We start from the raw sequence: 46,637 nt of genomic DNA, 5'->3' as shown, positions 1-46,637 counted from the left end.
GACTACGCCAGCGAGCACTGCCAAACTACGTGAAAAATACGACGCCGAATGCAGAGCCATTCTGAAGACCGCATGGTGCGAAACATACAAGGATCCGGGAGCTTGTAATCCGTAAGGCCGCGGGAGTAGCAACGCGGCCATCCACCGACGATGACCCAAGCAAATTGCGATCAGTGACGCTTCAGCGGCTGATGGCCGAGCGCGTAGAGCTGGTAGTCGGTCACCGCCTGGTAGACCGACTCTGCGATGAGTCGCAGGCGCTCAACCTCTGCCGGATCAGCGCCAAAGTCCTTGGCTTCGTGGTATCGACGGAGCGAGTCGATAGCCTCCTGAATCAGGGGCTCGCCTGCCTCAATCATCCCTTCCTTGGTCCGATTCATCGATAACATCTTGGCAATCAGTCAAGGTACCATAGAACACCTGATGCCCAATTACCTTCTGGGATACTCTCGCCACGATCGCTGGGAGTAATCTCATTTAGTGGTTTATTCAGCTAAACCAAGGATTTACTCTGTGTTTTCCGTTCCAAATATCAATGACTTAATCACTGACCAAGCGACTATACAGGAAGCATCAAATAGCATAGCCAGCTTATACCGAGTACCCATCCTTGCCTTCGCAGTTCGCCCAGTGCTGATTGGCGCAATGATGGCAGCGGCCCTGTGGTTTCCCTTTGGTGTTGCCGGGATTGCTGCCGGTGTAATTCCAATAGTGCCTTTTACGTGGATCAGATATCGTCGATTCGCCAAATCACGTAAAACCGTTGAGGCAGAGATGGTGGTCCGGATGCTCCAGGGGCTGCATGAGTTGGATATCCCTCGAGGAGCAGCTGAGGCAATAGTAGGCCTGTGGATGCATAACACACGTCGCGGATTTAATTTTGATATAGACAGGGAAATTCGCTTATACGATGCGGTCTATTCTCCGGAAGCCATCGCCCGCCGCGAGGCAGAGGACAAGAAGCACAGCACCGAGTAAGTGGCCCTCACTCCAATACATCGTTGCAAGCGTCAACGCTGGCTCGTAGTTGCCTTTCGTACTCGATCCGCTGCCGACGTTCGGCCAGCAGCGCGCGCACCTTAACCTCTAGGCTATCGGTTCTGCGAAGGCCGGCTGCGTCAGTGAAGTGGTGGCAGCTTCTGACCCCGCGCTTTGGCTACCACCCGCAGTTGGTAATCGCTGACCACTTGGAATAGCGACTCCGCCAGCAGGTGCAGCCGCTCAACTTCTTCAGCGGGCTTCCCTTCATCCTGCGCCTGGTGATAAGCCCGCATGGCGTCCAGGGCCTCTTTCATGAGCGGCTCTCCCGCCTCAATCATTCCGATGAAAGTACGCTTCTCCACAACCGTGCCCCATCAACAAAGAACGCGAAATCGTGAATGTGGACGCCCAAGGAATGACAACTCATCACCCACTTCATCCTTGACCGATAAAGCCATTATAGGCTCGGCTGCGCTGTCCGCATCCTGGGCGAGGTCGCCGTTAGCGCATGCGAACATAATTTATTCTTTTTGATTGAATCCTACGGAGAATTTATTCGCGCATGACATAAAATCAAGCATATTTCGCAAGCACTTTTCTGCTTGGGAGCATCATCATATTGCCGAGCGTTGCGCCAACCCGGCCGCGCAGCCTGAGGCGTATCCGCCTCGCTCCGGTAACAACAATCCCAAAAGGAAAACCTTCGTGCACCAGGTGAAATATGACCTGTCAGAGGCTCAATCGAGCCTTGAGTTCATCCTTGAACAAGTGATCTATGGAACTGAGGTGGTTATTGTCCGCCACGGCATTGAGGTTGCTCGCATCACCCCCGTTGAAGGCCTGCGCCAACGCGGTACCGTCCTATTGGAGGCACCGTATGAGCTGTGATACTGCGGCCTACCCGCGACATAGCGCTCTGGATGACGCATATGGCCTGTTCACTGGCATTGCCCTGGCCGCGACCGGAATCGCGATCCTTGGCAAAAGCGGCCTAATCACCGGGGGCATTGCTGGAATGGCCCTGCTGGCGTCGTTCGTCACCCCATACCCACCGTCAGCCCTGGTGCCGGCCATAAACGTCCCCTTCCTGCTGTTTGCCCTGTTCACTATGGGCCGAAACTTCACCCTCAAAAGCATCCTAGTCAGCTTCGCCCTAGGCCTGGGAGTCAAGCTGGTTACCCCGGCGCTGAACGCGGCCGGCATCGCCCCTGCGGTTGGGTGGGCGATCGGCGGCACGCTCCTGGGAATGGGGATTCTCTGCCTGGCCAGGCACAACGCGTCCATGGGCGGCACCGGCTCGATGGTTCTCTGGTTCCAACGGAAATTCGGCATCAACGCAGGCGTGGCGCAACTTGTTTGCGATGCAGCGCTTTTTCTAGTCGCGGCCTTCTACCTGCCCGCCGACAAAATGGCTTGGTCAGCGGTGGGCACCGTCGCAATGAACCTGGTGCTGATCCGCTGGCACAAGCCGGGACGCTATCGCGGTTGAACCGATTCCTCTACCGGGACTGACCAGAGCCCCCACCTACACAAGCCCGGTGATTGTGCCGGGCTTTGTCGTATTTAGGCCCCCACCTGCCGAGCACACTCATCATGCCGAAAACGGTGGCCTACAAAGCTGCTCCAGCAGAGCGAAGGTCATTTCTGCTCAAGCTTTCTCGCATGCCGGCGATAAGGTTAGATAAACCACCATAAGGACATACCGTGAAGGTTCGAAAAATCATTGCCGGAACAGCCGCTTTACTGTCTCTCGCTGGATGTTCGGAAAGCCAGCTAGATTACCGCAATGCCCAGGTCAACAATGGCCTGATCTACGCAAACTCGGAGAACAAACCTTTCACAGGGCTAGTCACGAATTTGCCAGAAACCTTCCTGCGCACCAATAGCGGCTACATGGACACACTTTTCAACCTAAATCAGACCCTCAAGAAGATCAAATCTGAAAAAAATATGTACATGGGTCGACCCTTTGTGTGCGACGCACAGGTTGAGGACGGCTTCATCTCCGGGAGCGTTTCCTGCTACCAACCCAGATCCAGGACAATGCGGTACAGCGCCGAATACAAGAGCGGAAACATGAACGGTGTCTTGCAGATTTTTGCAATCGACGGGAAAACTCTGCTTGCAAAAACGTCGTTTATACAAGATCAAGTCGATGGAGCGACACAGATCTGGAGTCCTAATACTGGAAAGTTAATCTATCTCCGGAACGCCCGTAACGGCAAGTCGGAAGGACTGCTTGAGAATTACGATGAAAACACTGCACAGACGACATATAGGGCAGAAGCGAAGGCTGGCTATATCGTCGGTACAGCTGAAAGCTTCAGTGCAGATGGTAAACGGCTTTCACAAGTACCTTACGACGACGGGGTTCCTCATGGTGTGGCTTATGAGTGGGATGCCAACACCGGTAATATGACGAAGCTGATCACTTTCGATCATGGCGCCTGGACTGGTGAAAGCAAGAAATGGACCCCTGACGGCACTCTTGTCTCACATCAGATCTATGATCGCAATGTCATCGTGGAAGACAAATTTGAGCCAGCACCTTCAGAAAACCAGATTGCGAATGCCAATACGGACCAGTGCGTGGAAGCTCTGATTAAGAAATTCCGCAGCAGCAATGGCGAGGATGCACTGATCAGATCCGACCAAATAGCCGAGTGGGAGTCCGATTGCGGAAAACCAAACCAAGCGGACTGGATGGAGTGATCTGTCGCTAGCTGAGCGCGCTCAGCTAGCACTGGTGTTCTTCATTGGAGTTTTAATGCTGGGGCTTGCGCGCCGAAAGTGCTTTAGCTTAACGCCAACGCTCATACAGTGCTCGCCCCCTAATTAGCCCAGCGTGTGTCACGGCTGCTTCACTGCTTTTAGTCGCCTGAACTCCTGGCTAAGACCATCATACTCCGCCTCGCACTGCCGCCCAGCTATTCGGGCTCGGTCATAAGCTTTCGCCAGCTCTCCCGCTCGAGCATCAGCCCGGTCGCGCAGTTCGGAGAGCACCATGGCGGCGCGGGTGGCTGCCTGGCCTCTGGCGATAGCGGCGGTATCCGTGCCGGGGCCACTGACGGTGGCGACAAGCTTGGCGCCTTCGTGCTGCAGCCGCTTGCCAGCAGCATCGGCGCCAGCAGCACCAGTATCAGCAATGGTTCGTTCTTCCTGGGCATGGGCTCTCGCCTCCTCCTGCGCCTGGGCGCGTCGTTGTTCTTCCTGGCGGGCGCCGCGCTCGCCGATTACCTCGGCCAGGCGGTCGCCGCTGTCCCGATTCGACGAGGCCGCAGCACACTGGGCACCCTCCACCGACCGACCGTGCTGGTAGACAAACCAGTAGGACGCGAGGAGCACCAGCATCACCAGCGACCTGGCCGCCCAGGCCGTCATGCCAGCACCCCGCCGAGCTTCACCCACTGCGCCAGCAGCTTGTCCATGCGGTGCGGGTTCTGGCCGTAGTCGTTGCCCGGGAAGCTGGCCCAGATGCTCGAGCACTTGGCGATCGCATCGGCAATGCGGCCGGCCTTGATATCATCCAAGGCACGGCGCTCGCGGATCTGCTGCAGGGCGACTCGATCCTGATTCTCCGGCGTGAAGCCTCCCGCCAGGGCCAGGCTAATGCGGTAGGCGTCCCAGTAGCGCGCCAGCAGTTGGTACCGGCCAGCTGCAGTGCTGGTCACTGGCTTGCCGTTAATGGGGAAGGTCAGCTTCCGCCGGGGGTGATCCTGGTAGCCGGCGAACAGGCCGCCCCCGTACAGGACGTTGTAGCCGTCATCGCTACCACTGACGGTCGAGGTGCCTTCCGAGAATGCAATCAGGTCCAGGAAGCGGAGCACATTGGCTCCGCTCGCCTGTACCTCTTTCAGTCGAGCCATTGGGTTTTCTCCAGGCAAAAAAATACCGCCAGGCGGCGGTCGATGGGCTCTCTACGGATCAGGCCGGAGGAGCTGGCCAGTCGATGGTTTCAGGGAAGGATGCTTGGTCGGACACACGATTCAGCAGAACCCGGTACTGCTTCCACTTTTTCAACAGCGCAGTTTCGTCAGCAGTTGCGTCATCAAGATCCACGGCGTCTTGCAGGGGGGCGATGCGCAGCGCGGCTAATGCAAGCAGCCCATCTCGCTGGGCCAGAGCTTGAGCCTTGAGCTCATCAAGAGTCGGCGGCTTGGGTTGCTCAGGCTCTGGCGGCTCTGGCGGCGGCAACACTTGGAACCCGTCATCAATCACCACCGAATAACCGGCCAGCATGCCCTCCAGGGCTCGCATATATTGGTCATCGGTGATCTCGACAGCCCCTTCGAAGGCATCCGTCGAGATCTTTCCATTGGCGGCGAACGGCATTATTTGATCCTCATGTAGTAGGTGGCGCCGATGTTCTTGGCTCGCGTTTCGTCGCCCGCCCGAGGCGCGCCGTTGGCGCCGTCATTCATGCGGGTAAGTGGGCTTGCGCCACCGATGTGGGCGGTAGCCGTGCCGCCTGCGCTATACGTGATGGACGTGAGTCGGCTGAGCAGGTTCGACCCGTCGCCGATCAAGAAACCCTGGAATTGGTCATTCTCCAGGGCGCCACTGTTGCCGGCTCGCAAAGAACGGCGCTCGGTATTGATCAGGCTGATGGTCAGCCCATTGATGGGGCTGCCAGCTAAGCTGATCACTGCGTTGGCTTGCACCAAGGGCGCAGAGCCGACCACGCTCTCCGACGTCAGGATGCCCGTGTTGTAGGCATCTGCCGCCGTGAGCTTCACATACCGATAGCTTTTGTCCTTCGGCGGTTCAACTACCCCGGCGAGGTGAGTGAACACTGGGATAGGCACGCCGATTGGCTGGAAGGCCCACAGGTCAGCCGCAGTCGCAGGCTCCGAACTGATCGGCCCCCAGGCACCACCGCGATAGCCCTCGAACTGACCGGTAGTGCTGTTGTAGCGGATCATGCCATTGACGGGCGTTGATGGACGCTGGGCGGGCGAGCCGCCCGGAAGGATGGCTGCCCCTGTACTTCCGGCTGCATCTTTGCGGACAGTTAACGCCAGCAGGTCGTCGAGTCCATCCACGTCGGAGGTGAGGAGCTTGATCAGCTCGCTTGTCTCCGGGTTGATGCTGCGCAGCACGGTGTCTTCCCCACCGTTGAACAGCATCAAGTCCCAGCGCTCCGTCGACACCTCACGAATCCACTGCATGCCGGCATGGGCATAGGTCGGACGTTCTGCGCCTTTGTGCCCGCTGTTTACTGCATCACGAAACCCGTTCAGATCAAGGGCCAGTTGCGACCCCGACTTCTCGTTCGGGTTGATGGTACCGAAGTCATATTGACTCATGTCGTCTCCTGGATCCGCCGGCCATAGCCTTTGGCGAGGTAATCGAAGCTGCGCGCCACACTGCTGCCGGCGCTGTTGAAGAACTCAAGGTTGAAGCCGCGGGCGTCGATGCTGGTGACGCTCTTGCGATCACCGACCTCCAGCCCCTGCGCGTCCACTGCAAGCGAAGGGCGCACCATGAACGCTGGGTCGAAGTTGACCCGGATGCCACCAGCTGGACACATGAGGTCCTGTCCGCCAGCCACGCGGTCAGGCATATCGATGGTGACGCGCATTTGGCTCACGCTCGGCGTAATGGCAGGTGCAAAGCTCTGCAGATGCAGGCGGAAGCGGAACGCCCGTGCGGTGTGCTCCCCAATCGTCAGCGGCACCCACGGCGTCCAGTCGGTCGGCTCGGCCGGCTGTGCCGTACTGCTCTGCGACATTTCCAGCGTCAACCCCCATTGGCCTGGATCGACATCAGACAGGCGGTCTACGGCGGCCAGCGTCACCCAGCCAGCCATCGCACCAAGCGTTTCGTAGCCGAAGGCTAGAATCTCGCTGGTCAGCCTGGCGGTGTAGATATGCCCCATATCGACCACTTCGGCCGCGTAGTACCAGCCCTCCTCGGCCAGGCCTTTCGTGCCATACGCCAGAGTGATGACATCCGACAGAGCCACCCAATCGGCCATGTTTTCAGCGCTGTCCAGCTGCAGCTGGCCGACAACCTCGCTTACGCTGTCGCGTACACCAGCCCAGGCCGGCCCTTCATCCACCACCTCTACCGCGTTATAGCTGTCCAGATCGGCGATTTCGGAGGTAGCTGAAATCGCGTTGAGGCTGTAGATCCCGCTGGTATCGACCGCGCGGACCAGGTAAGTCCCGCGGCGCGCAGGCAGCATGGCGGTATTGACGCCACCAGATACCCGATCCAGCACAACCTGAGAACTGGTCCAGGTGGCGCCAGACAATGCTGGACTGTAGCGAACCTCGTAGTGGTCCAGGTCCAGGTCTGGAACCGGTGGCCACCACAGCGTCAGCTGGCCAGCATTAACCGTCAAGCGCAGGTCGGTAATGTCAGCCGGCGGACGAAGCAGGCCCTGCAGGGCGACAACAAGCATGCTCCAGGGCGAACGCAGGCCGGTCACCGTCAGCGCTCTCACCCTGATCTTGTACTCACCAGGACTGGTGTCTTGCAGATTCGCCGTCACATCCGACTGCGTGCTCAGTGGCCCGTAGTCGCTTTCATTGGGGCGCCAAACCTGGAACTCGTACAGTGCGATGCGCGGGTCGGATGGTGGCGTGACGGAGATCGACGCGCCCGAGCGAACAGCTACTCCCGCACGATACAGGTACTCGTCCACGGTGATATTGAGCGGTGCAGGTAGCGGCCCCGTCGGGATAAGCGATGTGTCGCGCTCAGGCAAGTTCAGGCCCAGCTCGACGCGGGCATACTTGTCTGGGTCGTGCTCAACGGCCATGACCTGATACTGCGCGCCTTCCTTCTCCGACACGCTCACGACGCGGAACAGTTCTGGTTCAACCGACAGGCTGGACAGCACCCACATCGCCGCGACCACCGGAACATCGCTCAGGGGCTCGGTCAACGTGACGAAGTTGCCCATGAATGCCTGCACCTTCCGGCGCTCGATGACACCAGCTGGCAGCATCACATCAAGGAACCAGTCGAAGCCAGTTACCTCGGCCGGCACCTTGTCCAGTTCCAGCCCTGTCAGCCCTGGAATATGCACGCGTCCGGCAAGCCGAGCGCCGGCCTGGGATGGGTCGTGCAGCGCAATGATGTCGCCCGGACGGAGGTCTGCATGGTCAACGCCCGCGGTGTAGGTGATGGTATCGGTCTCGGCGCGCTCGCTGTACAGCAGCCACCGGCCCAGGCGGTGCGCCTGCCCACGTGAGGTGCAACCGAATGCCGTCACATCGACCTGGCGCCACCCAAACAGCCGAACAGCGTCGGCGTCTTCAACCACCTCGACCTGCTTCTTGTAACCATCGGCTGGGTCGTTCCAGGTCACCAAAGCAACCGAATGGCGCTCGCGCAGGCCGGTACCGGATCGCTCGAACTCGCCGTTGATCACGTTGGCCGGTGATACCAGCTTCACGGGATCGCTCGGCATGTCAGCCGCAGCCACCGCCGAGTTGCTGCCCCAGTAGGTCATGCCCCGGAAGGCGGAGGCCAGCTGATTGAGCGCCTTGATGGCCTCCACCTGCTCGGCCAGAACCGTGTTCACGGTGAAGCGCGGCTCCATCGCGCCGTAACCATTGGGCACCAATTCATCGCAGTACTGGGCAATCTGGTAGAGCGACCACTTGTCGACGTTATCCAGGCCAGCCCCGTACCGAGGATGGGTGGCCAGGTCCAGATAGATCCAGGCCGGGTTATCCGTCCAGGCCAGCTTGAACGTGCCGTTCCACAGCCCGGTATATGCCCTGGTACTGGGGTTGTAGTTCGTTGGGACGCGGATAATCCGCCCCTTCACATCGTACGAGCGCGACGGGATTTCGGTGCCGAACTGGCGCGCATCGACCTGCAGGCCAATGATCGCGCTGTCGGGATACGTCAACCTGACGTCGGTGATTTCCGTATAACTGGACCAGTACGTGTCGTTCTGGACGGTCGAGCCCGTGCTATCCGCATTCAGTCGAAGAACACGAACGTTCCATGGGCCTACCCCTGTCAGCCCTACCCGGATGGCGCGCTCGTACGGCGAGGTTGTCTTGCCATTGATCTCCACAGTGGCCATTCGCACCCATGAGCTGCCACTGGCCTGGACATCAACCCCCACCGCTACATATGACCCCGAAATATCGCCGGTGCTGGTGTCCTGGGAGGTCAATGCTGGGATACGAATCTTCACCCGCACGGCATCGGTATCGAGGTTTGAAACAGTGCGGACGATGGGTAGGCTGATCTTCACTTGGGTCGATACGTCGACCTCATTCTCCACCGCAGGGAATCCTGAAATTGGCTGCTGGATTGCCTCTCCGGTTCGCTCGGTAACCGTCACCCCGGCGAAGTTGTAGCTGCCATTGCTACTTTGAAGCGGCGTGTCATCCAGGAAGACGGACTTCAATCCATTGACCAGGCCAACGATAGGTCCCTCTCCCAGCAGGTCAATGATCCGCGCCGTAGCGGCGGACTGCAGGGTGTTCGGCGCTTCGACTGGTGTCCGCGACGAGCCGCCACTACCGCCACCGCCTTTGCCGCCGCCCTTGGCCCCGCGAATCAACTCACTCATCACGCCTCCTCCGCTGTCAGCCCTGCACTGACAACAATCGAACCGGTCCTAACCCGGCCATAGATCACTGGCACCGGCAAACCCTGGGTGCTGGTGTTGGTCGGCCCATCAAACAGGAACGAGGGACGCTCATCCGCAGATTCGCGGCCGGCATAGTCGTTGCTCTTCGGGGTTTGGCTGAACAGGCTGGTGACGCCGCCCGTGGTCTTGTTGAAACCCTTCTTGATCATGCCGTAGTTGCCGGTCATGGCCCCCCAGACCACCATGGTGATGCCGGAGACGATGTTCATCACACCGCCCGCGCCCTCAATGGCGGGCAGGATGTGCAACTCTTCGGCAGCGCCGAGGGCGACCACCAGCCCCTCCTCGCCCAGCGCGTCTGCCTGCTCCAGTGAGCCGCGTAGGACGTGCCAGTGGCCGGCCTCCAGCGCTTCGCGGAAGCCTGGCAGCTGCACCAGCAGCGCCCGCACCGCCTCGGCCGGATCGCGCACGTCCAAACGAAAAGGGCCCCCGAATTGGGAGCCCAGTGCGCCGTGCAGATGGATGGTCTTCATCGTGATTCATGCCTCAACCAGAGAGTGATGTGGGGCAGCCAACGCCCGATCGGCTCGCGCCGAGAGAGCTGGGTATCGTCTACGGGGTCAGAGCCGCTGGGGTGATGCAGCGCCAGGCCGTGCTCGAGCAGCACGCCACCGTGGTTCGGCACCGGAGAGCGCAGCTGGGCGATCCACATGTCACCGGGCAGGGCCTCAGCTTGCTCGATGCGACGAAAGCCCGCCGGCGCAATGCCGTCCTGGTACAGATCACCGCCGCTCAACCACCATTCCCAGTCCCGCGGGAACTCGACCAGATCGATACCCAGTTGCAGCCGGTAGTAATCACGGATCAGGGCGTAGCAGTCGGTGACGCCATGGCGGAAGCCACGGCCAATCAGTGGAGCGCGTTCGACCTGATCACCAAACCAGGTCGTTTCTGTGGCTCGCTCACCATCCGTGGCCACGATGCCCCACGGCACACCGCTGGCCGCCTGGCCGCGCATGTCGGCAGCGCTCGGGCACGCCGGATAGTCGGGATGGCTGTGCACCACCGCCAGCAGACCGCGCGCCACGGCAGCCGCCATCGTGCGCTTGTCGACCTGGAACGTCTTGCTGGGCTCGGCGGCGATGTTCTTCACCCGCCGGCACTCGCCCGGGGTGATCAGCCAGACCGCTTCCTGCGGATAGGCCGCAATGGCCTCACGCTGCAATTGCTCCGTGTACTGTTCGAACATCACCGATACCTCGCCACGCCTGGGAATCCGTAGAACGGAAGTTTGCCGGACACGCCAAAGCGCAGCTTGCAGTCAGACAAGCGCTTGCCGCACCGGTCAGCCCCGCGATCCGCACTCGCACCGCTCTCCGTCCATTCACCGGTGCCGGCATAGGGGCAGGTCACACCCTCATAGCGGTACCGGGTGCCGTCCCACCACCGGTACCGGTGCGTGCAAGTGTCGCGCAGCACCTGGCGGGCCGGGATCATCCGGCCCTCCTGGTCCATCTGCAGCGACAGTTCGAACTGGATCTGCGTGCGGTTCTGCCGGGCCTTGCGCTCGATCACGTAGTAGTCGACCGGGAACAAGGCGTCGGGATCCGGATCGCTGCCATCGTCCAAGTGCTTGCGGTAAGTGCGCTTGCGGCGCACCGGTGCGCCCACCAGGTCGTTGGCCGACATTACGAGCGACAGGAAGGCCAGGTCCTGAGCCGCCAGCAGCAAGGTTGGTCGCGGCAAGGTGCCCTGCCCGTTCCATTCGAAGCCCTCGGCCTGGATCGGGAACGGCAGGTACTGCACGCCACTGAAGCTGATCGGATGACCATCCACTGCCGCCGTGGCAAAGTGCATCACCTCGCCGCCGTACTGGGTGGCGTCGATCTCGAACATCTGCACGATCGCATCCTGCTCGAGGCGCTGCATGTCCGTCGCGATGATTGCAGGCGTCATGGGTTCAGGTCCTCGGTAAAGGTGGCGGTCAGGGTGTACAGGTTGTAGGACAGGTGAATGACGCTGGGCGGCTCGGCGCAAATAACTCGCAGATCGCCCTCACCCGGGATCGAGCACTGGAAAGCTTCCACGCCACGCCGCGCATTCAAAAAATCGCGAAGGGTGTTCCGCTTATCTTCAGAGAGCAACGACCACCTCACACCCCACTCACGACGAAACGGCTGAAGGCCTGCCGAACGGCGGAGCTCGTATCCGTCACCAAAGTTCGCCACATCCCGCGAAAAGGTGCCGCCGGCGGTCAGGCCGTAATCTGGACTGAGCCCAACATCAGGTAGCGTTTCCATGGGGTTTCCTATGAGAGCATGCCGCCTGGGCGCTGCTCGTCCTGTATGACTTGCCGAACGATATCTCGGACGCCTTCACCCGCCAGCTGGCCTTGGCGCCGCGCCTCGGCATCGCTCATGCCTGGCTGTGCCTGCACAGAAACATTGAAGTTGAAGCTGATATCGCCGCGGACTGGCTTGTCTCGCTCGCCCCCACGACCATTGCCAGATTGGACAATGGTTCGCCCTCCGCCACCACTCACCGATACTCGCTCGTTGGAGTTGATGGCTTCGAGGAGCGAACGGTTGCGTTTAGTGGCCTCGGCGTTCACGACGAACTCGCCGTTACTGAGGCGCGCGGTAATGCTGTCTGACGTTCCACTGCCAGCACCCGATACGTAGCCGCCGGTAGCAAAGCCAGGCACAACAGCTAGACCTGCAGCCAAGGTAGTGGTTGAGGCCAATGCGGCAGCGGCAGGGACGGCGTTAGCACCCATGGTTGCCAAGGACGCCATGGCCGCAGCAGGAGCCCATGCACTCGCCGTGGTTCCCGCAAGGGCAATGTTCGTGGCAGCAGCCGAGGCGCCGAGAGTGGCGTTCAGGGCAGCATTCACGGCCCATCGGGCCGCCATTTCGCCCAGCGCACTTACCACGCCGCGAACCATGTTCTCCGTGATCATGCTCATCGCGTCCCCGAACGTCATGCCGTCGAAGATCATGCTTTCGAACGCTCGACCTGCGTCAACACTGATGCCGTTGAAGGCATTGGAGAACATGGCCTGGGTCTGCCCGGCAATGTCGTTGGCGCTGTTCTGGAAGTTTTGAAGCGCTGCAGTCCAGCCATTAGCTGAATTGAGCAGCTGCTGATCAATCTGGCCCCATCCAACTTGCATAGCCTGGAGTTGCTTAGGCAGATATTCGGTAGTCAGATCGATCTGAGCCTGCAAATCCTGGCGCTGCTTCTCGGTAGTAGCGTTGGCCAGCTCCGTGCGCAACTGCAGGATTCGATCGTTCGTGTCCTGCTCCAGGCGGATGCGCTGCTGCATGCGCTCGGATTGAAGACCGCCCATGCCTACCGCTGCCGCCTCGGTGTCGTACTGCGCACGCTGAGTTTCAAGCTGTCGATCAAGCTGCGCACGGTATTGCTCTGCCTGGGTCAGTCCTCGAGCCCCCTTGATGGCGGCTGCGTAGTTGATCGACGCCTGGGCTAGCGCCTTGCCGTACTCTTCTTGGCTGATCTTTCCCTTGTCCAAGGCCAGCTGGAGCTGAGTTTGCTCCTTGGTGAGTGCGCGTGCGGCCTGGGCTGCCGGGTCGTACTGGTTGTACAAGCGGGCAAAGGTAGTTTCCGCCTCCGACACGCCCTTGCTCGCCCCCTTCGGGGTATTCTTCTTCGCCTCACGTTCCTTGATGTCGGAGATTTCTTTCTCGATGTTCTTGCGCGACTGGGTGTACTTAGCCTCCTCGGACGCGCTGAATACGCCAGCGGCCAGTGCCTTGGCTCGCGCCTTGTCGAGGTCTGTCAGCTCATTGTTCAGCCGCTGCATCTGGGTCAGCGAGCTTTTGTAGGTCGTATCCAGATCCTGCAGGCCCTTGCGACCCTCTTCCTGGATGCGCCGCCGCTTCTCTTCCTCTTCCAAAGTCTTCGCGTTGGTTTGCTGGATGCCCTGACGCTGCTTGAGCTCAGCCTGTAGACTGGAAATACTTTCCTTGGCGTCGTTGTCCTCAATTTCAGTGCCAAGCGTGCTCTGCAGAAAGGCAATCTTTTGCTGAAGCCTTGTGATGGCTTTGTCTTCGCTCTCGACGCTCTTCCGGCCGATGCTTGCAAAGGCATCAAGGACCTCGTTGGTGGCGTCCTTGATGTTGAGCCAGCCGCGCTCAATGAGCCCAAGATTCTCGCGAATCTTTGAGGTGCGCTGCCCCATGGCTTCTGCGTAAGTACGCTCTGCGAGGTCGGCGGCCGCCACGGCGTTACCCTGATCCAACAGGGCCTTGATCTGAGAGTAAACCGACGCAGTCAGGAACCGGTATTTCTCATCGAGCTCAACAATGCCGGCGACAGGATCCTTGCCGAGCTTGATGAACTCGGCAACCGTGTCTTCTACTGCCTTGCCAGTTACACGCTGCATCTCGACGGCTGTCGTGGTGATCAGCTTCAAGTTGCCGGTGGTATTCACGCTGGCCGCAGTAAGCTGCGCTAGCGCCCCGGCGGCTTGGCCAAACGTGCCAGTCACCTGGTCTGCTGATTCTGCCAAGCTGATTAGCTGAGCTTCGGATGCCTTCGAGAAGTTACCGGTCAGGATCAGGCTGTCGCGCAGGGCATCCGACTGCTCGGAGCCTTTGTAGTAGGACAAGGCGAGTGCGCCGGCGGCAGTTGCTGCGATGGTGAAGGGGTTTACTAGGCCAAGGATGTATCCGCCCAAGGCCTTAGCCGCAGGAGCAATCCCGCCGAACATGTCCTTGAGCTGGCCGCCCTGCTGAAGAAACACAGTGAGCGGGGCTTGGCCGCCCTGCAGGCTTACAGCGATGTCAGTGAACTGAGCCGGCACGCCTCGCAGCGCAGCCTGATATGCCTTTGCCGACATGCCTGCCTTATTCATGCCCTCAGCCGACTCGCCGATCCCTTGGCGCAGAGTGTTGATGCGATCGCTGTACTCGGAAAAGGTATCCGCATCGAGGAGCTTGGTGCCTTTGAACTTGGCCAACCGCTCTTGCATGTCGTCCAAGCGCCCAAGGGCGGCAATCGTCGGGTTTATGCTTCCGAGCAACTGCGACAGTTCTTTGCGCTGGTCGTCAAGGCTCGAAGACAGTCCGTCCGCGCTTGATGTGGCTCCCTCACCGGCACGCTCCATGCGCTCAAGGGATCCAGACAGGTCGTCAGCGTTGCGCTTGGCGCCCCGTGAGTCGATAGTTACCGCCAGGCGGGATTCCTGCGCCATGTCATTCTCCAGGCATAAAAAAACCCGCTTAGCGCGGGTCTTTATTTTTTCCATAATCAGTTGTGAGCGTCGTAGCACTCTCGGTACGCGGCATTCTGAAACTCAGATATGGCAGTGGCCCGCTCTTTCGAGTCCTCGAATACTCGGACTTTGTAGGCCTTCATCACCATTCCTTCCGAGAACTTACTACCATCACCCACTGATCTGACGGCGTCCTTCAGTAGATCACCATCTTGGCGGGCCTTCATCGCCTCTGCCGCCAAGTCGGATATCTTCTGACATTGCTCTGGCGCCTTCGCAAACGAGACACCTGCAGGCAGCAGCACAATAGCAGCAATCAGCAACAATCGATTCATGGCTTCCTCCATAAAGATGGCCTGAATCTACCACAGCCATGCCGATTCCGGCGCCAGCAGACAAGTGAAGTCGGCCTCCATCTGGTCTACCCTTACCGCTGCCAACCACTCACGCGAAGGGTGCCGAGATGCCCGAAGATGAGAAGCAGCGATTTGCCGAGGCGCTGGAGCACTGGGCTATGATGCTTGAGGACTTGCGAACCCGGGAGCAGGCCGAGGCCATTGCCCAGGTGGAGCAACTTGAGAAATTGCACCTCTCGCGTGCTTTCCACGCCAGCGCTCTGGGGAAGCATCACGCCGGGAAGCACCGGAAATGAGGAAGATGCAAAAAGCCCAGCGCTGGGCTAAATTCCTGCATCATCAGGTTATCTCGTGCTGCCTTTCTAATTTGCATGGTTACAAGATCCGGGAAGCGCTCGAACCCAGATCGAGGTTTCCCCACTATCTATCTTTCCTCCATATGTGCTTCCCAACACCTGCAGGCAGTCCCCACCTTTGCCTGAGTATTCAATTCTACGCGAATCGGTTCCGCACTCCTCCCTTCCGACAAACTCGCCTAACGCATAGATAGTCCTATCTTGATAAATCAGGCCAGTCTTGGGGTCAAAATCTGCAGCGTGCAATTGAAAAAGAGAGTCCCTGATAGATTTCCCATTCCAAACACCAAAATAAAAACAACTACTCTCACCGAGAACCCGGTCTCTAACCACAACCTCAAAACTTGGAAATACAAAATAAAGCAACGCCACGGCTCCAAAAACCAGCATTGCAACGCCCTTCACCGCATCAAGTATGGAGTTAAAGTAGTCAATCCCGTCTTTTTTTATCATTCTCCAACCCCCTCATAGCTGATAACACCCATCAGCTACCAGAGTAGTCGAACTGAAACAGTCGCTACGATGACTTAACTGCACCTCACACTGTCCACCCATCCACCCTGGACGGAAGCGCAGTAGCTGGCCCGCCTGCGGTCGTAGTAGGTTGCAGCTGCCCCCCCTTTTAAGGAGTGACACATGACCATTCGCAGTTTGGCGAAAAACCTGCCTCCAGATCCTGACAAGGAAGGCTGGGTACTTGGGTGGGGCGTCCTCCGGGATAAACATCCATGGCATTTTGTCGACGTCTATGACGATCAGAAAACAGCCAAGGCGGAAGCGGAACGCCGCGGTGATGGCTACGTTGTGGAGTACGGCTCTCACCGCCTTGGCTCGAATGAATTTGTGTGCGGTATCACCCCACCAGAGGGCTGAGCAGTAGCCTGTCCAAGCATCCAGCGTGGATGATATACCAGTACTGCGTCACTCCAGCTGCATAGTAGCGTTGCGCCTCCAGCGAACCGCCCCGGTCTGTTGCCGTAAAGCCCATGGACTGGGACACTGATGACACCGGAGGTTTCTTTGAGCAACAACCTTGAACTTATCAAAATGCTGAACCGGGCCACCACTTGCGCAGAACAGGCTCTCAGAGTTGCCGGCAGGTCTGACGCTGACTCTTAAGCCCAGGCCGAAGCATTCGAAATGATCGTCAACGCATTCTCTCAGTTGGACCAGCGCATCGTTGCGATTGAGGAGAAGCTCAAGCCTTAGGGATGATGCTGGCGAGCTTCTCGGCGCTGATCCGGATCGCTGATCCAGGCGCTGAGAAAGCTCCTCCTCGGTAAGCTTTTCGCTCAGCGCGGCCTTCAATCCATCGTCGCGCCCACTGCGCTCCGGCATGAAAACTTAAGCGAAGGTTTCCAGAATCACCCGCTCACTCAGTATTTCAACCTGTTTTTCATTCATGTTTTTCTCCTGCGGCCTGGCCCCGTCAGTTCGGCTTGCGTATTCGGCGCGGCCTTGCTCTGTTCTTTTTCCTGCTGCTCATCCCAATGGCGCCGAAACTCGTCATCCATTGCGAAGATCGCAGCATCGAACTCTTCGCGGCATATCGCTGAGGGGTAGCGCGCAAGGTGTTCAGTGATGGCCGATGGCGAGATCGGCGCAGGGGCGCCGGCCATGCCCACGTACTGCCTCGACCTGCTGATCTGACCATAGGCCTCAAGGATCTCGGCGGTTACACCGTCGATCTCTGGCGGATCAGGAATCGGCACGCCAAGCCGCTCATGCTTCCAACGCTTCTTCTCGTTCTCCGGCCCAGCCCAGTCCCTACCCCAGCGATATGCCGCTACTGCTTTTCCACGGTGGCCTGGACCTGCTCCTCAATGCGCTTGGCGATGTCCAGGCCGGTGCGCAGAGCCAGGAAGTAAACGCCTGGCATCTGCTCGATCAGTGCTTTGCATAGCTGGGGTGTGTACGCAGCTGGCTCTCCGGGACGCTCTTCGATGTCGATACCCTGCCAGTCCTTGATCAAGTGCCTGGTGGCCAGGTCGATGAACAGGTCGTCGTCGGTTTCGAGTTCGACGTCGGGGATGGCGTCAACTGTAAATCCGGCAGTGCCCACGCCTGCCTGCTGATTCAGTGCCGCCAGGTGCCGGCGGATCACGGCCTGGTGCGACTTGTAGATCGGGTTGGCAATTGACGCTACGAGGATCGATGCAGTGTCCGACCCCTTCTCGCATTTCACGGCCAGACCATCTGGGCCGACCTTGAAGTGCACCCAGCGCTCGCCGTTGATATCCAGTTCAGGCTTTCTTGCAATGGTGATGCCCATGATATTCCTCTGCGGTAAAAGGCCCGACGCACACCGCAGGGAGCGCCGGGCAAAGGATTAAGCGGTAACGGTGACAGCGCAGGTGTCGGTCTTGGTGCCATCTGCGACGCTGGTTGCGGTGATGGTCGCAATGCCGTCGGTCATTGCACTCACCAGGCCGGTTGCACTGACGCTCGCGACGACCTGGTCGGACGAGACCCAGTTGACGAGCTGGCTCGCCCCAATCGGCGTCACTACTGCCTCGAGGTCGGCGGACTCACCAACTGCCAGGCTCAGAGTTGCTGGGGTCACGGTGACCGCTGCAATAGCGATCGGCGCCGGCAAGCGGATGATGGTCGGCGGCACGCGGCGGGCGGTATAGCTGAGCTCGACCTGGATGATGTCGGTGGCGCCGCCGTCCGGCCAGTCGCCACTGACCTCCATCTCAGGGATGAAGAAGGTATAGCCACCGTCTGCGTTGTTCAGCGTGAACTCGAAGCTCAACGCGCCGCCGGTCTGCTGCGCCTTCCAGTACTGGTAGGCGGTCTTGGACCAACTCACGGTGATCGAGCCAGACGGGGTGAAGGTGGTCGGAATGATGTTGCCAGGGAACGGGTTGCCATTGCCGATGCAGCGCTGGGTCTGCACGTTGTTGTCGAACTGAAGGTTGAAGCTGTCGACGCAGGCGTTGTCCTCGCCCAACTGCACGCCGTTGATCTTCAGGCCGGTTACGTCCTTGAAGCCGTAGCGGCGCTGGTTGGCCTCAGGCTGAGGGCTGACGATGAACGACGTGTTGTCGGCCTTGTCGTCCCAGGCGATCGCCGCGAAAGTGGTGGTGACGGTGATCTCGTTGTCGTTCGGGACTTCGATATTTAGGGTCGCGACCTGCGCGCCGCGGGCGATTGCCGCGACACCGACGTCGGCGTCATATGCGCCGATGGAGAACGAAATGCGGTCGTTGCCCATGGTCAGAACGTTGCCGACCCAGTCGTTGCCGAAGCAGGAGGCCAGGAATTCGTCCAGCGCGCCGTAGCGGAACTTGGTTTCGATGTCACCGCCAACATCCACGGTGGTCTGGGCGGTACCCTGGGCCATGCGATCCTCGCCGATCTCGTTGTTCTCTTCCGAGTTGTAGGTGGGGACCAGGCCGAAACTGACACGAGTAAGCACGTTCCAGTTGCCCGGTGGGGTGATACCCGGGGTGACTTCGCGAATCCACGCGGTCGAGCGCTTTGCACCACTGGACATGGGGTGTTTCTCCTATCGATAGGCGTAAAAAAAAACCGCCATGTGGCGGTGCATTGGTCATGTTCGAATCAGGCCGCGTCGAGACCCAGGGTCATCTGCAACTGGTCGCGCCAGTATTCGACCTGATGCTCCAGTCCCGGCTTCTTGTTGCGCCAGCGGGCCAGCTCACGACCGCTCAGGCTTGCAACGGCCTTCGCGTCATCAAGAGCTAGGCAAGCGCGGTCGAACTGCTGCTTCTCGTTGAGCTCCCCGCGCAGGAGTGCATCGATGTGAAGATCGCACCAGACAGCAAAGTCCACGTCCAGCCAGCGGGCGAATGAGACGGCCAGCTTTGGGTGAAGCCAGGTCCCGCCACTTCGGCCCTTTGCGCTTCGGACTAAAAGGTGGGATTCCCCCACATTTAAGTGTCGGGCCAGCGCGTCCATGTACTTGAGCGACTCGGGCAGGCGCAGCCATTCTGCAGGCTTCTTGCCGTAGCGCTTGGCTACATCTGTAGCATTGATCCAGCCATCGCTGTTGAAGCGAACGGACTGGCCTTGGTAGTGAAACGGAATGACGTTGCTCTCGATCATCTGTGACACCTCGTTCATCAGGCGAATAGATACGCAGCCGGGGCGGACGGATGAGCGAACATCCACCTTTCGGCTGTACGGGCCTAGGCTGCGTGTAGGGTTGCCTTGCGGCAGAAACCGGCGGGCTCAGTAGGCCCGGTATGGAAGCGAGAGGTTGACCTGGTACCAGCCGTGCCCGTCGTCACCGATCACGCTTGGCGACGCGGCGAAGAAGTCCAGCGGCCCTTCTGGCGCGCTGTAGTACTCGAAGTGCTGGACCAGCGTGTCGGCGGCCTTGGCGATCGCCAGTGTGCCCTTGTTGCTCGGCACGAACAGCTGAATGACGATGATCCCGGTTCGCCGCACGCTCGGACCGTTGCCGATCTCTGGGGTGCTGGACAGGCCAGGGATGTCCGTCAGCCTGGCCCAGATGGATCTCCCAGCAGGACTGAATGGGCCCTGCGGATTGTTCGGGTAGTCGATGGCGTCAGCGGGAATGCCAGCCCACTGCTGCATGCGGCCGATAATCACGGCGCGGATCTGTTCGAAGGTCATGAGCTATAGGCCTGAGAAACGCCGCTGAAGGACACCGCGTAAATGCCAGCCGAAGCCTGTTTGGAGTGACCGTCTTCCAATGGCCCTGCATACGGTAAGTTATTCTGGATGAAGACCTGCGTGTAGGGCTCCAGGCCGGTTATGGCCCGGACCCCGTTCTGGATGGTTTCAGCGCCAGCTGGATCGACGTTCACGGTGCTGGTATAGACAGGCGCTCCAACGCTGACGATGTTGTTGCCTCGGAAACGCCCGGTATCAACCGGAGAGCGCAGAACAATCTCGTTGAGCAGCGCCATGGCGATGACTCGCACGCGCTGGCTCAGTTGTTCCTCCACCACGCCAGCGAAAAGGCTTGGCGGTGTACTCCAGCCTCGTTTGGCCATGGCTATTTCCTCAGCTGAATCTCGTAGTGGGCCTGGGCCGGGTCGATGCCTGGGCTGACAATCCTGTACGTCGCCTGCAGGCCAGTGATCAGGTCGGTGGTAGTGAGCTGGTGGCCAACCGCAGGCTTGTCCGTGACCTCGTTGGCCAGACAGATCAGCAGCACGTCTCCAATCAGAATGTTCAGGCCGTCGATTCGCTTGCTCTCGTAGCTGTCGAGAACTCCGCGCCCGGTGTAGGTCACCGACTGGGCCGTAGTAGTCTCGCTGACCGGATCCCATACGCCCGGGCCCATGTAGGAGCCGGTGAAGTCCTGCACGGCATCTGCCAGATCATCGTCGAATGCTTCGGCCAGATCGGCCTGGATATCGTCGCGTAGGCCCATGCCCTACCCCCTCGACACGCGGAATGCGAATGGATTGCTGCGCCATGGGGTCAGTAGGGCCAGTGCCAGCTGCACACACGCAGGCTGGGCTGCCGTGCTGGTCTTGTCGATCGAGCCGAAGGTCTTACTGGTCGACACCGACCCGGCCTTGACGGTCTTCGCCTCAAGCGTCCCCTCGGTCTGCTGCTGGTATAGCTTCCCCTGAGACGCGCACTTGGCAAGTCTGGCACCGGCCTGCTTCACGTCGTCAGGAATGTCGTCCATGTCGATGCCGACCAGGTTGAGCGCGGTCAGGTAGGCATTCGCCTCGAACACCGCCTCATCCTTGAGGTCGTCAGCCGCCCAGCCAGCCCCAAGGATGCTATCCACGTCGGCCACGGTGATGTAGGTAGCCATCAGGCCTCCGCTTTAATGAGTGGGGCCGTAGCCCCAGTGTTATTTCTTGTCGAGCTCGTCGACCTGTTTCTGCAGCGACTCTTTCGAGGCGTTGGCACGGTAGGTGACTTGCGCCGCGTCGAGCTTGGCTTTCAGTGCCTCAACTTCAGGATCGACCTGAGGCCGTTTGAGCGCTTCGATCTGCTTGAGCAGGTCGGCCTTCTCCTGCTCCAGGCTGGAGACCTTCTGCGTTTCGCTGTCGCGCTCACGCTGGAGGCTGGCGACACCGGCATTGATCGCCTCCAGCGCCTGGAACAGTCGGTCAGCGGTATCGCCCAACTCGCCTGCTGGACGCTCCAGACGCTGCGCGGTAAACGACTCGACGATGGCGCCTATGGAAGCCAACTCAGCAACCAGTCGGTCAAACACCGCAGGATCCGGACCGTCGATAACAGTCACGCGCTTCGGCACGTCGACGACAGTTACCTCGGCCCCGGATTGCTCGTAGGCATCCACCACTTTTGGCCAGTCACCAATGACCATCACCGACTCGACGCCAGGCTCAGCCTGGTCGAAGTGTCGAGGATTGCGATAAGTCCGGCCCGGCTCGAAGCCGTCACGCTGGGTTGTGTAGATCAGTTCCATGGAGGTCTCCATGGCGGCTCATGGGAGAGCCGCCCTTGCTTACGGGCCAGGTGGGGTCGACAGATCGATCAGCACACCGGCCGTGGCCTTGTCGCTGGTCGCGTGCTTACGCCAGTTCGCACCGGTACCGAGGGCTGCGAGATTCGGGTTCACGCCTGCAGTGTCCCTCCAGGAGTAACCCATGATGTCGACGTTGAAAGCGCCTTCCGCGCGATAGCCGATCGCCAAGTTCTCTTGGGTATTGACCGGGTAGGAACGCACGCCTGGGGCCTGAGACTCAGTAACCGACACAGCCCCCACTTGCAGGCCGAAGATGCGCTCCTCGGTGACCTTGTCGGACACGAGTACTGGCTTGCCCATGGTGCCCGGCGAGCCGCCGTAGATAACCACGCCCGCCTCTTCGTAGATCTTCTGGTCGATGGCATCGTCAACCAGGTCGAAGTAGGTGGCAGAGTCCATGGCGAAGAGCGCGATGCGGTTGAAGCGATCACCGAACTTCCGCATGCCTTTGGTCAGTACCTTCTTGTGATCTACCGCGAAGGAGCCAGTGGCGACCATGTTGGAGTTCGCACCAATAGCGGCCCCGAGAGCGGCAAAAGCGGTCTGGATGTAGTAATCCAGTGCCGCATCGGCCATGTCCTGGCCAACCAGCATGGAGAACTCCTCCGGACTGCGCGCACGACGCTTGAAGGCCTCTTCGGTGGTTTCGTACGGGCCGTACTTCCATGGGGTTTTGACGCCTACGGCTTCGTCAGCACCGATCTTGGTGCCGGCCACGGTTGCGTCGGAGTTGACGTTACGGTGTGCGAGGGTGCCGCCGATCTTGTAGAAGGCACGCTTACGCAGGTCGCCCTCGATCAGTTCGTTGCGCAGAATGAGTGCGCCACCAGATGAGGCATTGAAGACATCCAGAACGTCCTGCAGACGCTCGAGGTAGGCGGTTTGGGCAAGATCGTTGTAGATGATCATGTCCGAGTTGACGGTAGTGGGCATGTGTCACTTCCTATTTTGGCAATTTGAGATACGCCTCTTGCCCATGCGCTTCGATGTATTCGCGCTTCTGGACAGAGGTCATTTCGGAGCGTTGCAGTGCGGCCCCGCCGCCTTTTTGGTGTCCGCCGGCCCCGCCGCCAGATGCCTTGCTACCAGCGATCAGCGGCGCGAATGCCGGATCGTTGGTGAATTCTGCTTTCAGCTCGTCCAGCGTTGCCGCCGAGAGCTTGCCGGCCGCGTCGAGCACGACAACGGTGGGTTTACCGTCGCGCTGCTCGACGCTCAGCCGGCGTTCGATGTGGGGAAGCAATGCTTTGGCGCTGCCTGGAACAGCCAGAACAGTCGCGATCTCGGTGGCGGTGCGACCTACCGTCAGATCCCGGATCTGGCCTTGCAGGGTGGCGCGCTCGCTTTCGAGGGTGCCAGTCAGCTCAGCTTCGCGGCGGTCGTACTTCTCGGACCAGGACTTTTCGAGCTCTTCGATGTTGCCCGACTTGCGTAGGGCTTCTTCGCGCTCCAGGCGCGCCTGCTCTTCGGCGTCCTTGCGGGCCTTATCGGCCGCCTTCTTCTCGTCGAGCAGTTCCTGCACCTTCGACTTCAGGCCGGATACGTCTTCCTGCTGCGGCAGGCCTTCGATACCCAAGACGAACTTGCCGTCCTTCTCGACATACAGGGCTGCTACCGATTCATCGACGCCATCAAGGCTGTCCAGTTGGAATTTCAAGGTCATTGCTGTCTCCCAGAGACTTTGAGCAGGCCCTGCCTGAGGGCATAAAAAAACCCGCCGAGGCGGGTTATAGAAAATGGTTGCTTCAGATCAACCGAGCATGCAGGACCGTTAGATCTCCCTGCGTGTAGGGCCTATGTTCGTACGTGGTATTAATGGTAGTTGAGAGCATACCTGGCTGAGATTGAGCAGAATCTCTGAGGAATTTGTTTGCCACAAACAGATCGAAAATCAGGATGAGATCTTGATCAGTCAGGCGTCCTGCACCAAAGGCAATGTTCATTGCGGTATCAACATCGTGCCGAGCAGTTGCAACTACGATGGGCAAGTCAGGGTTTAGGATCGCCAGCCAAAAACCATTGAAAATTTTGATTAACTCTTGTGTATGTAGGTTGCTCAGCACTTGGTCATCCTTACCAAAAATGTTCATGACACTACATTATCAGTCCAGCACGATCGAATGCCATCGGTTCACGGTCACGCAGATCTTTGAGGGTCAGGGTCTTTCCGTCGTCATCGACGAACCGGTCGATGGACAACTCGCCTTTGCTGAACAGCTTGTAGCGCGCCGGACCGAGCACATCCTGTTGGAACGCAGCCGGCTGCCTGGCGAGCCATTCGCCGTAGGTGTTCTTGCTGCTTACCTGCTCGGCTCCGTCCGGGCCTACTGCTGGCCGGGTTGACCCGGGGATCTCCCGGGCAAACTCATCCTTGAGCACTGGTATCTCGGTGGTCCGGCAGTTCCAGTGGAATGGCGGCGAAGGCGCGGTCATGGGCACCACTGTGCCGTCCAGAGCTCGGCATAGCGGCGTTGTTCTGCCATCCAGGGTGGCCACACGGCGCTTTCCCTTCAGGATGTCGTCGTTGTCGACCATGACCTGCTGCCGGGCTGAACTGGCGATGTGGTTGGTCATTGTCCGAACCAGTGCGCCAGCCTGGTCGCGCTGCTGCACGCCGAGCGATGTGAGCCGCCGACTGATCTGCCCGGTCGTCTCGCCCAGTGCCGACCCCATGCGAATCTCGCTGATGATCTCGGCGCTCTTCTTAGTGCCGTACTGGTCAAGCGCGCCGGCGATACTGATGCGCTGCCGACCTTTGCCGACCTCCAGGTCGAGAGGATCAGCCAGGGCCGCAGCGGCCACTTGCTCGATGCTGGGCGTATTCAGCTGGACGACCGCCTTCACGACCTTGCCCAGCAGCGTCATGTTGAACTCGGCCTCGTAGCCACCGAACTCGGTGAGGTCGAGCACAGCCTGCTGCTTCATCTCGCCGTATACGCCCGCAAGCTCGCCCTGGAGCTCCTGAATCTGCTTCTCGTACCGTTGGGTTCCGTACCGGCTCAACCCGTCGGATACGCGCGATTTTGCGGTGCTGATGGCCTTGGTGATGAACTTGGCCAGGCGCTTGAGGCTGCCACCGGCGTAGCGCTGCACATGCACCTGGTGGCGAGTCGCTGCGTCGGACAGGTAGCCGTCACTGCTCATTGCCTGCTCCGGTGTCGCTGCCGGTCACCGGCGACTGCTCAGCCAATTCATCATCGATCAGGTCATCGGTGCGGTCAGCCTCGAGCACGCCGCCCTGACGTAGGTTGGTGCGCAGGTCGGACTTCGCAATCAGACCCTGCTGCCACAGCTGAACCTGGGCCAGGATGTCCTGGGCGGTCATCGCCTCATCGAAGAACGATTGGTTGAGCCAGAATACCGTGCCCGCTTCGTCCGGTTCGCCCATCATGAAGCGCTCGGCGTCGAGGATGGCCCGCTTCAGGGCCTCAGACACGTTACCGGCGATGGTACCCAGTACGCTGTTGTCCGAGCTGTAGCGAATGCGCACTGCCTCTGCTGTCTCAGCGCCGCCGGCCTTCTGGACGATGCGGGCGCCGATCATCAGCATCTGCTCTTCCTTGTCCTTCAGCAGCGTGCGAGCCAACTGGCTCTCGGTTGCCTGGACGAGGGTCGCGGTACCGCTCTTGCCAAGGTTGTAGCCTCGGGTCGAGCCGATGTGCATGCCGTTCGGGTTCACCTTGGCGAACTCGTCGGCACTGATGTCTGTGGTGATGAACAAGGTCGGCTGACTACTAATGAACCCACTCTCTTCCACCGTGGCGCTATTGCCATAGTGGAGAATGTTCACGTCGGCCAGATCCTCGAGAGGCGACTTGTCGACGCTGGCGTCGTTGTTTTGGGCGCCGTAGAAGCTGAACAGGATGTGATCGAAGGCCCGCCCATTCTTGTCGAGCGGCTGGATCTCGCTGTAGGACTGGCCGTCCTTGCCGTACACCCGCTGCACGTAGCGACCATCGACCAGCAGAAGCACCCGATACTGGGTGTCCGTGGTCCGCTCAAGGCTATCCGAGCTGAATTGAGACACGCACTCCAGCAGGCAGACGTAGACCAGGCGCTTCACGCCATCGATCACCTGCTCATCCCAGTCGATGATCGACTCGGCGCCGTAGTGGTGAATCAGCGCGGCACGGCCCTGCATGTCAGCCATCGATGACACGCCCTCAACTGCAGGGAAATCCACCAGGAAGCCGCCGCGCCCTGCATCCAGGCACTCGCCAACGGCATCCTTGGACAGCTGCTCAAGGCTGGTACCGTCGCCGCTCGCGTTCTCTTTCAGGTACTCGACACCGGTCGGTAGTTGCAGCTCGGCAGTCTTGCGGAAAACCGCACCAAGCAGGCCGGTGCGCGTTCGCCCGGTGACGTTGAGGAACATCGCCCGCTTCTTGTACTGCTTGTAGCGCGCCAGGTTCTCCGGGGACTTGTTCTCCGGGTCCGGCATCGGCAGGTATTCGTCGTGCTTGCGCACCTCTCGGGCGCCGGCCACGCAGCGCTTTACCAGCTGCCAGCCGGGCAAGGCCTCCGAGTACTCTGCCCGGGGAGTGAAGTTCGGCATGGGTGGCCTCAGAAAGTGAACGTGATTGGTACGTGGGTAACCGGCCTGCTGATCGGGTAGTCGTGGTGGATGAAGTACCCGCCCGCGTCGTTCGCGTGGTCCACGCCAGATTTCTTGTCAGGCTCGCCATTGGCAGCCCACACCTGCTGCTCCAGTCCGTCCGCATAGGTCGGGCAGCGCAATGGGTTGATCAGGTAGCGCCGCTCGCCATTCGCGTTGCAGAACATGGCATTCATGGCGTTGATCCGGTCCTTAACCGGAGGGTTGGCGTCGGGAGCGATCACAGCAAAGCCAGCCTGGCGCAGGATGGCGATGTCCGTCTCACTGGCGTTCACCGACTTGCGGGACCCGCCCGATGCGTCCGGGTAGATCCTGATCTCGCAGGTCTTCTCGTATTCGCGGCCATTGTGCCGCCAGTAGCGCTCCTTGATGCGCCGGATCATGTCCGGGGTGTCGAAGCCGTCGATCAGCTCATCCACCGCCCTGGGCTTTCCGTCAGCGCGCTTGACGTGCGTGATCGCCGCCATTTTGCCGACGTTGAAGTCCATGCCGATGAATAAGGGCTCGCCCGGCTCGACCGTGTCGAAGCAGGAATTCAGCTTGCGATCGTAGGCGTGATAGATCGACCCGGCATTAAGGTTGACGAACTGGCCATTCAGGTAGGCCAGGATCAGCTGGGCCGGGTATGACTCCATCAACGACGGGATGTAGTCAGGTGGTAGGTTCAGCTCGTTGTCGAACGTGCTGGCCTGCACCAGGCCATACATGCCTTGCAGTGCTGGCTTCTCGCGCAGCTGCTTCACGAACTGCTGATAGACGAACTTGAACCCCTCGGGGGTCGTGGTCACGTCCACGCCGTTCTTCAGCCCGGGCACGTTGTAGCGCATCCGGGCAATGATCTTGCGCCAGGCGTGCTCAGCCTTCTGCGCGGGCAGAACATCGAGCTCGTCGACCAGGGCGTGGCCGATCTTGAAGCCGACAATGGTCTGCGGCTTCTCCATCGAGCGGCAGATGGTCGTGCTGCGGTACTGGCCGCCGCTGTAGAACTCGACCTCTTTGTCGCTCTCCTTCGTCTTGACCTTAAGGCCCCAGTCGTAGGCGACCTCTTCGATGGTCGGGAAGAAGATGTCGCGGATCTGCGGGTAAGTCGGGGCGAAGTAGCCGGAGTCGATCCGTGGCCACTCCCAGACGTGCTTGCACAGCGCGGCGCAGCCAACCCAGGTCTTGCCCGACCCAAACCCGGCCACGAATCCGCGAAACTTGTTTTCCATGCGCAGGAAGCTGGCCTGGGGCACGTTAAGTGACGGCATCAGGCTTCCTCGCATCCACCACGTCGACCTGCACCCGGGTGGGCGGCACGTTGTCGTGGGAATTCTCGTTCTTGGTCTGGCGGTTCACGTAGACATCGCCGACCTCTTTGGCCGCCTGCTCCAGTAGCTGGGCAGTCAGGGTCATGTTCTTCATGCTCTCGGCTTTCTCCGCCATGCGACCCAGCGCGCGGAGCCGGAACGCGCGGTTGGCTATCGGAATCTCTGCCGTCTCCTCGCGGAATCGCTTACGGGTGTCCTCGAAGAGGGTCACCCAGCGCTTGGCCAGGTCACGCCCCGCACGCTTGGTCGGATCGTGCGCCTCGCACTTCTGCCGCGTCACCTCAAGGCCGAATTCTTCTCGGACGGCTGCCGCGACTTGCGAGGGGGTATCGAAACAGGCCAGGGCCTGAACGATAAAGGCTTTCACCTCGTTGCTCAGGGCCGCCATAGGTTTTCATCCGTCGTGGGTCTGTCAGGGGTCAGGCAGACTTGAGCAGACAGGTTCCGCAGGCCCTCGAAATGTTGATCTTGGCCACCTCGGGCGGCCGGCTTGCAGCGTCGATCAGTTGCTGTACGTCTTCGCTGGCACCGTAGCGCCTCACCACCCCGACGAACTCTTCGACGTCATGACCGCGCAGGTAGAGCTTGGGCAGCCCCTCCTGGGTGAACTTGGGAGCGCCGTACTCATCGGTCGCCTGTGCGATGTGGTAAAGCTCGTGCTCAACCAGGGCGCAGAACTCAGCGTCGGTGCACTGTGCGCAGTAGTCGGCGGCCAGAGTGATGAGGTAGTCCGGCTCCTCGCCGAACCAATCCCGCATCTGCTGCTCTTGCCGGGCCTTCTACCATCCACCTGCACGGAACATCACCTGCTCGGCCTGGCCAAGGACGACCCGCCCCTGCTTCGCGAATCCCGTCGATGCCCAGAGCACGCCGACGTTGGCGTCTATCAGGTGGGCATGCTCTGGGTTGTGAATGCTGCCAGCGTCGGCAAGTATCTCGCTCTGCACCCAATCCCACACACCGGTAGCTGGACGCAGCGTGAGCCACAACGATTCGAGCAGGTCTGCCGGTGGAAATGGTCTCCTCAAAGTGCTTAGCCTCCAGTCACTTGTGGCACCGACCACCCACATGAGGCAATCTTACTAAGCACCATTGATCAGATAGGGATTTCACTGATGCCATTTCCACCGAAGGAACGTGCTGCACTATTGGAGCTCAAGGGCGTAGGCCCAACCGTCATCGCCAGACTTGAGCAGATGGGTATCGACTCATTGGCCGAACTGGGCAGAGCCGATGTTACCGACATCTTGGCGCGAGCATCTGCCGCATTGGGATCGACCTGCTGGAGAAATAGCCCTCAAGCAAGGGCAGCTATTACTGCTGCCGTCGATTTTGCGAAAGGCGCACTTAGCCAATAGCGCATCCTTACGTGACCACCATCCTGTGCGTCTCTGCATGAGCGTGCCCATGCAGAATGGCAACGAGCAGCCCTTGAGGAAGCCCGGCTTCCTTGGCTGCGTCAATCGCCCTGATCAACGCCGAGTCCAGATCATTGGTGGCGGTTACCACGTCAGCCGGTAGCGGCAAGACGTGGCGCAGGCGTGTCACGTTGCCCATTCAGGCCTCCTTGCGGGGATGGTCAGGCGAAGGGGTCGGCAGGTTTTGCGATCGCGCGCACAAACCACATGAAGCCCTGCTGCAGATTGGTCTTGGACAAGGCCAAGGTGCGCTGGTCAACGCCTTCGATCTGGCCGATTTGCTTGAATAGTTCGCCAGCGTCAGCCTCCAGGGCCTTGATCGAGTTCATCCCGTCGATCTCGCTTTGGGTGAGGTCGCGGTAGCCGGTGATCTTCTTGTGTTGGTTGTCCATGGTGGATCCTCTGGTGGTCGCGCCACGAAACGGCGCTTCTCGATTTTGTGGTGCGGATCAGCTGAAGACGTGACCGCGTCTCGCCCAGGCATAGGCAACCACCCCGGCGTGAAGCATCGCACCGAATGGGTTAACCCAATGCCCTTGTAGGGCGGTGATGAATGCGCCGAACCCGCCAATGGCCACCAGGTAGAAGGCGATGCTCAGCAGTGGCTGATCGGCGGGCCGAACCTTGCGCAGGTAGTCGCACGCAGCCACCACCACCAACACGCACAGGAACACGTCCAGGGCGGTCAGCGCCGAAACAAGGATTCTGTCCATGTCATGCACCTCGCGCCGCTACGAACGACCCCACAGCCGCCTTGAGCCCCGGGATGATGTTCATGGCAGTCAGGCCCAGCACGAAGGCGACTCCGCACAGCAGGTCATCGGTGACCGCAAGCTCAAGCTTGGGGGCGAGCCACGCAGTGACTGGCTGGGTCAGGTAGACCGAGAAACCGAAGCCGGTAGCAACAGCAGTTGCGGCCTGGAACCGGGTCAGATCCTTCAGGAAGCCCAGGGAGAGGATCGAGCCGATGAATGCAGCCATCACCACCCCGTACTTGCCCAGCACTACGCTGGCGGCAGTGCTTGTTGGTTCGGCCATGAGTGGTTCCTAGAATAAAAGGCCCGACTGAGCCCCTCAGCAGGACTCAGGCAAGTTCAAAGAGATGAAAAGATGGCCACATGCTATGTTCACAATCCCAACAATCGCAGCAAAGGACTGAGCCATGGGGCACTTCGTAATTACGTTTCGCTTCGAGTACGACGACAGCTACCAAGAGAGGTATGACTCGTTCACCAAAAAGGTGACGGAAATCGCCACCTCGAAATGGGAGGAGACATCTTCCTTCTACGCAATTGAGGCGCCAGGAACAGCGGAAAGCATCCGGGACACGCTCTATTACAAGACCGGATTCATGGAGTCTAAAGATCAGATGGTCGTAATCGACCTGGATAACCGAGTGAAGGCGATCAAAGGGGATGTCAAATACCCCAACACCTTAGCGAAGTGCCTGGGTTTCTGAACCAAACAAGATAGCTTCGATCTCGGCCAGCTTGCGCTCGCTCTCGCGTAGGCTGGCCTCCTGGTAGGTCACATAGCCGTCAGCTTTGGTCAGCTTTTCTTGCGCATCACGCTGAATTGACTTCGCCTCCCTCAGCTTCTGTTCGCAGCTGAGGATATCCTCGACAAGGCAGCGGTACTTGCTTTTCATGCCGATCTCCAAGAACGAAAATCCCGGCTCGTGGCCGGGACTCTTGAGGCCCTCTCGGGCCAATAAAAAACCCGGCACAGTGGCCGGGCTCTTTTCGTCACTCCTCAACACGCGCAGGAATGACAGGATGTAAAAATAATCGGCCATGCGGCCATTTGATGTCAAGTGTCAATTTGAAGAAGCCGGAAATCGCTTGGCTATCTTGCAGTCTTCAAAAATTGGCGTTTCGGCGATATTCCCTCGTCCGGTACACATCAATCGGACTGTCGATCCCTTCTTAACCGCTGCGACGACCAGAGCATCAGACTTGGCGAATTTGAACTGCGGGCCAAAGTCTGGGGTTGTTCCAACCATCTCCAAATAAGGGTAGCCGAGGAAATCAGTGTTGTTATCCGTAACCTCGCCGCTGACCATTACTCGCTTTCCCTTAAACCTCATGTCCGCTCTAGCGATGTCCTCGTCATAGCTGGCAGCAATCTGAAAGGAATGATAGGTTTTCAAGATCTTGCAATCGTCAAACATTGGCGTTTCGGCGATCTCGCCTTGTCCCGTGCAAATCACATGGACTGTCAATTCCTTCCTCACCGCCGCCACGGCCTGGGCATCAGACTTGGCGAATTTGAACTGTGGACCAAAGGATGGGTTTGTTCCGGCCATTTCCAAGTAGGGGTAACCCAGGAAATCAGTGTTGACATCCGTTACCTTGCCGCTCACCTGTACTCGCTGTTCCTTGAACGTCATGTCCGCTGCAGCAGTGTTCTCGTCATAGCTGGCCGCAATTTGGGAGGAGAGATAGGTTTTCCGGGGCTCAGCAGGTGCATCAATGTTCAAGGCTAGAATCGCCCGGTAGGCCGCCGGGACCAGGATGAGAAGCCCAGCAGCCAACCACGCAAAACCCAGAATTCTAGCAATCGTGGAATGCCCTTTTCTCAAAAGGAACCAAGAGAAAATGACAGGAATGAAGAAAACGCCAAGCCCCAAGAGAAATTCAACACTACGCTTTCGTTGTGCAACCACACCACTCATATCGCTCCCCATGGCGATCTGGCAAAAAAGGGCTACATTCTGAACGCTAAGCCATTAAATAGCCATCGCCGATAAATTGAGCACTATGCCGCCGACAACATAAGCAACCCCTCGAAATTCAGTACCTCTGCCGCTGCCTTCAAGGCCTCATCTATCATCTCCTCCAACACATCCTCGACGCCCTTCTTCCAGCGACGGCGCGTGCGCTCTGGCCGGGCATCCGGATCCCAGCGGTTAATGTCGTAGAACTGAGACGGCAACACGATCATGTCGCTCGAGCGCTTACCCTCTGCGCCTTTCAGCTTCGGAATGGCCCAGGCCGTGACAGCGCTGGTCACGAACAGCTTCGGCGCATGAGATGCAACCAAGGGGCAGATACGGCCAATCGACTGGGCTTTGCGGCCCTTGTGCGTGCTGTACTTGGCCACCAGTACATCCCAGTGCCGTGGTTTGAGCTGACTACGCAGCCGGGCAAACACCCAGCAGTCGGCATCCATTCTGCTGATCTCACCGCGATCCACTGAACCGCTAAGAGTGGCCAGGTCGTGCCCGTCATCGCTGCCAGGTACATAAAGCTTCTGCCAGGCCTGTTTGCTGGTATTGTCGATCGCCTCCGCTGCAAGGGCCGAAACGACAGCCGCCAGGATGCTCGTATAGATCATGCTGCTTGCCCCTCCAATTCCTTTATCTTTGCTCTGTACTCGGCCTTAATGGCCTTGAGATCATCGATGGTGTGCTTGCGGGCCTGATGAGGGCCTTCCAACCAATCCACATTGTCGGTTCCGATGCGCTCCACCAGACGGATGCGGTACTCGACGGCATTGCCCGACAGGTTCCGGTTGCACTTCACACACTGCCGGTGGACGTTGAGCGGCTCGAAGCGCAGTTCCGGGCAGGCGCCAACCGACCGGTAATGCCCAGCATCCCAACGGCTGCCGGTGATGAGGTCGTGGTCGCTCGGATTCGAGTCACAGCTGATGCACGGCAGGCCGGCGTCACGCTCGCGGATGTAGGCGTTGAACGCAGCTTGGGCCTCGGCCATGTGCTCGCGACGGGTCTTCAGCTTCTCTCGGCGCTCCTTGAGGTCTTCCCGGGCCTGCTTGGTGATGGCTTGGGCGGCGACCTTCTGCACCTTCGAATCTTTCGACATGGCCAACGCACAGGCGACGCTGCACACCTTCTGCGTGATCATGGACGGCTTGAAGCGCTGGCCGCAGCCGGGCGCCTTGCACTTCTTCGGCTTGATCTCCTTGGACAGTGTCACGCCGCAACCTCCCCAAGCAGATCGCTGAACACAACGCCACGGGCCGAGAAGTCCGCCACCACCCGCTCGGTGTAGGCAATGCCCTGGGTACGATTGAACAGGCTAGTCACCGGCATGCCGTCCGGGCCGAACAGCTTGCAGTCGCCCATCATGTCCAGCTTCTCCTCGTAGGAGAGGTGGCGCATGACGCGGTACCAGGCCGCCTGGAAGTCCTGATCCTCGTTCAGCAGGATCTGCACGCCGTGGTGCAGCTTGCAGTACTTGCGAGCGTCCGATGCGTCGCCTATCTGGGTCATCTCGGAGATGCGCTTGTAGAATGCGAACCACAGAGCATTTTGGTCCAGGGTTCGGTCCTTGCCCGGGCGCATGCTCACCACGACAAATCTCTTCTCGCGGAACATGCCGGTGAGCATGGTGACAGCCTCGGACAGCTTGGCCTGGCAGTTCACGCTGATCTTCTCGGTCATGGCCTGGCCCTCCCGATGGTGCAGTTGTAGGTCGTGTTGCCGATGTAGAAGCCGTCGATACGGTCGCAGTCGTTCTTGATGCTATCGGGAGCGCCAACCCATCCGCCGAGCACGCCAAGCGCAAAGACGAAGGCCAGCCACAGGGAATTCATCACACACCCTCCCCGGCTGACTGCCCGGCGCGCTTGATGTTCAACTGAGCGATGGCGGCGCGTGTCTGCCGCTTACGCAGGTAGGTATCGACTCGGTGGCGCTGCGCTTCCTTGGTGCGCTTGCGATCTTTCTTGGCCTGGGCGGCCTTGATGATGCAGCGGACCTCGGCGAGCTTTTCGCGGACCTTGGGGCTGGTCTTGGTTCGCACCTCACCAGTGATCAGGCCTGCTATGGCGTGGCCATCCTCAGTGGCAGGAGCAATTCTCAGGTGAGCCAGATGCTTGGCTCCCGCCTCCTGGCTGATCAGCTTCGAGCGCACCGCAGACTCGATAGCGGTGACTCGGCGGGCCGGGTCATAGCCCAGAGAAACTTCCCACTTGGCCGTGAGCGCCTCAGCCCTGGCGGCGACAACTAAGCGCTCATAGGCGCTCATGAAGGCCATGCGGGCGCCAACCTTGTCGCCAGCCTCGAGCACAGGGCTTGACGCGGTCATGGCTTGACATATCTCGGCAGTCATCACCACCGTTTCGCTTTCATCGCTGGCCGATAGCGCGATAGCCCAGGCTTCGTCCTTGCCGGGGTGTCCATCAGCGGCCTGAGCGTGCTTGAGAATCGCGGCTACGGTCAGACGACCACCTTCACGCCGACAAGTGCGGAGCGCATCAGTCAGCACGCCTTCGCTGTACTCGCGCAGGTCCTCGACCATCAGCAGCGCAGCGCCCTGGGTGAGCTGCTGGCCCATCACCTCAGCGGTGGCGAACAAGGAAAGCAGCAGTTGGTCTTGCTGGTCTTCACTCAGCATGGGTTGCAGCCCTCTTGGCTCGAAGCGCTTCCAAGGCCTGCTCGGCGGCGCTGTAGTTGGCTTGGGTTTGCTCGATCTGGCGGGCAGTGGTGCCAGTCATCTGGCGATTGGTGACCCACTGGGTGTGGTAGGCCTCGGCGTTCTGGAGCAGGTCGCCAAGGCTATGCAGGCGGTTGACCAGCTTGCTGTCGTTGATCCGGACGAAGTACGCGGCGACGTGGTGGGCAACGTCGATACCGAGGCGGTCCACTAACTGGCCGATCTGGCCGCCAGCCTTCGCGTTCCAAACTGGCCATGCCCCATGGCGGCTGCGGTAGGCCATGGCGTAGTTGGCCCAGGCCTTGAAGGTTTTGCAGGATGGATCTTTCGGCCCTGGCATGTCGGCTGGGATTTCGCAGCGCGGCGCATCGGACGAAACCAAGGTCAGCCCGGCAGGTTGCGACGGCGCAGCCGGGACGTCCTGCACACTGTGACTGGTACCCTGATTGGTATCCTGATTACTGGTATCCTGATTTGTCGGAGATTTTTCCGACCCAGGCTCGGATTTTTTTCCGACCTTGCTCGGAGATTTTTCCGACCCTGATCGGATTTTTTCCCGAGGTACAGGCTCGGATTTTTTTCCGACCTTATCTTTCTTGGTCGGATATTTTTCCGACCCGTCGAGCTTCTTGTTCCACTCCTTGCCCTTGGCAGTTAGCTGCACCAGGGTGATGTTGTTGGTGCTGGAAAGGTTGATCAGGCCGGCGCCTGCAATCGCCTTCAGCAGGCGATACGCAGTATCCGGCTTGTCGGTGAGCAGCGGCAGTTCCTCGACAATCTTCGCCTTGCTCAAGGCGTAGAAATCGCCTTTGTCCGTCTTGACCAACTTGGCCCAGCTTGGGCACTCGTAGACGAACGCGAACAGCAGCGCCTGCTGGGCGTTCAAACCCCAGTCGAGCGCCTTCGCCTGGTTGATCGTGACGGTGAACTGCATGTCAGTCCCACCCCAACGGGCCGGGCCGCTTCTTCTCGGCCTTGAGGCCGATCCGGGCCATGGTTTCAAGTGCGGACAGATACTCGGCGGTCACGACCACAGCAGTCTGTGGAACTACCCGCAAGCCCAGCATGGCCTGGACCTTCGCCCAGCGCTGGTACTCGCCATCATTCCAGCGCGATACGGTCGACTCACTGCAACCCGTTTCCAGGGCAATGCGCTTTTGGCTGACCTGTGCAACCCGATGCAAGATCAGGGTCTCGATCTCTCGGGCGATATCGCCTTCGCTGAGGCTTAATTGGCTCTCAGACATGATCAGGCCACCCACTGCAGCTCAGGCCAGATCACGTCCCAGTCCTCTGGGCGCAGAGATTTACGGGTCAGAAGCCCGTAGCTCACGCGCTCAAGGGCAGAAGCAAGCATCGCCGACGCTTGTTTATTACCGTAGGCAATCTGCTTTAGGTAGCCACGGGTAGTGCCGGTTTTCTTAACGTCCGCGTCCGAGGCGGTTTTCAGCCACTCCAACAGCTTGGTGTGCTTGGTTCGCATCACGAATCTCCTCTGTGATGCACCGAGTATTACCGCTCGGTAACTTTTTATCAATACCACATGGTCATTTACCGGAAAGTAATGCCCATAGAGAATCGCGCAATGGAATTACGTGACGTGCGCAGGCACAACCTGCAGAAGTTGATGGATCGGGAGTACGGCGCTGGCATCCGTGGGGCTCAGTCGCGCCTGGCAATTAAGCTAGGGAAGCCACAGAATTTCATATCCCGCTGCCTCGCATCCCCTGAAAGCCCGGGATCGAAGACAATAGGCGAGAGCTTTGCAAGGGAGATTGAAGAGGCATTCGGCGTGCCGCGGTATGGGCTAGATGCGCCTCTCGAGTTGACTTCCGACACAGTCAGCATCGAAGGCCTACCCGCCCCGCTAGCCCAAAAGATCAAAAGCTACCGCAGCCTGGTTGACGTTCCGCGCTACGACGTTGAGGGCTCGATGGGCCCTGGCTCGGTGCCGCCTGATATCAACATGGTTGTTGAGCATATGAGCCTGGATGCGAACTGGGTACGTCAGAACCTCACCTACACCAAGCTAGAGAACCTCAAGCTGATCTCCGGACGAGGTGACAGCATGGCTCCGACGATCCGTAGCGGGGATGCTGTTCTGGTGGACGCTGGGATCACCTCAGTTGAGGACGATGCAATCTACTTCTTCCTGATGCGTGGGAAGCTACAGATCAAGCGCATCCAGCGCGGCCTGGACGGCCTGACGATCATCTCGGACAACGGACAGTATCCGCCGATCGAGGTGCCAGGTGGTCGTGAGACCGACATCACAGTCCTGGCGCAGATCATTTACTGGTGGACTGGCCGGAGCTTCTAGCTATGCCCCTAACCAAGCCCAGCCAAGACTAACCATCAAAGCTAAGCCATAGAAGACTCTGAATTAGGACGGTGGACGGTTACGGATGACTCAGTGGCGAGAGCGTGGTTTCTGGGGTAAAGCGTGGATCTATGCCTTGTTGGCACTCCTCGTAGCGGTATCCGATGGCGCGGACGTGTCTAGCCTGGGCGCAGGTTCATCCAATCGAAAGCGGGTCTTCAGCCCAGGGTTCATCGCAATCTGCGTCCTTGTAGTTGTGATTGAGCTGATCATACTGAACCACTTGTATCGGGCGCAGTGATCAGGATCTGCCAGGTGATGCAGGCTGGCTGGATCGGTTGGCGGGGTATGGGGGTGAGGTGAAGGTGGGGCGGATTGAGCGGAGAGGATGCGAGTAATCTAGCGCTGCCAGTGTGTGGCGCACGTTATTTTCCACATAAAAGGAAGCAGAGTACATGGATGTCACGCCAGAGAATAGGCTGCATTTCGAGCTGAAAAATGTCCTCCCAGTTGCCGTAGATGACTACACAGAAAGCCTGCAGGCCTTGGCCCGCGAGTACAGGTTGTACTTGGCGGCATTCGAGTCCCCAGAGGACAGTGCAGCAACACAAATGTATGTCCAAGAAATTCGTAGCGGAAGCATAATCAACGAGCTTGTGCCGTATGCCGTCGGAATTCTTCCCTTGCTCGATGTGGCGAAGTCAATCGGCGAGTACGCGGATTATCTTAAGGCGATATTTGACTGGTCTTTAGGTAAACTCGGCTCAAAACCCACGCTTGCCGATGAGCAGAATACGCTAAAAAATATCGTCAAGATCATGGAGCCGACAGCTAAGGATCAGGGGGCCCAAATGAACATTGGCGTGATGAATTTTCACCAGGGCGTAACAGTCAATATCTCGATGGGCGCGATGGAAGCCAACGCAGCCCAGAATTTCCTGCATCGACACATGACTCCACAGCCAAAGGAAACGATGACAGGCGACCACCATTTTGTTGCGCTGAAGTGGTTCCAAACTCGCAATGAACTAAAGAATAAAACCGGCGACAAGGCTCGGATCGAAAGCATATCCCCTGATCCGGTCAAAGTTCTTTTCGGCACTGACGATCTGAAAAACCGCATGGTGATCAACGAAACGAACATCTACCACAAAGCTTTTATCGTAGATGTGCAGGTAGAGACGGTAGATGGCAAGCCGATACTATACGTAGTGAAAGCTTTGCATGACACACTTGATGTCGCATCCTAACCACAAGCCCGCCACTGCGGGCTTTTTCATGCCTTTCACACTGCCGTAACGCAGCCCGACCAATATGGCAAAGCCAAATGGATTTGGCACAATCTACAGAGAGCCAGGCCTAGAACTGGGCTTTTTGCTGCCTGCTATCCTGTCATGACCTCTGGAGGATCCAGCCATGGTCACCGACAAGCTAACCTTATCTCTGCTTTCGCGAATGGCTGATGCTCAATTGGCGCTGGCCACTTCCATGAAAGGGATAACCCCAGTGTCTCAGGGATACCCTGAAGGGTCGCTTCAAAGAGTTGCAGAGGCGCTGGAGCAAATTGAAGCAGCCCTGGTTGAGATTGACCGCTTGAGCGCCGGCAGCAACTCGGACTTCCAGACCAGGCTGCACTGATCCCACCGAGCGCTCCTCCCTCCATATCAGCGCTCGGTATTAGCCCGCCTCGGCGGGCTTTTTTGTCCCTGCTACGCTTTCCTTGCCACATGGAGGATCGCGTCATGCCTACCAACGACCTTATTCCTTCTCTCATCTACAAGCTCAACGAGAACCAGCTCGCCATCGCTGAAGCCGTCGAAGAGCTTTCCAAATGGATCGAGCAGATTCACGGGCCGGCCGACGGGTCGATCAAGATTCGCCAGTCACTGGCCAAGCTGGATGACAACCTGGAGTTCATCACCCGCGGCGTTGCAACGCTGATGAACGATTGAGGTGCGACCTCGCCCCGGCAGCGTTGCCCGCCGAGTCAGCGCCAGGTTAAATTGCCGGTCTTGCAAGCACTCACATGACCGCAGGAGCATTTATTGGATGGACGCCTCGACGCTCTTTCTCTACGTCATTGCGGTCAGCGCAGTGATGATCACGCCCGGACCATCGATGCTCCTGGCGCTCAGTAACGGAGCCTCCAACGGGATGCGTGTAGCTTCCTTCGGGATGGCAGGTGCAGCTCTGTCTGACCTAATCCTTATTGGTGCCGTCGGATGCGGTCTGGGCGCCCTGCTCCAAGCCTCGGAGCAGTTGTTCTCTCTGGTTAAGTGGATGGGTGCTGCGTATTTGCTCTACTTGGCTTGGGTTCTCTGGCGTGCCCCCACTCACCCGCTGTCCGAAGCGGGGACGCAGAGTGCCGCAACGGGGCGAGCAGCTTTCCGGCGAGCTCTATTCGTCGGGCTGTCCAATCCAAAGGGCTTATTGTTCTTCTCGGCTTTCCTTCCGCAATTCATCCAGCCTTCAGAACCACTCGCCCTGCAGTATGTGATCCTGGCTGTAACCAGTGCATTGATCGACTGCGTGATGATGAGCATTTACGCTATTGGCGGGCGCCATGCCATGCGTAAGTTCTCATCACGGGTGATGCAGTGGATCAACCGCAGTTGCGCGGGGATGTTAGGGATGCTTGCACTTGGCCTAACCTTGTACCGGCGCCACGAGTCGCACTGAAGACCGAAGTCGCTGACTGCTCCGTCATTCTCAAAATCCCGCCTCGGCGGTTCTTTATTGCCTGCTACGATTTCCTCATCACTTGGAGGAGTCGCTATGACCAACCTTCCCGACGATCCAACTGCCGCCCTGCTTCTCCGGCTAAACCAGAACATCAACGCACTCGGTGCCGCCATCGAAGAAGTAGGGGCCTGGCTCGACCAGAGAGGCGCTACAGAATCATACGAACGAATCAGCGAGCACCTGGAGGTATTGGTGGACAACAGCGATGCCATTGCAGAGCTGATGGCTGATTTGATCGCCAGGCAGGCGCCTGAAGAGACAACTGACCCAGAGGATTGATACGGCTCCTCTCTGCAGGTCGAAAGACCAACAAAGAATGATCTGCCGAACCCCTCCTTGCCCGCTCCTTGCGGGCTTTTTTATGCCTACACGCCAAAAGAGCACAAATGTGCTCCATCCAATATTGCCATTTACCCATGGACAAAATACTGTTCATGCATACAGCAAATGAGGCATCACGCTATGGCCAAACAGCGGAAATCGAAAGCCCCTGCCCCGCCTACGCCCTACGAGATGATGGGAGCACGCATTCAGAAAATCATCAATTCACCAGCGGCGCAGAAGGCCAAGTCGGCAGTCATCGCCAAAGAAGAACACGAAGCCACCTATGACTGGGAGCGCATCCTGGATGAGGTGGCCGAGAACGACAACGTGACCGTGGCGCATCGAGACGACGGCTCAGTACACCTAGCCTGGACCGTACCCGCCGAAGACTGATTTTAGATTCCCTCCTTTGCCCGCCTTGTGCGGGCTTTTTTGTGGGTCGCTGAAATTTATTACCAAAAGGTGTTGACCTTAATTATTACCGTACGGTAATTTTAATCCATCGAGGCGCTACACAGCCCCCTCGGGAGGCCCTCAAGCCTCACCGCTCTTTAGCGACACACCTTGCCGGATCGACACCGGCCCAGATTCGAAGGCAGCGATGGACAGGCCTCAACAGTCCAGAGGGGTGGCAACTGCCCCGGGCGCGCAGCGTAAAGCGCCGAGTTCAGTTATCCAGCGGGAGAACAAGCCGAAAGGCCCGCGGCTGGAGTCACCAACTCGAAGATTGCCAGCGACCGACGCCAGTAGCGGGTCGCGGCAGATTTCCTCGATGCCCTTCTCGCGAGGGGTATCAGGGAAATCACCTCTTAAGCATTGCTTGGGAGAGATCCTGAACGGCCCACAGTCTTGAAATTAAAATGATATAATTGGCGGTTTTTGCATAAGGAATACACATGAAAGGCATACCTACCATTGCGTTTGTGCTCTGGCTGATCGCCTCTTGGCTTACCCATGTTGTTGTCTGTTTCAAGACTGCAAGCTGGGGATTCCTGATTGCTGGCGCGATCTTCTTCCCGGTCGCGGCCGTGCACGGAACCGGAATTTGGTTCGGCGCATGGTAAATCTCGAGATAGCTCTCTGAACTTGCGAGTCTCGACACACAGCCCGCTCTATGCGGGCTTTTTCATGCCTGCGATTCACTGAAGCACCTGGGTGACCTGGTGCTTTGGGAATCCACTGGAGGAACACGAAATGCACCTTAAAGACCAGGGCTTCAAGTTCTGCATCAGCCCGGACAAGAGGCAGGGCCAGTGGCTGCATCCGATCGTGTTCAAGGTCATGCATCCCGATTGGACCGACGTCACGGAATGGCCGACCGAGAAGCTGGTCGCTTACCTGATGCCAGAGCCTCAGCAGCAAGTGTTGTTTGCAGCATGACGATTTCACTGGCTGGCCCTGGCTATGGGGCCAGACGGGAAAGTAGGACGAGCTGGGCGAATAGAGCTGACGGAGCACAAGTGCCATCGTTATCTACAATTGCTGATAGTTCCTCTAATCCCATTACTGGAGCATCAACGTGCGAATATCCCTCCTCTTAATACTGGCCGCATCCCCTGTGGCACTTGCAGAGCAATGTGATTGCCAGAAAATCATTGGGCAGTGCAGCGGTGCGATTGATTTTGTAAAAGGCTATGGTTCGAAGCCAAGCTACGGTGCGGAAATCGTCGTTCACAGCTCCGAAAAAATCTGCTCGAAAGTCGAGTATTACGTGGATGGAACTCCGTACCAGACGGTACTGGTGAACAAAAGCCAGGAACCAGAAAGCCTTTTTGGCACCAGTCCCATTACACAGAAATCCGTCACCTACCGGTCCTGCCAAGTCTGCGCACGTGTCGACACAAATAAGGGCGCAGCAGATGGTAGGGATCGCTCGCAAATCTCTGGTGTTAATGACTTCGAAGGCACATGGACGGGGTCAGGTCGAAACAGCCTAGGTTTTTCTCAGACATACACCGTCAAGATTACTTCGATTGGTGCAAATCGCTATCAAATTGACCAAGTCCAGAAAGCTTTCATGTCTACGACTAACAGCTCAGGGACCGGATCCTCTTCAGGTAAAACTCTTCCCTATCAGATCCACGACGGCGCGGTGGACTGCACTATGACCCTCAAAAGTTCAAACACTGCCTCCAGGGTCTGTAACGGCTATGGAACATCGAACGAAGCGGCCCTCACCAAGCAGTAAGTCCTGCCCAATCCGCTGTTAGCAATACAGCGGATATCGCATCGCGGGCTGGAAAGCGACAACTCACCAGCCATGCCCCCTCAGGCTGTCTCAAGCGCCTGCATTTTCTCTACTTATCGACCGCATCGGCAGGCGCCAGGCCACCTTTCACGGTGGGTTTGGTCGCCCGCGCCTGACGTCTGGCCAATGCGGCCGCACAACCACCAGGAGGACGCCATGGGCGCACTTCGAGCAGCACAATGGCAGTACGACAACGCCGAGCCGGCAGACAACTCAGCCTATCAGGAAGCTGCGCAGCAGTGGATCGAGAGCAACGCTGAAAGCCTTGTTGGCGGCTGCGACGTTCTAATCCCACAGCGCTTCGGTGGGCCGGTCGGCGTACGCCAAGACCAGTTCGTAGCCAAGCTGGCCGAACACCTTCGCGCCCTGCAGGAGGCCGAGCAGGACGACATCAACGCCCTGGCCCTGCTCCTGCTTCAAGCACAGGCCGGCGGGCCGGTGAAGAGCATGGTCCCGGACATCCTCGGCCCAAGCGACCACGTCGGCGGCAAGCTCTTCGAAATCGCCGAGTCAATGCTTGAAGGGTACGCCGAGCAAGGCGTGCAGCACGACGCTGATCTGGCGAACGAGCCATGAGCCCACACGTTCTGCTCGACAACGAGCTAGATGCCTTGGCAGAGCCATCTACTCCGGTGAGCTGGTCCGCGATGATCCAGAAGCAGCTCACCGAGATGCTGGCCGACCAGCGCATCACCATCGAAGAGTTCAACCACTACTGTGGGCGCCTCAACAAGATCGTTGATGGGCGCAAGGAGGTTGCATGAGCACTGCACCGGTTAAATCTCTGATCGACGAGCAGCTTGAGCAGATCGAGCGCAGCCTGACCATCATCGGTGCGGGCATTCCCCGCGAGCTGCCTGTCGCGAACCTGCCGCCGAAGCTTGTGGCTGCCATCAAGGCAGGGCGCATTGCCGTGAGGCCTCGGTCATGACCAGCTACCAGCGCGCCCGCCGCATCGCAACCTGGCGCGGCAGCTTCATCGCCATCTTCTTCTGCACCGCCTGGATGCTCGCTAGCGCCTGGGCCGGCTGCATTACCTCCTGACGCAAGACCCCGAGCACGGCGGGCCCTTCGGGGATAACCGTACCCGCAAGGGAGCGTAAGCCGGCAAGAGCGCGCAACCATCACCGGCAGCCAGGGCGTTCGGCCTTACATCACGGGCGTGACCTAGCATTTCCCTATTCCAACTGACGGCGCCGGCCTGGCGCGAGGTTTTCTAATGTCCACTACCAACATGCGCATCTGGGAGCAGGTGCAGACCACCGATACCCGCTACACCAAGAACGCCGAGGTCGGCGGCCAGAAGATCACCAGCCTGAACGGCACCGCGATGGTCATGAAGGCGACCGAGATGTTCGGCCCGGTCGGTATCGGCTGGGGCTGGAAGGTTCTGGAAGAGCGATTCGACGACGGCCACGAGGTGTTCGCCGGTGAAGGCGACAAGCGAATTTGCCTGGGCCGGGAGATCGGCCATACCGTCAAAATCCAGCTGTGGTTCATGCAGGACGGCCAGCGCGGCGAGGTCGAGCAGTACGGATGCACCCGGTACCAGTACAAGACCAAGTACGGTATGACCACCGATGGCGAGGCGCCGAAGAAGTCCCTCACCGACGCCATCAAGAAGTCCCTGTCGATGCTGGGCTTCAGCGCCGACGTGTTCCTGGGCATGTTCGATGACCAGAGCTATGTCCAGCAACTTCAGGCCGAGCAAGCCATTGAACAGGCCGAAGACAGAGAGGCAGAGATCGAACGTCAGAAGCAAGAGCGTTTGGACTTCATCAAAGCAACCATCGAGACGATGAAGGGAGCGCAAAGCCTGTACGAGCTCAAGAAGATCCATGACTCCGCAGTCCGCAGGCTCGGCAATCGAAATGACTCCAGCGGTGTTCAGCGAGTGGCCAAAGAGCTTGCCGATTTATCTCCCAAGTTCGCCAAGGAGAAAGTAGCGTGAGCAGCCTCTACCCGCTTACTAAGCAGATGATGGAGTTGGCCGCCATGGCCGACACCGACGACGAGGGTCTTAAGCGGGCCATCCAAGACACTATGGATGGCATCGCAGGAGAGTTTGGCGACAAGGCAGAAAGCATCGCCATGCTGCGCCGCAACATCGAAGGTGAGGTCCTGGCCATCGACGCCGAGATCGAGCGCCTGACCGAGCTCAAGCGCATCAAGAAGAACGCGATCACGCAGATAGGCGACTACCTGCGCCGCAACATGGAGGCCGCCAATCTCAAGTCGATCAAGCGCCCGTTGTTCACCATCACCCTGGCGGCTGCGCCTGAGAAGGTGATCGTCGACAAGCTGGACGAGCTGCCCGACGACCTGGTCCGGGTGCAGGTGATCCAAGACCCGGATAAGAAGGCGATCGCCACCAAGCTCAAGGCCCACCGCGAGCACAACGAGGCAGTGCGCAAGCGGATGGACGCCGGCGAAGACTGCGAACACGAACTCATTCCCGAGCCTGGCTGGGCGCACCTTGAGCGCGGCGAGAGCTCGATTCGCATCAAGTGAGGTCGGCATGAACCAGTCAATTGACCTGGACGCCGCACAAGCGGCCTTCCTTGCCTTTGGAGGCAGCATCATCGTGCTCGACGGCTTCCAATACGTTCCGCACCGACAGCGCCGTGATGACGAAGTGATCCGTGCCGCGCCGGTGAAGGCTGAAGACCCGAGAGTGGTCAAACGCCTTTCCCTGCTGGCCGAGATCCGCAAGATGGCCAAGACGATGACCTGCCAGCAAGTGCACGAAGCAACCGGCTACTCAAGGCAGGCTCTATTCCGGGCTGCACGCGAAGGCAACTTCGTGTTCCGCCGAGAAGAGCGCAAGAGCCCAGGCGTGGACAAGCGCGAAGTGCAGCGACAGATCCAGCGTAATCAGAAGCGCATCGAAGAGCTGAAGCTTGTCGAGCGAATCTGCGCGATGCGGGATATCGGCCTGAACCGCGCCCAGGTGGCCAAACAGGTCAACATCGCCTACGCCACGCTCACCGCCATCATCGAGCGCAACAGCATCGACTTCCCGAAGGTTCGCACCCGGAAATGAAACGCATCACCGCACGCGTCCGGCACGGCCGGCGCCAGCAGCACATCAATCTGCCGCCCAGCGGCTTAGTATGTGGAGCGAACGGCGAAAAATTGAGCTTACGACTTTCTTGGGAAGCCAGTAATAAAATCGAGCACACCCCAATCAAGCCCATCAAATCTGACAGTGCACATCATCAATAGAAACCAGATCACAGATAAAAAGATTCCAGCATAAATTGGAATTCTACTTGATGAAAATTTTCTCATAATAAAACGATTTGTAAAGTGAGCGTATGGCCTACTACTCCACAAGCTTTTTTCAATAGCATCCTTATTTGAATCCTCTTCAAATAGGTGAACCATGAGCATACGATTTTCGAGTTTAGATTCTAAATCCTTGTCGATCGAAACGCCCCGTTTACTGAGCTGTCCTCGCAACACCCTATGGTACTGGGTAATTTTTGTCATTGCTTTCTCGGAGCGCTGGGTGTTTATCTCCCAGTGAACCTGCCAATACTTTGCGCCAGCAGCCATTGCTGTCTGCAACAGGGATGTACCGAAACCAACTAAACAAATCAAAAAACTCACTACAGGTATTTGACCAGCGGATTGACAAACGCCAGCCAGCAGCACCCCCTGAAAGATCATGAAAAAATTGTTCCGTTGGACCAACTGCTGAATCTCAAAATTCCTCAAATCCAGGCACAACTTGTAAATCGCCTTCCAGGCGGCCAAGTCGCTGATAGCTGCCGAAGCGTGAAGCTCAGCCTCTTTTTGCACTTCCAGTCCGGAAAGAGTTTTTTTAGAGCGTTTGAGAAAGCTTTTTTTGACGTCTGGTTCATCACCCATTACAGCGTCCTTGCATGACTCAGTTTGAAGGATGCCACCAATACCCCATCCGCAACCAAATTGCCACCATGCCGCCAGACGGCCACGGAGGATCACCCATGCCCATTCGCCACGCAGTGATGCACTTCATCGACAAGAAACCGGACGGCAGCCCAGCGGTCCTGAGCCTGGCTAGCTCGGAGCTTCCGGATAGCGCCGCCATCGACAACCTGCTGTTCGAAGTGAACGGCACCTACAACGCCAAGACCGGCAAGGGATGGGGCTTCTTCCACCCCGTGTCCGGCGCCTACCCAGTCAGCGGGTGGCTGGGCAAGGTCATGATCGACGACGTTCCTCGACTTCACCAGGACCGGGGCGGAGCACCTGACCAAGCTGATGGAGGAGTCGAACCTGTCGGTCGGCGGCCACGTCCTGTTCGCCCTATACACCCAGGGCATGACTGACT

69 protein-coding genes and 2 pseudogenes are annotated in these 46,637 nt (G+C 58.8%); 25 read left to right on the top strand and 46 right to left on the bottom strand.

Annotated elements, in window-relative coordinates; all coding sequences use genetic code 11:
- Positions 1-170: 170 nt before the first annotated feature.
- Complete coding sequence (locus tag J7573_RS22700) at positions 171-380, bottom strand: hypothetical protein (protein WP_294340537.1); 210 nt, start codon at positions 378-380, stop codon at positions 171-173.
- A gap of 133 nt (positions 381-513) precedes the next feature.
- Between J7573_RS22700 and J7573_RS22695 the strand changes: the two genes are divergently transcribed.
- A complete protein-coding gene (locus tag J7573_RS22695) occupies positions 514-978 on the top strand; it encodes a hypothetical protein (RefSeq protein ID WP_294340535.1) in 465 nt (154 codons plus the stop codon).
- A 140-nt stretch (positions 979-1,118) separates the two neighbouring features.
- Here J7573_RS22695 and J7573_RS22690 read toward each other — a convergent pair whose 3' ends face one another.
- Positions 1,119-1,343 (bottom strand): hypothetical protein, encoded by a 225-nt coding sequence (locus J7573_RS22690; RefSeq protein WP_294340534.1) that lies wholly within the window; start codon positions 1,341-1,343, stop codon positions 1,119-1,121.
- A gap of 343 nt (positions 1,344-1,686) precedes the next feature.
- Here J7573_RS22690 and J7573_RS22685 point away from each other — a divergent pair, with 343 nt between their 5' ends.
- From J7573_RS22685 to J7573_RS22675, 3 genes are all read left to right on the top strand, one after another.
- Positions 1,687-1,869, top strand: coding sequence for a type II toxin-antitoxin system prevent-host-death family antitoxin (locus J7573_RS22685; RefSeq protein WP_294340533.1), 183 nt, complete (start codon positions 1,687-1,689; stop codon positions 1,867-1,869).
- Positions 1,859-2,470, top strand: a complete 612-nt coding sequence (locus J7573_RS22680) for a YitT family protein (RefSeq protein ID WP_294340532.1) — start codon at positions 1,859-1,861, stop codon at positions 2,468-2,470. Before J7573_RS22685 ends, J7573_RS22680 begins: the two co-directional genes overlap by 11 nt.
- Positions 2,471-2,685: 215 nt before the next feature.
- Complete coding sequence (locus tag J7573_RS22675; protein ID WP_294340531.1) at positions 2,686-3,693, top strand: hypothetical protein; 1,008 nt, start codon at positions 2,686-2,688, stop codon at positions 3,691-3,693.
- Between the two features lie 138 nt (positions 3,694-3,831).
- On the opposite strand, the gene J7573_RS22670 is transcribed toward J7573_RS22675, so the two are convergent.
- The 11 genes from J7573_RS22670 to J7573_RS22620 are packed head-to-tail and all read right to left on the bottom strand — an operon-like array spanning position 3,832 to position 15,115.
- Positions 3,832-4,362, bottom strand: a complete 531-nt coding sequence (locus J7573_RS22670) for a DUF2514 domain-containing protein (RefSeq protein WP_294340530.1) — start codon at positions 4,360-4,362, stop codon at positions 3,832-3,834.
- Complete coding sequence (locus J7573_RS22665; protein WP_294340529.1) at positions 4,359-4,847, bottom strand: glycoside hydrolase family 104 protein; 489 nt, start codon at positions 4,845-4,847, stop codon at positions 4,359-4,361. Before J7573_RS22665 ends, J7573_RS22670 begins: the two co-directional genes overlap by 4 nt.
- A gap of 58 nt (positions 4,848-4,905) precedes the next feature.
- Entirely contained in the window at positions 4,906-5,313 is a 408-nt protein-coding gene (locus tag J7573_RS22660) for a tail fiber assembly protein (protein ID WP_294340528.1), read from the bottom strand.
- A complete protein-coding gene (locus tag J7573_RS22655; protein WP_294340527.1) occupies positions 5,313-6,287 on the bottom strand; it encodes a hypothetical protein in 975 nt (324 codons plus the stop codon). Before J7573_RS22655 ends, J7573_RS22660 begins: the two co-directional genes overlap by 1 nt.
- Positions 6,284-9,523: a phage tail protein gene (locus tag J7573_RS22650; RefSeq protein ID WP_294340526.1), complete on the bottom strand. Its 3,240-nt coding sequence runs from the start codon at positions 9,521-9,523 to the stop codon at positions 6,284-6,286. Before J7573_RS22650 ends, J7573_RS22655 begins: the two co-directional genes overlap by 4 nt.
- Entirely contained in the window at positions 9,523-10,077 is a 555-nt protein-coding gene (locus J7573_RS22645; protein WP_294340525.1) for a hypothetical protein, read from the bottom strand. The genes J7573_RS22650 and J7573_RS22645 overlap by 1 nt, the downstream gene beginning before the upstream one ends.
- Positions 10,074-10,793, bottom strand: a complete 720-nt coding sequence (locus tag J7573_RS22640; RefSeq protein ID WP_294340523.1) for a Mov34/MPN/PAD-1 family protein — start codon at positions 10,791-10,793, stop codon at positions 10,074-10,076. The genes J7573_RS22645 and J7573_RS22640 overlap by 4 nt, the downstream gene beginning before the upstream one ends.
- A complete protein-coding gene (locus J7573_RS22635; protein WP_294340522.1) occupies positions 10,793-11,500 on the bottom strand; it encodes a phage minor tail protein L in 708 nt (235 codons plus the stop codon). The genes J7573_RS22640 and J7573_RS22635 overlap by 1 nt, the downstream gene beginning before the upstream one ends.
- A complete protein-coding gene (locus J7573_RS22630; protein ID WP_294340520.1) occupies positions 11,497-11,844 on the bottom strand; it encodes a phage tail protein in 348 nt (115 codons plus the stop codon). The genes J7573_RS22635 and J7573_RS22630 overlap by 4 nt, the downstream gene beginning before the upstream one ends.
- A gap of 8 nt (positions 11,845-11,852) precedes the next feature.
- Complete coding sequence (locus tag J7573_RS22625; protein WP_294340519.1) at positions 11,853-14,759, bottom strand: phage tail length tape measure family protein; 2,907 nt, start codon at positions 14,757-14,759, stop codon at positions 11,853-11,855.
- A 56-nt stretch (positions 14,760-14,815) separates the two neighbouring features.
- Positions 14,816-15,115 (bottom strand): hypothetical protein, encoded by a 300-nt coding sequence (locus J7573_RS22620; protein WP_294340518.1) that lies wholly within the window; start codon positions 15,113-15,115, stop codon positions 14,816-14,818.
- 128 nt (positions 15,116-15,243) lie between these two features.
- On the opposite strand from J7573_RS22620, the gene J7573_RS22615 reads away from it, so the two are divergent.
- Positions 15,244-15,432, top strand: a complete 189-nt coding sequence (locus tag J7573_RS22615; protein ID WP_294340516.1) for a hypothetical protein — start codon at positions 15,244-15,246, stop codon at positions 15,430-15,432.
- A 66-nt stretch (positions 15,433-15,498) separates the two neighbouring features.
- On the opposite strand, the gene J7573_RS22610 is transcribed toward J7573_RS22615, so the two are convergent.
- Entirely contained in the window at positions 15,499-15,945 is a 447-nt protein-coding gene (locus J7573_RS22610) for a hypothetical protein (RefSeq protein ID WP_294340515.1), read from the bottom strand.
- A 183-nt stretch (positions 15,946-16,128) separates the two neighbouring features.
- On the opposite strand from J7573_RS22610, the gene J7573_RS22605 reads away from it, so the two are divergent.
- Entirely contained in the window at positions 16,129-16,365 is a 237-nt protein-coding gene (locus tag J7573_RS22605; RefSeq protein ID WP_294340513.1) for a hypothetical protein, read from the top strand.
- A gap of 527 nt (positions 16,366-16,892) precedes the next feature.
- Here the strand turns inward: J7573_RS22605 and J7573_RS22600 are convergent.
- The 17 genes and pseudogenes from J7573_RS22600 to J7573_RS22520 all read right to left on the bottom strand — a co-directional run bounded on the left by J7573_RS22600 (position 16,893) and on the right by J7573_RS22520 (position 28,896).
- A complete protein-coding gene (locus J7573_RS22600; RefSeq protein ID WP_294340511.1) occupies positions 16,893-17,204 on the bottom strand; it encodes a hypothetical protein in 312 nt (103 codons plus the stop codon).
- Between the two features lie 74 nt (positions 17,205-17,278).
- Positions 17,279-17,764, bottom strand: coding sequence for a hypothetical protein (locus tag J7573_RS22595; protein ID WP_294340510.1), 486 nt, complete (start codon positions 17,762-17,764; stop codon positions 17,279-17,281).
- A gap of 57 nt (positions 17,765-17,821) precedes the next feature.
- On the bottom strand, positions 17,822-18,991 hold the full coding sequence (locus J7573_RS22590) for a phage tail tube protein (RefSeq protein WP_294340508.1): 1,170 nt from the start codon (positions 18,989-18,991) through the stop codon (positions 17,822-17,824).
- Between the two features lie 68 nt (positions 18,992-19,059).
- The gene (locus J7573_RS22585; protein WP_294340507.1) at positions 19,060-19,563 is read right to left on the bottom strand and encodes a KilA-N domain-containing protein; all 504 of its coding nucleotides are present in this window, start codon (positions 19,561-19,563) and stop codon (positions 19,060-19,062) included.
- A gap of 126 nt (positions 19,564-19,689) precedes the next feature.
- Positions 19,690-20,097 (bottom strand): phage tail terminator-like protein, encoded by a 408-nt coding sequence (locus tag J7573_RS22580; protein WP_294340505.1) that lies wholly within the window; start codon positions 20,095-20,097, stop codon positions 19,690-19,692.
- Complete coding sequence (locus J7573_RS22575; protein ID WP_294340504.1) at positions 20,094-20,480, bottom strand: HK97 gp10 family phage protein; 387 nt, start codon at positions 20,478-20,480, stop codon at positions 20,094-20,096. The genes J7573_RS22580 and J7573_RS22575 overlap by 4 nt, the downstream gene beginning before the upstream one ends.
- Positions 20,481-20,482: 2 nt before the next feature.
- Positions 20,483-20,863 (bottom strand): glutamate 5-kinase, encoded by a 381-nt coding sequence (locus tag J7573_RS22570; protein ID WP_294340503.1) that lies wholly within the window; start codon positions 20,861-20,863, stop codon positions 20,483-20,485.
- A 3-nt stretch (positions 20,864-20,866) separates the two neighbouring features.
- Positions 20,867-21,259, bottom strand: coding sequence for a protein singed (locus tag J7573_RS22565; protein WP_294340502.1), 393 nt, complete (start codon positions 21,257-21,259; stop codon positions 20,867-20,869).
- Between the two features lie 39 nt (positions 21,260-21,298).
- Positions 21,299-21,883, bottom strand: coding sequence for a hypothetical protein (locus J7573_RS22560; RefSeq protein ID WP_294340501.1), 585 nt, complete (start codon positions 21,881-21,883; stop codon positions 21,299-21,301).
- A 39-nt stretch (positions 21,884-21,922) separates the two neighbouring features.
- Positions 21,923-22,876: a major capsid protein gene (locus J7573_RS22555; protein WP_294340500.1), complete on the bottom strand. Its 954-nt coding sequence runs from the start codon at positions 22,874-22,876 to the stop codon at positions 21,923-21,925.
- A 10-nt stretch (positions 22,877-22,886) separates the two neighbouring features.
- Positions 22,887-23,606, bottom strand: a complete 720-nt coding sequence (locus J7573_RS22550; protein WP_294340499.1) for a hypothetical protein — start codon at positions 23,604-23,606, stop codon at positions 22,887-22,889.
- Between the two features lie 82 nt (positions 23,607-23,688).
- Positions 23,689-24,033 carry a hypothetical protein gene (locus tag J7573_RS22545; RefSeq protein WP_294340498.1) on the bottom strand — a complete coding sequence of 115 codons (345 nt, stop codon included), beginning with the start codon at positions 24,031-24,033 and terminating at the stop codon, positions 23,689-23,691.
- A gap of 4 nt (positions 24,034-24,037) precedes the next feature.
- On the bottom strand, positions 24,038-25,087 hold the full coding sequence (locus J7573_RS22540) for a minor capsid protein (protein WP_294340496.1): 1,050 nt from the start codon (positions 25,085-25,087) through the stop codon (positions 24,038-24,040).
- Positions 25,077-26,498: a DUF4055 domain-containing protein gene (locus J7573_RS22535; protein WP_294340494.1), complete on the bottom strand. Its 1,422-nt coding sequence runs from the start codon at positions 26,496-26,498 to the stop codon at positions 25,077-25,079. The genes J7573_RS22540 and J7573_RS22535 overlap by 11 nt, the downstream gene beginning before the upstream one ends.
- 8 nt (positions 26,499-26,506) lie before the next feature.
- Positions 26,507-27,808, bottom strand: a complete 1,302-nt coding sequence (locus tag J7573_RS22530) for a terminase family protein (RefSeq protein ID WP_294340492.1) — start codon at positions 27,806-27,808, stop codon at positions 26,507-26,509.
- Positions 27,795-28,256, bottom strand: a complete 462-nt coding sequence (locus tag J7573_RS22525) for a DUF2280 domain-containing protein (protein WP_294340490.1) — start codon at positions 28,254-28,256, stop codon at positions 27,795-27,797. Before J7573_RS22525 ends, J7573_RS22530 begins: the two co-directional genes overlap by 14 nt.
- Positions 28,257-28,287: 31 nt before the next feature.
- A pseudogene (locus J7573_RS22520) lies at positions 28,288-28,896 on the bottom strand (putative metallopeptidase).
- 87 nt (positions 28,897-28,983) lie between these two features.
- On the opposite strand from J7573_RS22520, the gene J7573_RS22515 reads away from it, so the two are divergent.
- Positions 28,984-29,226: a helix-hairpin-helix domain-containing protein gene (locus tag J7573_RS22515; RefSeq protein WP_294340488.1), complete on the top strand. Its 243-nt coding sequence runs from the start codon at positions 28,984-28,986 to the stop codon at positions 29,224-29,226.
- A gap of 7 nt (positions 29,227-29,233) precedes the next feature.
- Here J7573_RS22515 and J7573_RS22510 read toward each other — a convergent pair whose 3' ends face one another.
- From J7573_RS22510 to J7573_RS22495, 4 genes are read right to left on the bottom strand one after another with little or no spacing between them, the layout of a single operon-like run.
- Entirely contained in the window at positions 29,234-29,425 is a 192-nt protein-coding gene (locus J7573_RS22510; protein WP_294340487.1) for a hypothetical protein, read from the bottom strand.
- A gap of 22 nt (positions 29,426-29,447) precedes the next feature.
- Positions 29,448-29,678 carry a hypothetical protein gene (locus tag J7573_RS22505; protein WP_294340485.1) on the bottom strand — a complete coding sequence of 77 codons (231 nt, stop codon included), beginning with the start codon at positions 29,676-29,678 and terminating at the stop codon, positions 29,448-29,450.
- 57 nt (positions 29,679-29,735) lie between these two features.
- Positions 29,736-29,999: a hypothetical protein gene (locus J7573_RS22500; protein ID WP_294340483.1), complete on the bottom strand. Its 264-nt coding sequence runs from the start codon at positions 29,997-29,999 to the stop codon at positions 29,736-29,738.
- Position 30,000: 1 nt separating this feature from the next.
- Entirely contained in the window at positions 30,001-30,324 is a 324-nt protein-coding gene (locus J7573_RS22495) for a peptidase M48, Ste24p (protein WP_294340482.1), read from the bottom strand.
- 124 nt (positions 30,325-30,448) lie between these two features.
- Here J7573_RS22495 and J7573_RS22490 point away from each other — a divergent pair, with 124 nt between their 5' ends.
- The gene (locus tag J7573_RS22490; RefSeq protein WP_225785677.1) at positions 30,449-30,745 is read left to right on the top strand and encodes a hypothetical protein; all 297 of its coding nucleotides are present in this window, start codon (positions 30,449-30,451) and stop codon (positions 30,743-30,745) included.
- Here J7573_RS22490 and J7573_RS22485 read toward each other — a convergent pair.
- The 10 genes from J7573_RS22485 to J7573_RS22440 form a co-directional block, all read right to left on the bottom strand.
- Positions 30,722-31,081, bottom strand: coding sequence for a hypothetical protein (locus J7573_RS22485; RefSeq protein ID WP_294340477.1), 360 nt, complete (start codon positions 31,079-31,081; stop codon positions 30,722-30,724). The two genes, J7573_RS22490 and J7573_RS22485, sit on opposite strands and share 24 nt — an antisense overlap.
- A 21-nt stretch (positions 31,082-31,102) precedes the next feature.
- Positions 31,103-31,960, bottom strand: a complete 858-nt coding sequence (locus J7573_RS22480; protein ID WP_294340475.1) for a hypothetical protein — start codon at positions 31,958-31,960, stop codon at positions 31,103-31,105.
- An 83-nt stretch (positions 31,961-32,043) separates the two neighbouring features.
- Positions 32,044-32,622, bottom strand: a complete 579-nt coding sequence (locus J7573_RS22475) for a hypothetical protein (RefSeq protein WP_294340474.1) — start codon at positions 32,620-32,622, stop codon at positions 32,044-32,046.
- Positions 32,619-33,224 carry a recombination protein NinG gene (locus J7573_RS22470; protein WP_294340473.1) on the bottom strand — a complete coding sequence of 202 codons (606 nt, stop codon included), beginning with the start codon at positions 33,222-33,224 and terminating at the stop codon, positions 32,619-32,621. Before J7573_RS22470 ends, J7573_RS22475 begins: the two co-directional genes overlap by 4 nt.
- Positions 33,221-33,691 carry a hypothetical protein gene (locus J7573_RS22465; protein ID WP_294340471.1) on the bottom strand — a complete coding sequence of 157 codons (471 nt, stop codon included), beginning with the start codon at positions 33,689-33,691 and terminating at the stop codon, positions 33,221-33,223. Before J7573_RS22465 ends, J7573_RS22470 begins: the two co-directional genes overlap by 4 nt.
- The gene (locus J7573_RS22460; protein WP_294340469.1) at positions 33,688-33,843 is read right to left on the bottom strand and encodes a hypothetical protein; all 156 of its coding nucleotides are present in this window, start codon (positions 33,841-33,843) and stop codon (positions 33,688-33,690) included. The genes J7573_RS22465 and J7573_RS22460 overlap by 4 nt, the downstream gene beginning before the upstream one ends.
- Positions 33,843-34,646, bottom strand: coding sequence for a hypothetical protein (locus J7573_RS22455; protein WP_294340468.1), 804 nt, complete (start codon positions 34,644-34,646; stop codon positions 33,843-33,845). The genes J7573_RS22460 and J7573_RS22455 overlap by 1 nt, the downstream gene beginning before the upstream one ends.
- Positions 34,636-35,619, bottom strand: coding sequence for a phage replication protein (locus J7573_RS22450; protein WP_294340466.1), 984 nt, complete (start codon positions 35,617-35,619; stop codon positions 34,636-34,638). Before J7573_RS22450 ends, J7573_RS22455 begins: the two co-directional genes overlap by 11 nt.
- A gap of 1 nt (position 35,620) precedes the next feature.
- A complete protein-coding gene (locus tag J7573_RS22445) occupies positions 35,621-35,932 on the bottom strand; it encodes a CII family transcriptional regulator (protein ID WP_294340465.1) in 312 nt (103 codons plus the stop codon).
- 2 nt (positions 35,933-35,934) lie between these two features.
- A complete protein-coding gene (locus J7573_RS22440; protein WP_294340463.1) occupies positions 35,935-36,168 on the bottom strand; it encodes a hypothetical protein in 234 nt (77 codons plus the stop codon).
- Between the two features lie 102 nt (positions 36,169-36,270).
- Here J7573_RS22440 and J7573_RS22435 point away from each other — a divergent pair, with 102 nt between their 5' ends.
- The 16 genes from J7573_RS22435 (at position 36,271) to J7573_RS22355 (ending at position 45,362) form a co-directional block, all read left to right on the top strand.
- Positions 36,271-37,005: a S24 family peptidase gene (locus tag J7573_RS22435; protein ID WP_294340461.1), complete on the top strand. Its 735-nt coding sequence runs from the start codon at positions 36,271-36,273 to the stop codon at positions 37,003-37,005.
- A gap of 455 nt (positions 37,006-37,460) precedes the next feature.
- Complete coding sequence (locus tag J7573_RS22425) at positions 37,461-38,255, top strand: hypothetical protein (RefSeq protein ID WP_294340459.1); 795 nt, start codon at positions 37,461-37,463, stop codon at positions 38,253-38,255.
- A gap of 166 nt (positions 38,256-38,421) precedes the next feature.
- Positions 38,422-38,643, top strand: a complete 222-nt coding sequence (locus J7573_RS22420) for a hypothetical protein (RefSeq protein ID WP_294340457.1) — start codon at positions 38,422-38,424, stop codon at positions 38,641-38,643.
- A 104-nt stretch (positions 38,644-38,747) separates the two neighbouring features.
- Positions 38,748-38,957: a hypothetical protein gene (locus J7573_RS22415; protein ID WP_294340455.1), complete on the top strand. Its 210-nt coding sequence runs from the start codon at positions 38,748-38,750 to the stop codon at positions 38,955-38,957.
- Positions 38,958-39,054: 97 nt separating this feature from the next.
- Positions 39,055-39,684, top strand: a complete 630-nt coding sequence (locus J7573_RS22410; RefSeq protein WP_294340454.1) for a LysE family translocator — start codon at positions 39,055-39,057, stop codon at positions 39,682-39,684.
- Between the two features lie 96 nt (positions 39,685-39,780).
- Entirely contained in the window at positions 39,781-40,026 is a 246-nt protein-coding gene (locus J7573_RS22405; RefSeq protein WP_294340452.1) for a hypothetical protein, read from the top strand.
- A 183-nt stretch (positions 40,027-40,209) separates the two neighbouring features.
- A complete protein-coding gene (locus J7573_RS22400; protein ID WP_294340450.1) occupies positions 40,210-40,464 on the top strand; it encodes a DUF1654 domain-containing protein in 255 nt (84 codons plus the stop codon).
- Between the two features lie 503 nt (positions 40,465-40,967).
- The gene (locus tag J7573_RS22395) at positions 40,968-41,135 is read left to right on the top strand and encodes a hypothetical protein (protein WP_294340449.1); all 168 of its coding nucleotides are present in this window, start codon (positions 40,968-40,970) and stop codon (positions 41,133-41,135) included.
- Positions 41,136-41,265: 130 nt separating this feature from the next.
- The gene (locus J7573_RS22390; protein WP_294340448.1) at positions 41,266-41,451 is read left to right on the top strand and encodes a hypothetical protein; all 186 of its coding nucleotides are present in this window, start codon (positions 41,266-41,268) and stop codon (positions 41,449-41,451) included.
- Between the two features lie 139 nt (positions 41,452-41,590).
- Entirely contained in the window at positions 41,591-42,259 is a 669-nt protein-coding gene (locus tag J7573_RS22385) for a hypothetical protein (RefSeq protein ID WP_294340446.1), read from the top strand.
- 216 nt (positions 42,260-42,475) lie between these two features.
- The gene (locus tag J7573_RS22380) at positions 42,476-42,895 is read left to right on the top strand and encodes a hypothetical protein (RefSeq protein WP_294340445.1); all 420 of its coding nucleotides are present in this window, start codon (positions 42,476-42,478) and stop codon (positions 42,893-42,895) included.
- The gene (locus tag J7573_RS22375; RefSeq protein ID WP_294340443.1) at positions 42,892-43,083 is read left to right on the top strand and encodes a hypothetical protein; all 192 of its coding nucleotides are present in this window, start codon (positions 42,892-42,894) and stop codon (positions 43,081-43,083) included. The genes J7573_RS22380 and J7573_RS22375 overlap by 4 nt, the downstream gene beginning before the upstream one ends.
- Positions 43,080-43,250: a hypothetical protein gene (locus J7573_RS22370; RefSeq protein WP_294340442.1), complete on the top strand. Its 171-nt coding sequence runs from the start codon at positions 43,080-43,082 to the stop codon at positions 43,248-43,250. The genes J7573_RS22375 and J7573_RS22370 overlap by 4 nt, the downstream gene beginning before the upstream one ends.
- A gap of 288 nt (positions 43,251-43,538) precedes the next feature.
- On the top strand, positions 43,539-44,270 hold the full coding sequence (locus J7573_RS22365) for a hypothetical protein (RefSeq protein ID WP_294340441.1): 732 nt from the start codon (positions 43,539-43,541) through the stop codon (positions 44,268-44,270).
- Entirely contained in the window at positions 44,267-44,830 is a 564-nt protein-coding gene (locus J7573_RS22360; RefSeq protein ID WP_294340440.1) for a siphovirus Gp157 family protein, read from the top strand. Before J7573_RS22365 ends, J7573_RS22360 begins: the two co-directional genes overlap by 4 nt.
- 7 nt (positions 44,831-44,837) lie before the next feature.
- A complete protein-coding gene (locus tag J7573_RS22355) occupies positions 44,838-45,362 on the top strand; it encodes a hypothetical protein (protein WP_294340439.1) in 525 nt (174 codons plus the stop codon).
- 98 nt (positions 45,363-45,460) lie between these two features.
- Here J7573_RS22355 and J7573_RS22350 read toward each other — a convergent pair whose 3' ends face one another.
- Positions 45,461-46,192, bottom strand: a complete 732-nt coding sequence (locus J7573_RS22350) for a hypothetical protein (protein ID WP_294340438.1) — start codon at positions 46,190-46,192, stop codon at positions 45,461-45,463.
- Positions 46,193-46,290: 98 nt separating this feature from the next.
- Between J7573_RS22350 and J7573_RS22345 the strand changes: the two are divergent.
- Positions 46,291-46,637, top strand: a pseudogene (locus J7573_RS22345) (nucleoid-associated protein); the annotation flags it as partial.

It is taken from the genome of Pseudomonas sp. (genome assembly GCF_017744435.1).
GTDB lineage: Bacteria > Pseudomonadota > Gammaproteobacteria > Pseudomonadales > Pseudomonadaceae > Aquipseudomonas.
The sequence above is the reverse complement of the archived record's forward strand: the minus strand, read 5'-3'. Positions and strand labels throughout refer to the sequence as shown.

What these genes read in the sequence shown, in the direction of transcription:
- J7573_RS22480 (WP_294340475.1), bottom strand. Translation starts at nt 31,960, where the DNA reads ATGAGTGGTGTGGTTGCACAACGAAAGCGTAGTGTTGAATTTCTCTTG.
- J7573_RS22645 (WP_294340525.1), bottom strand. Translation starts at nt 10,077, where the DNA reads ATGAAGACCATCCATCTGCACGGCGCACTGGGCTCCCAATTCGGGGGC.
- J7573_RS22550 (WP_294340499.1), bottom strand. Translation starts at nt 23,606, where the DNA reads ATGACCTTGAAATTCCAACTGGACAGCCTTGATGGCGTCGATGAATCG.
- J7573_RS22580 (WP_294340505.1), bottom strand. Translation starts at nt 20,097, where the DNA reads ATGACCTTCGAACAGATCCGCGCCGTGATTATCGGCCGCATGCAGCAG.
- J7573_RS22625 (WP_294340519.1), bottom strand. Translation starts at nt 14,759, where the DNA reads ATGGCGCAGGAATCCCGCCTGGCGGTAACTATCGACTCACGGGGCGCC.
- J7573_RS22420 (WP_294340457.1), top strand. Translation starts at nt 38,422, where the DNA reads ATGGTCACCGACAAGCTAACCTTATCTCTGCTTTCGCGAATGGCTGAT.
- J7573_RS22425 (WP_294340459.1), top strand. Translation starts at nt 37,461, where the DNA reads ATGGATGTCACGCCAGAGAATAGGCTGCATTTCGAGCTGAAAAATGTC.
- J7573_RS22380 (WP_294340445.1), top strand. Translation starts at nt 42,476, where the DNA reads ATGGGCGCACTTCGAGCAGCACAATGGCAGTACGACAACGCCGAGCCG.
- J7573_RS22510 (WP_294340487.1), bottom strand. Translation starts at nt 29,425, where the DNA reads ATGGGCAACGTGACACGCCTGCGCCACGTCTTGCCGCTACCGGCTGAC.
- J7573_RS22350 (WP_294340438.1), bottom strand. Translation starts at nt 46,192, where the DNA reads ATGGGTGATGAACCAGACGTCAAAAAAAGCTTTCTCAAACGCTCTAAA.
- J7573_RS22395 (WP_294340449.1), top strand. Translation starts at nt 40,968, where the DNA reads ATGAAAGGCATACCTACCATTGCGTTTGTGCTCTGGCTGATCGCCTCT.
- J7573_RS22515 (WP_294340488.1), top strand. Translation starts at nt 28,984, where the DNA reads ATGCCATTTCCACCGAAGGAACGTGCTGCACTATTGGAGCTCAAGGGC.
- J7573_RS22555 (WP_294340500.1), bottom strand. Translation starts at nt 22,876, where the DNA reads ATGCCCACTACCGTCAACTCGGACATGATCATCTACAACGATCTTGCC.
- J7573_RS22445 (WP_294340465.1), bottom strand. Translation starts at nt 35,932, where the DNA reads ATGTCTGAGAGCCAATTAAGCCTCAGCGAAGGCGATATCGCCCGAGAG.
- J7573_RS22530 (WP_294340492.1), bottom strand. Translation starts at nt 27,808, where the DNA reads ATGCCGTCACTTAACGTGCCCCAGGCCAGCTTCCTGCGCATGGAAAAC.
- J7573_RS22655 (WP_294340527.1), bottom strand. Translation starts at nt 6,287, where the DNA reads ATGAGTCAATATGACTTCGGTACCATCAACCCGAACGAGAAGTCGGGG.
- J7573_RS22545 (WP_294340498.1), bottom strand. Translation starts at nt 24,033, where the DNA reads ATGAACATTTTTGGTAAGGATGACCAAGTGCTGAGCAACCTACATACA.
- J7573_RS22575 (WP_294340504.1), bottom strand. Translation starts at nt 20,480, where the DNA reads ATGGCCAAACGAGGCTGGAGTACACCGCCAAGCCTTTTCGCTGGCGTG.
- J7573_RS22375 (WP_294340443.1), top strand. Translation starts at nt 42,892, where the DNA reads ATGAGCCCACACGTTCTGCTCGACAACGAGCTAGATGCCTTGGCAGAG.
- J7573_RS22630 (WP_294340520.1), bottom strand. Translation starts at nt 11,844, where the DNA reads ATGGAAACGCTACCTGATGTTGGGCTCAGTCCAGATTACGGCCTGACC.
- J7573_RS22565 (WP_294340502.1), bottom strand. Translation starts at nt 21,259, where the DNA reads ATGGCTACCTACATCACCGTGGCCGACGTGGATAGCATCCTTGGGGCT.
- J7573_RS22400 (WP_294340450.1), top strand. Translation starts at nt 40,210, where the DNA reads ATGGCCAAACAGCGGAAATCGAAAGCCCCTGCCCCGCCTACGCCCTAC.
- J7573_RS22540 (WP_294340496.1), bottom strand. Translation starts at nt 25,087, where the DNA reads ATGAGCAGTGACGGCTACCTGTCCGACGCAGCGACTCGCCACCAGGTG.
- J7573_RS22465 (WP_294340471.1), bottom strand. Translation starts at nt 33,691, where the DNA reads ATGACCGAGAAGATCAGCGTGAACTGCCAGGCCAAGCTGTCCGAGGCT.
- J7573_RS22700 (WP_294340537.1), bottom strand. Translation starts at nt 380, where the DNA reads ATGAATCGGACCAAGGAAGGGATGATTGAGGCAGGCGAGCCCCTGATT.
- J7573_RS22620 (WP_294340518.1), bottom strand. Translation starts at nt 15,115, where the DNA reads ATGAATCGATTGTTGCTGATTGCTGCTATTGTGCTGCTGCCTGCAGGT.
- J7573_RS22650 (WP_294340526.1), bottom strand. Translation starts at nt 9,523, where the DNA reads ATGAGTGAGTTGATTCGCGGGGCCAAGGGCGGCGGCAAAGGCGGTGGC.
- J7573_RS22435 (WP_294340461.1), top strand. Translation starts at nt 36,271, where the DNA reads ATGGAATTACGTGACGTGCGCAGGCACAACCTGCAGAAGTTGATGGAT.
- J7573_RS22500 (WP_294340483.1), bottom strand. Translation starts at nt 29,999, where the DNA reads ATGGACAGAATCCTTGTTTCGGCGCTGACCGCCCTGGACGTGTTCCTG.
- J7573_RS22475 (WP_294340474.1), bottom strand. Translation starts at nt 32,622, where the DNA reads ATGATCTATACGAGCATCCTGGCGGCTGTCGTTTCGGCCCTTGCAGCG.
- J7573_RS22615 (WP_294340516.1), top strand. Translation starts at nt 15,244, where the DNA reads ATGCCCGAAGATGAGAAGCAGCGATTTGCCGAGGCGCTGGAGCACTGG.
- J7573_RS22605 (WP_294340513.1), top strand. Translation starts at nt 16,129, where the DNA reads ATGACCATTCGCAGTTTGGCGAAAAACCTGCCTCCAGATCCTGACAAG.
- J7573_RS22495 (WP_294340482.1), bottom strand. Translation starts at nt 30,324, where the DNA reads ATGGCCGAACCAACAAGCACTGCCGCCAGCGTAGTGCTGGGCAAGTAC.
- J7573_RS22670 (WP_294340530.1), bottom strand. Translation starts at nt 4,362, where the DNA reads ATGACGGCCTGGGCGGCCAGGTCGCTGGTGATGCTGGTGCTCCTCGCG.
- J7573_RS22610 (WP_294340515.1), bottom strand. Translation starts at nt 15,945, where the DNA reads ATGATAAAAAAAGACGGGATTGACTACTTTAACTCCATACTTGATGCG.
- J7573_RS22415 (WP_294340455.1), top strand. Translation starts at nt 38,748, where the DNA reads ATGCCTACCAACGACCTTATTCCTTCTCTCATCTACAAGCTCAACGAG.
- J7573_RS22365 (WP_294340441.1), top strand. Translation starts at nt 43,539, where the DNA reads ATGTCCACTACCAACATGCGCATCTGGGAGCAGGTGCAGACCACCGAT.
- J7573_RS22460 (WP_294340469.1), bottom strand. Translation starts at nt 33,843, where the DNA reads ATGAATTCCCTGTGGCTGGCCTTCGTCTTTGCGCTTGGCGTGCTCGGC.
- J7573_RS22505 (WP_294340485.1), bottom strand. Translation starts at nt 29,678, where the DNA reads ATGGACAACCAACACAAGAAGATCACCGGCTACCGCGACCTCACCCAA.
- J7573_RS22570 (WP_294340503.1), bottom strand. Translation starts at nt 20,863, where the DNA reads ATGGGCCTACGCGACGATATCCAGGCCGATCTGGCCGAAGCATTCGAC.
- J7573_RS22660 (WP_294340528.1), bottom strand. Translation starts at nt 5,313, where the DNA reads ATGCCGTTCGCCGCCAATGGAAAGATCTCGACGGATGCCTTCGAAGGG.
- J7573_RS22595 (WP_294340510.1), bottom strand. Translation starts at nt 17,764, where the DNA reads ATGGGCATCACCATTGCAAGAAAGCCTGAACTGGATATCAACGGCGAG.
- J7573_RS22405 (WP_294340452.1), top strand. Translation starts at nt 39,781, where the DNA reads ATGACCAACCTTCCCGACGATCCAACTGCCGCCCTGCTTCTCCGGCTA.
- J7573_RS22525 (WP_294340490.1), bottom strand. Translation starts at nt 28,256, where the DNA reads ATGGCGGCCCTGAGCAACGAGGTGAAAGCCTTTATCGTTCAGGCCCTG.
- J7573_RS22410 (WP_294340454.1), top strand. Translation starts at nt 39,055, where the DNA reads ATGGACGCCTCGACGCTCTTTCTCTACGTCATTGCGGTCAGCGCAGTG.
- J7573_RS22390 (WP_294340448.1), top strand. Translation starts at nt 41,266, where the DNA reads ATGCACCTTAAAGACCAGGGCTTCAAGTTCTGCATCAGCCCGGACAAG.
- J7573_RS22455 (WP_294340468.1), bottom strand. Translation starts at nt 34,646, where the DNA reads ATGCTGAGTGAAGACCAGCAAGACCAACTGCTGCTTTCCTTGTTCGCC.
- J7573_RS22585 (WP_294340507.1), bottom strand. Translation starts at nt 19,563, where the DNA reads ATGATCGAGAGCAACGTCATTCCGTTTCACTACCAAGGCCAGTCCGTT.
- J7573_RS22485 (WP_294340477.1), bottom strand. Translation starts at nt 31,081, where the DNA reads ATGGCCGATTATTTTTACATCCTGTCATTCCTGCGCGTGTTGAGGAGT.
- J7573_RS22640 (WP_294340523.1), bottom strand. Translation starts at nt 10,793, where the DNA reads ATGTTCGAACAGTACACGGAGCAATTGCAGCGTGAGGCCATTGCGGCC.
- J7573_RS22665 (WP_294340529.1), bottom strand. Translation starts at nt 4,847, where the DNA reads ATGGCTCGACTGAAAGAGGTACAGGCGAGCGGAGCCAATGTGCTCCGC.
- J7573_RS22450 (WP_294340466.1), bottom strand. Translation starts at nt 35,619, where the DNA reads ATGCAGTTCACCGTCACGATCAACCAGGCGAAGGCGCTCGACTGGGGT.
- J7573_RS22680 (WP_294340532.1), top strand. Translation starts at nt 1,859, where the DNA reads ATGAGCTGTGATACTGCGGCCTACCCGCGACATAGCGCTCTGGATGAC.
- J7573_RS22590 (WP_294340508.1), bottom strand. Translation starts at nt 18,991, where the DNA reads ATGTCCAGTGGTGCAAAGCGCTCGACCGCGTGGATTCGCGAAGTCACC.
- J7573_RS22355 (WP_294340439.1), top strand. Translation starts at nt 44,838, where the DNA reads ATGAACCAGTCAATTGACCTGGACGCCGCACAAGCGGCCTTCCTTGCC.
- J7573_RS22370 (WP_294340442.1), top strand. Translation starts at nt 43,080, where the DNA reads ATGAGCACTGCACCGGTTAAATCTCTGATCGACGAGCAGCTTGAGCAG.
- J7573_RS22560 (WP_294340501.1), bottom strand. Translation starts at nt 21,883, where the DNA reads ATGGAACTGATCTACACAACCCAGCGTGACGGCTTCGAGCCGGGCCGG.
- J7573_RS22440 (WP_294340463.1), bottom strand. Translation starts at nt 36,168, where the DNA reads ATGCGAACCAAGCACACCAAGCTGTTGGAGTGGCTGAAAACCGCCTCG.
- J7573_RS22635 (WP_294340522.1), bottom strand. Translation starts at nt 11,500, where the DNA reads ATGACGCCTGCAATCATCGCGACGGACATGCAGCGCCTCGAGCAGGAT.
- J7573_RS22490 (WP_225785677.1), top strand. Translation starts at nt 30,449, where the DNA reads ATGGGGCACTTCGTAATTACGTTTCGCTTCGAGTACGACGACAGCTAC.
- J7573_RS22535 (WP_294340494.1), bottom strand. Translation starts at nt 26,498, where the DNA reads ATGCCGAACTTCACTCCCCGGGCAGAGTACTCGGAGGCCTTGCCCGGC.